The 57,671-nt window shown below is 31.5% G+C and carries 57 protein-coding genes (1 of these 57 running past the window's edge); 43 read left to right on the top strand and 14 right to left on the bottom strand.

Annotated elements, in window-relative coordinates; all coding sequences use genetic code 11:
* The 19 genes from ACVC5O_RS01720 to ACVC5O_RS01630 all read left to right on the top strand — a co-directional run.
* Positions 1-717, top strand: partial view of a ribose-phosphate pyrophosphokinase gene (locus tag ACVC5O_RS01720; protein WP_452219737.1) — the 3' portion only. Its footprint begins 225 nt before the window's first position; the window shows 717 of its 942 coding nt (coding positions 226-942); the start codon falls outside the window, past its left edge; its stop codon occupies positions 715-717.
* Between the two features lie 47 nt (positions 718-764).
* Positions 765-1,403, top strand: a complete 639-nt coding sequence (locus ACVC5O_RS01715; protein WP_452219736.1) for a 50S ribosomal protein L25/general stress protein Ctc — start codon at positions 765-767, stop codon at positions 1,401-1,403.
* Positions 1,404-1,483: 80 nt separating this feature from the next.
* On the top strand, positions 1,484-2,101 hold the full coding sequence (pth, locus tag ACVC5O_RS01710) for an aminoacyl-tRNA hydrolase (protein WP_452219735.1): 618 nt from the start codon (positions 1,484-1,486) through the stop codon (positions 2,099-2,101).
* 397 nt (positions 2,102-2,498) lie between these two features.
* Positions 2,499-4,433 carry a M43 family zinc metalloprotease gene (locus tag ACVC5O_RS01705; RefSeq protein ID WP_452219734.1) on the top strand — a complete coding sequence of 645 codons (1,935 nt, stop codon included), beginning with the start codon at positions 2,499-2,501 and terminating at the stop codon, positions 4,431-4,433.
* Between the two features lie 86 nt (positions 4,434-4,519).
* Complete coding sequence (locus ACVC5O_RS01700; RefSeq protein ID WP_452219733.1) at positions 4,520-5,443, top strand: bifunctional riboflavin kinase/FAD synthetase; 924 nt, start codon at positions 4,520-4,522, stop codon at positions 5,441-5,443.
* On the top strand, positions 5,436-6,746 hold the full coding sequence (locus ACVC5O_RS01695) for an HTTM domain-containing protein (RefSeq protein WP_452219732.1): 1,311 nt from the start codon (positions 5,436-5,438) through the stop codon (positions 6,744-6,746). Before ACVC5O_RS01700 ends, ACVC5O_RS01695 begins: the two co-directional genes overlap by 8 nt.
* A gap of 107 nt (positions 6,747-6,853) precedes the next feature.
* A complete protein-coding gene (gene serS / locus ACVC5O_RS01690) occupies positions 6,854-8,125 on the top strand; it encodes a serine--tRNA ligase (RefSeq protein WP_452219731.1) in 1,272 nt (423 codons plus the stop codon).
* A gap of 144 nt (positions 8,126-8,269) precedes the next feature.
* Entirely contained in the window at positions 8,270-8,395 is a 126-nt protein-coding gene (locus ACVC5O_RS01685; protein ID WP_452219730.1) for a hypothetical protein, read from the top strand.
* A gap of 185 nt (positions 8,396-8,580) precedes the next feature.
* Positions 8,581-10,359 carry a tetratricopeptide repeat protein gene (locus tag ACVC5O_RS01680; protein WP_452219729.1) on the top strand — a complete coding sequence of 593 codons (1,779 nt, stop codon included), beginning with the start codon at positions 8,581-8,583 and terminating at the stop codon, positions 10,357-10,359.
* 5 nt (positions 10,360-10,364) lie between these two features.
* Positions 10,365-10,883: a GNAT family N-acetyltransferase gene (locus ACVC5O_RS01675; RefSeq protein ID WP_452219728.1), complete on the top strand. Its 519-nt coding sequence runs from the start codon at positions 10,365-10,367 to the stop codon at positions 10,881-10,883.
* A 7-nt stretch (positions 10,884-10,890) separates the two neighbouring features.
* Complete coding sequence (locus ACVC5O_RS01670; protein WP_452219727.1) at positions 10,891-11,217, top strand: DUF4286 family protein; 327 nt, start codon at positions 10,891-10,893, stop codon at positions 11,215-11,217.
* Between the two features lie 5 nt (positions 11,218-11,222).
* Positions 11,223-12,008 (top strand): 16S rRNA (adenine(1518)-N(6)/adenine(1519)-N(6))-dimethyltransferase RsmA, encoded by a 786-nt coding sequence (rsmA, locus tag ACVC5O_RS01665; RefSeq protein WP_452219726.1) that lies wholly within the window; start codon positions 11,223-11,225, stop codon positions 12,006-12,008.
* A 30-nt stretch (positions 12,009-12,038) separates the two neighbouring features.
* A complete protein-coding gene (gene mgtE, locus ACVC5O_RS01660; RefSeq protein WP_452219725.1) occupies positions 12,039-13,412 on the top strand; it encodes a magnesium transporter in 1,374 nt (457 codons plus the stop codon).
* A gap of 154 nt (positions 13,413-13,566) precedes the next feature.
* Positions 13,567-14,565 (top strand): 2-hydroxyacid dehydrogenase, encoded by a 999-nt coding sequence (locus ACVC5O_RS01655; RefSeq protein WP_452219724.1) that lies wholly within the window; start codon positions 13,567-13,569, stop codon positions 14,563-14,565.
* Between the two features lie 22 nt (positions 14,566-14,587).
* Positions 14,588-15,046 carry a DUF1801 domain-containing protein gene (locus ACVC5O_RS01650; RefSeq protein ID WP_452219723.1) on the top strand — a complete coding sequence of 153 codons (459 nt, stop codon included), beginning with the start codon at positions 14,588-14,590 and terminating at the stop codon, positions 15,044-15,046.
* A complete protein-coding gene (locus ACVC5O_RS01645; RefSeq protein ID WP_452219722.1) occupies positions 15,046-15,471 on the top strand; it encodes a VOC family protein in 426 nt (141 codons plus the stop codon). Before ACVC5O_RS01650 ends, ACVC5O_RS01645 begins: the two co-directional genes overlap by 1 nt.
* A 106-nt stretch (positions 15,472-15,577) precedes the next feature.
* Entirely contained in the window at positions 15,578-16,054 is a 477-nt protein-coding gene (locus ACVC5O_RS01640; protein ID WP_452219721.1) for a YtxH domain-containing protein, read from the top strand.
* A 99-nt stretch (positions 16,055-16,153) separates the two neighbouring features.
* Complete coding sequence (locus ACVC5O_RS01635) at positions 16,154-16,480, top strand: ArsR/SmtB family transcription factor (protein ID WP_452219720.1); 327 nt, start codon at positions 16,154-16,156, stop codon at positions 16,478-16,480.
* Positions 16,477-16,893 (top strand): arsenate reductase ArsC, encoded by a 417-nt coding sequence (locus ACVC5O_RS01630; protein WP_452219719.1) that lies wholly within the window; start codon positions 16,477-16,479, stop codon positions 16,891-16,893. The genes ACVC5O_RS01635 and ACVC5O_RS01630 overlap by 4 nt, the downstream gene beginning before the upstream one ends.
* Before the next feature lie 3 nt (positions 16,894-16,896).
* Here the strand turns inward: ACVC5O_RS01630 and ACVC5O_RS01625 are convergent, their stop codons facing one another.
* From ACVC5O_RS01625 to ACVC5O_RS01610, 4 genes are read right to left on the bottom strand one after another with little or no spacing between them, the layout of a single operon-like run.
* Positions 16,897-17,946 (bottom strand): carboxypeptidase-like regulatory domain-containing protein, encoded by a 1,050-nt coding sequence (locus tag ACVC5O_RS01625; protein ID WP_452219718.1) that lies wholly within the window; start codon positions 17,944-17,946, stop codon positions 16,897-16,899.
* Positions 17,933-19,747 (bottom strand): GNAT family N-acyltransferase, encoded by a 1,815-nt coding sequence (locus tag ACVC5O_RS01620; protein WP_452219717.1) that lies wholly within the window; start codon positions 19,745-19,747, stop codon positions 17,933-17,935. The genes ACVC5O_RS01625 and ACVC5O_RS01620 overlap by 14 nt, the downstream gene beginning before the upstream one ends.
* A 39-nt stretch (positions 19,748-19,786) precedes the next feature.
* The gene (locus ACVC5O_RS01615; RefSeq protein WP_452219716.1) at positions 19,787-21,037 is read right to left on the bottom strand and encodes an aspartate kinase; all 1,251 of its coding nucleotides are present in this window, start codon (positions 21,035-21,037) and stop codon (positions 19,787-19,789) included.
* A 2-nt stretch (positions 21,038-21,039) separates the two neighbouring features.
* Entirely contained in the window at positions 21,040-21,519 is a 480-nt protein-coding gene (locus tag ACVC5O_RS01610) for an N-acetyltransferase family protein (protein ID WP_452219715.1), read from the bottom strand.
* 128 nt (positions 21,520-21,647) lie between these two features.
* On the opposite strand from ACVC5O_RS01610, the gene fbp reads away from it, so the two are divergent.
* From fbp to ACVC5O_RS01580, 6 genes are all read left to right on the top strand, one after another.
* The gene (gene fbp, locus ACVC5O_RS01605) at positions 21,648-22,655 is read left to right on the top strand and encodes a class 1 fructose-bisphosphatase (protein ID WP_452219714.1); all 1,008 of its coding nucleotides are present in this window, start codon (positions 21,648-21,650) and stop codon (positions 22,653-22,655) included.
* 61 nt (positions 22,656-22,716) lie between these two features.
* A complete protein-coding gene (locus ACVC5O_RS01600; protein ID WP_452219713.1) occupies positions 22,717-23,079 on the top strand; it encodes a fructose 1,6-bisphosphatase in 363 nt (120 codons plus the stop codon).
* Positions 23,080-23,104: 25 nt separating this feature from the next.
* Complete coding sequence (locus ACVC5O_RS01595; protein WP_452219712.1) at positions 23,105-23,923, top strand: cell envelope biogenesis protein OmpA; 819 nt, start codon at positions 23,105-23,107, stop codon at positions 23,921-23,923.
* Positions 23,910-24,401 carry a Rab family GTPase gene (locus ACVC5O_RS01590; RefSeq protein ID WP_452219711.1) on the top strand — a complete coding sequence of 164 codons (492 nt, stop codon included), beginning with the start codon at positions 23,910-23,912 and terminating at the stop codon, positions 24,399-24,401. The genes ACVC5O_RS01595 and ACVC5O_RS01590 overlap by 14 nt, the downstream gene beginning before the upstream one ends.
* Before the next feature lie 12 nt (positions 24,402-24,413).
* Positions 24,414-25,928, top strand: coding sequence for an ATP-binding protein (locus ACVC5O_RS01585; RefSeq protein ID WP_452219710.1), 1,515 nt, complete (start codon positions 24,414-24,416; stop codon positions 25,926-25,928).
* 68 nt (positions 25,929-25,996) lie between these two features.
* A complete protein-coding gene (locus tag ACVC5O_RS01580; RefSeq protein ID WP_452219709.1) occupies positions 25,997-27,514 on the top strand; it encodes an ATP-binding response regulator in 1,518 nt (505 codons plus the stop codon).
* Positions 27,515-27,567: 53 nt separating this feature from the next.
* Here the strand turns inward: ACVC5O_RS01580 and ACVC5O_RS01575 are convergent, their stop codons facing one another.
* Positions 27,568-27,999 carry a TerB family tellurite resistance protein gene (locus ACVC5O_RS01575; RefSeq protein WP_452219708.1) on the bottom strand — a complete coding sequence of 144 codons (432 nt, stop codon included), beginning with the start codon at positions 27,997-27,999 and terminating at the stop codon, positions 27,568-27,570.
* A gap of 158 nt (positions 28,000-28,157) precedes the next feature.
* Between ACVC5O_RS01575 and mfd the strand changes: the two genes are divergently transcribed.
* Genes mfd through ACVC5O_RS01560 form a run of 3 tightly spaced genes read left to right on the top strand, consistent with a single transcriptional unit; the run spans position 28,158 to position 33,388 of the window.
* The gene (gene mfd, locus ACVC5O_RS01570; RefSeq protein WP_452219707.1) at positions 28,158-31,493 is read left to right on the top strand and encodes a transcription-repair coupling factor; all 3,336 of its coding nucleotides are present in this window, start codon (positions 28,158-28,160) and stop codon (positions 31,491-31,493) included.
* 50 nt (positions 31,494-31,543) lie between these two features.
* The gene (locus tag ACVC5O_RS01565; RefSeq protein ID WP_452219706.1) at positions 31,544-32,923 is read left to right on the top strand and encodes a TlpA family protein disulfide reductase; all 1,380 of its coding nucleotides are present in this window, start codon (positions 31,544-31,546) and stop codon (positions 32,921-32,923) included.
* Positions 32,924-32,968: 45 nt separating this feature from the next.
* A complete protein-coding gene (locus ACVC5O_RS01560; RefSeq protein WP_452219752.1) occupies positions 32,969-33,388 on the top strand; it encodes a hypothetical protein in 420 nt (139 codons plus the stop codon).
* Here ACVC5O_RS01560 and ACVC5O_RS01555 read toward each other — a convergent pair.
* The 4 genes from ACVC5O_RS01555 to ACVC5O_RS01540 form a co-directional block, all read right to left on the bottom strand.
* Positions 33,385-33,744 (bottom strand): YraN family protein, encoded by a 360-nt coding sequence (locus ACVC5O_RS01555; protein WP_452219705.1) that lies wholly within the window; start codon positions 33,742-33,744, stop codon positions 33,385-33,387. The two genes, ACVC5O_RS01560 and ACVC5O_RS01555, sit on opposite strands and share 4 nt — an antisense overlap.
* A 185-nt stretch (positions 33,745-33,929) precedes the next feature.
* Positions 33,930-34,691 carry a HEAT repeat domain-containing protein gene (locus ACVC5O_RS01550; RefSeq protein ID WP_452219704.1) on the bottom strand — a complete coding sequence of 254 codons (762 nt, stop codon included), beginning with the start codon at positions 34,689-34,691 and terminating at the stop codon, positions 33,930-33,932.
* 10 nt (positions 34,692-34,701) lie between these two features.
* Complete coding sequence (locus tag ACVC5O_RS01545) at positions 34,702-35,568, bottom strand: winged helix-turn-helix domain-containing protein (protein ID WP_452219703.1); 867 nt, start codon at positions 35,566-35,568, stop codon at positions 34,702-34,704.
* Between the two features lie 146 nt (positions 35,569-35,714).
* Positions 35,715-36,725 (bottom strand): S66 peptidase family protein, encoded by a 1,011-nt coding sequence (locus ACVC5O_RS01540; RefSeq protein ID WP_452219702.1) that lies wholly within the window; start codon positions 36,723-36,725, stop codon positions 35,715-35,717.
* Positions 36,726-36,851: 126 nt separating this feature from the next.
* Here ACVC5O_RS01540 and ACVC5O_RS01535 point away from each other — a divergent pair, with 126 nt between their 5' ends.
* From ACVC5O_RS01535 to ACVC5O_RS01520, 4 genes are all read left to right on the top strand, one after another.
* On the top strand, positions 36,852-37,157 hold the full coding sequence (locus tag ACVC5O_RS01535; RefSeq protein WP_452219701.1) for a hypothetical protein: 306 nt from the start codon (positions 36,852-36,854) through the stop codon (positions 37,155-37,157).
* Positions 37,154-37,507: a hypothetical protein gene (locus ACVC5O_RS01530; protein ID WP_452219700.1), complete on the top strand. Its 354-nt coding sequence runs from the start codon at positions 37,154-37,156 to the stop codon at positions 37,505-37,507. Before ACVC5O_RS01535 ends, ACVC5O_RS01530 begins: the two co-directional genes overlap by 4 nt.
* A gap of 124 nt (positions 37,508-37,631) precedes the next feature.
* Positions 37,632-39,089, top strand: a complete 1,458-nt coding sequence (locus ACVC5O_RS01525; RefSeq protein ID WP_452219699.1) for a DUF1800 domain-containing protein — start codon at positions 37,632-37,634, stop codon at positions 39,087-39,089.
* A gap of 8 nt (positions 39,090-39,097) precedes the next feature.
* A complete protein-coding gene (locus ACVC5O_RS01520; protein WP_452219698.1) occupies positions 39,098-40,705 on the top strand; it encodes a DUF1501 domain-containing protein in 1,608 nt (535 codons plus the stop codon).
* Between the two features lie 4 nt (positions 40,706-40,709).
* Here the strand turns inward: ACVC5O_RS01520 and ACVC5O_RS01515 are convergent, their stop codons facing one another.
* Entirely contained in the window at positions 40,710-41,297 is a 588-nt protein-coding gene (locus ACVC5O_RS01515) for a hypothetical protein (RefSeq protein ID WP_452219697.1), read from the bottom strand.
* A gap of 152 nt (positions 41,298-41,449) precedes the next feature.
* Here ACVC5O_RS01515 and metG point away from each other — a divergent pair, with 152 nt between their 5' ends.
* The 7 genes from metG (at position 41,450) to ACVC5O_RS01480 (ending at position 50,027) form a co-directional block, all read left to right on the top strand.
* Positions 41,450-43,537: a methionine--tRNA ligase gene (metG, locus tag ACVC5O_RS01510; protein WP_452219696.1), complete on the top strand. Its 2,088-nt coding sequence runs from the start codon at positions 41,450-41,452 to the stop codon at positions 43,535-43,537.
* Positions 43,538-43,706: 169 nt separating this feature from the next.
* A complete protein-coding gene (locus ACVC5O_RS01505; RefSeq protein WP_452219695.1) occupies positions 43,707-44,177 on the top strand; it encodes a lipocalin family protein in 471 nt (156 codons plus the stop codon).
* 6 nt (positions 44,178-44,183) lie between these two features.
* Entirely contained in the window at positions 44,184-44,891 is a 708-nt protein-coding gene (locus ACVC5O_RS01500; RefSeq protein WP_452219694.1) for an OmpA family protein, read from the top strand.
* Positions 44,892-44,946: 55 nt separating this feature from the next.
* The gene (locus tag ACVC5O_RS01495; protein ID WP_452219693.1) at positions 44,947-45,402 is read left to right on the top strand and encodes an META domain-containing protein; all 456 of its coding nucleotides are present in this window, start codon (positions 44,947-44,949) and stop codon (positions 45,400-45,402) included.
* Between the two features lie 155 nt (positions 45,403-45,557).
* A complete protein-coding gene (locus ACVC5O_RS01490; protein ID WP_452219692.1) occupies positions 45,558-46,976 on the top strand; it encodes a hypothetical protein in 1,419 nt (472 codons plus the stop codon).
* Positions 46,977-46,991: 15 nt separating this feature from the next.
* Positions 46,992-49,118 (top strand): Tex family protein, encoded by a 2,127-nt coding sequence (locus tag ACVC5O_RS01485; protein ID WP_452219691.1) that lies wholly within the window; start codon positions 46,992-46,994, stop codon positions 49,116-49,118.
* Entirely contained in the window at positions 49,119-50,027 is a 909-nt protein-coding gene (locus ACVC5O_RS01480) for a histone deacetylase family protein (protein WP_452219690.1), read from the top strand.
* Between the two features lie 15 nt (positions 50,028-50,042).
* Here ACVC5O_RS01480 and galE read toward each other — a convergent pair whose 3' ends face one another.
* The 3 genes from galE to ACVC5O_RS01465 all read right to left on the bottom strand — a co-directional run bounded on the left by galE (position 50,043) and on the right by ACVC5O_RS01465 (position 52,283).
* The gene (galE, locus tag ACVC5O_RS01475; RefSeq protein ID WP_452219689.1) at positions 50,043-51,056 is read right to left on the bottom strand and encodes a UDP-glucose 4-epimerase GalE; all 1,014 of its coding nucleotides are present in this window, start codon (positions 51,054-51,056) and stop codon (positions 50,043-50,045) included.
* Between the two features lie 117 nt (positions 51,057-51,173).
* Positions 51,174-51,833, bottom strand: coding sequence for a C40 family peptidase (locus tag ACVC5O_RS01470; protein ID WP_452219688.1), 660 nt, complete (start codon positions 51,831-51,833; stop codon positions 51,174-51,176).
* A 114-nt stretch (positions 51,834-51,947) separates the two neighbouring features.
* Positions 51,948-52,283, bottom strand: coding sequence for a single-stranded DNA-binding protein (locus tag ACVC5O_RS01465; protein ID WP_452219687.1), 336 nt, complete (start codon positions 52,281-52,283; stop codon positions 51,948-51,950).
* 205 nt (positions 52,284-52,488) lie between these two features.
* On the opposite strand from ACVC5O_RS01465, the gene ACVC5O_RS01460 reads away from it, so the two are divergent.
* Genes ACVC5O_RS01460 through ACVC5O_RS01450 form a run of 3 tightly spaced genes read left to right on the top strand, consistent with a single transcriptional unit; the run spans position 52,489 to position 54,473 of the window.
* Entirely contained in the window at positions 52,489-53,019 is a 531-nt protein-coding gene (locus ACVC5O_RS01460; protein WP_452219686.1) for a GNAT family N-acetyltransferase, read from the top strand.
* Between the two features lie 3 nt (positions 53,020-53,022).
* Positions 53,023-53,370, top strand: coding sequence for a hypothetical protein (locus ACVC5O_RS01455; protein ID WP_452219685.1), 348 nt, complete (start codon positions 53,023-53,025; stop codon positions 53,368-53,370).
* 2 nt (positions 53,371-53,372) lie between these two features.
* On the top strand, positions 53,373-54,473 hold the full coding sequence (locus tag ACVC5O_RS01450; protein ID WP_452219684.1) for a DUF2891 domain-containing protein: 1,101 nt from the start codon (positions 53,373-53,375) through the stop codon (positions 54,471-54,473).
* Positions 54,474-54,570: 97 nt separating this feature from the next.
* On the opposite strand, the gene ACVC5O_RS01445 is transcribed toward ACVC5O_RS01450, so the two are convergent.
* Positions 54,571-55,044 carry a CBS domain-containing protein gene (locus tag ACVC5O_RS01445; RefSeq protein WP_452219683.1) on the bottom strand — a complete coding sequence of 158 codons (474 nt, stop codon included), beginning with the start codon at positions 55,042-55,044 and terminating at the stop codon, positions 54,571-54,573.
* A gap of 113 nt (positions 55,045-55,157) precedes the next feature.
* On the opposite strand from ACVC5O_RS01445, the gene ACVC5O_RS01440 reads away from it, so the two are divergent.
* Positions 55,158-57,461 (top strand): M28 family peptidase, encoded by a 2,304-nt coding sequence (locus ACVC5O_RS01440; RefSeq protein WP_452219682.1) that lies wholly within the window; start codon positions 55,158-55,160, stop codon positions 57,459-57,461.
* Positions 57,462-57,671 lie beyond the last annotated feature (210 nt).

Raw genomic sequence — 57,671 nt, 5'->3', positions numbered from 1 at the left:
ATGATTGATGCTGCTAAACGAGCATCTGCAAGACACATAACAGCAGTAATGCCTTATTTTGGTTGGGCTAGACAAGATCGAAAAGACAAACCTAGAGTCCCAATTGCAGCTAAATTAGTTGCAAAAATGCTAGAAGCAGCAGGAGCAACTAGGATTATTACAATGGATTTACATGCTGATCAAATACAAGGTTTTTTTGAAAAACCAGTAGATCATTTATTTGCCTCTACAGTGTTTTTACCATATTTAAAAAGCTTAAATTTAGATAATTTAACCATTGCTTCTCCAGATATGGGAGGATCTAAACGAGCTTACGCCTATTCTAAAGCCTTAGAAAGTGATGTTGTAATTTGTTACAAGCAACGCGCAAAAGCCAATGTGATATCGCATATGGAATTAATTGGAGATGTTACTGGTAAAAATGTTGTTTTAGTAGATGATATGGTGGATACTGCAGGAACATTAACCAAAGCTGCAGATTTAATGATGGAGCGTGGTGCATTAAGTGTTAGAGCTATTTGCACACATCCTATTTTATCTGGAAACGCTTACGAGAAAATAGAAAAATCGAAATTAGAAGAGTTAATAGTTACAGATTCAATTCCCCTAAGCCAAGAAAGTAAAAAAATAAGAGTAATTACTTGTGCTAATTTATTTGCAGAAGTAATGCAAAATGTACATTATAACAAATCTATAAGTTCAAAATTTTTAATGTAATAAACTTAAACAATCAGTAAACAATTAAATTAATATAAATAACAATTATGAAATCAATTACAATTAACGGATCTCAAAGAGAAAGCGTGGGCAAAAAAGCAACAAAAGCCTTACGTAATGCTGGTCAGGTTCCTTGCGTATTATACGGAGGAGACAACTCAGTGCATTTCTCTGCACCAGAATTAGCTTTCTCAAAATTAGTATATACGCCAAATGCACACACAGTTGTGATTGAGCTAGATAATGGTACTAAATTTGACGCTGTTTTACAAGATATACAATTTCACCCAGTAACAGATAGAATTTTACATGTAGATTTCTATCAATTATTTGAGGATAAAGAAATTGCACTAGATATTCCTGTAAAACTATCAGGTAATTCTAAAGGTGTTAAAAATGGTGGTGTATTAAGAAGAAATAATAGAAAATTACGTGTTAAAGCGCTTCCTGTAAACTTACCAGATTTTATAGAAATAGATATTACGCCTTTAAAAATTGGTGATAAAGTTTATGTAAGAGAATTAGAAAGTGAAAAATACAGTTTCTTACATGCAGACACGACTGTAGTATGTCAGATTAAAACATCTAGAACTGCTATTGCAGATGAAGAAGATGAAGAAGAAGCTGAAGGAGCTGAAGCTGTTCCAGCAACTGAAACAGAAGATGTTGCAGCTGTTAAAGAATAGATATTACTCTAATTAACAACAAAGAAAGCATTTTGATTTATTCAAAATGCTTTTTTATTTTTACAAAAAACAAAACTTCTATGTGTCGTTTTTTTAAAACCCTTTTTAAAAAGAAAGAACAACAAGATCCTATGAAAAAATTTTTAATAGTTGGTCTAGGTAATATAGGTGAAAAATATGCCAATACAAGACATAATATTGGGTTTAAAATTCTTGATCATTTTGCTAAAAAAGAAGCACTTACTTTCCAAACTCAAAAACTCGGAGACATTGCAACCTATAAGCTAAAAGGAAGAACATTTATTTTTCTTAAACCAAATACCTATATGAATTTAAGTGGAAAGGCAATAGTATATTGGCTAAACAAAGAAAAAATTCCTCTAGAAAACCTGTTAATAATTACCGATGACTTAAACTTACCTTTTGGAAGTATCCGTATAAAAACTAAAGGTAGTAATGGTGGACATAATGGTTTAAAAGATACGCAGAACAAACTTAACACCACAAAATACAATAGATTTAGATTTGGTATTAGCGATGCTTTTAGCAAAGGGAGACAAGTGGATTATGTCCTTGGTGAATGGACTGAAGAAGAAAACAGTAAACTCCCAGAACGATTAGACCAATCCTTGAAAATTATAAAGTCTTTTGGAACTGCAGGTATATCGAATACCATGAATGACTTTAATGGAAAATAAAGTTTGAATATTATTTACAAGCACCAATTTATATATAAATTTTAAACCATACAAAACCTGTAGTTTAATTTTTTAAAGTCGCAAAATATTAACTTATAAATCTTTTGTTAAACACTCACCTAAATCAATAAACTTAGATACAGTTTCTTAATTAAGCAAATTTGGGATAAAAATAAATATTATTACTCAAGAGCGTACTAATTTAAATTACAATACAAATAAAGTATTACATTTTATATAAATATATTATGTTTTAATAATATTGTTACTTTATAATTATAACACTTTAATCATTTTTTTAAAAGTTAAAAACCCAAAATTCTCTAAATATCAAACTATTTTTATTATTTTTAACAAATTTTTTTACATTATTATATTATTAAATCCATTTAAAAATATGAAAAAAACTACTTTTAAGCACGTATTATTTTTAATACTATGCTTACCTATGTTACTTATAGGTCAAGAAAAAACAACATCGCAAAGCGCAAGGTGTTTTACCGATGTTTATAACGCTCAATTATTAGAAAGCAATCCCAACATGATGGGTAGTGAAGCTTTTAGAGTAAATCTTCAAAAACAAATTGAAAAACAAAGAAGCCAATCAGGAAACAAGATGGTTGTTATTACAATTCCATTAGTTGTTCATGTATTACATAATGGAGAACCTCTAGGAACAGGTGCTAACATTACAGATGCTCAAGTAATCTCTCAAGTAACAGTTTTAAATCAAGACTTTAGACGCTTAGTTGGCACGCCAGGTTATGTTGACAATGGGTTAGGAGTGGATACTGAAATTGAGTTTGTAATGGCACAACGTACTCCAGATGGTTGTCCAACAAATGGAATAAACAGAGTTAATATTTGCCAAGATGGTACAAACAGTGCTGATGTTGATTTTTGGAAAACTCAAACATTTTGGGATCCTGCTAATTACATGAATATGTGGTCTTCAAAATATGTTGGAGATTTAGGAGGTATTTTAGGATTTGCACAATTCCCTGGAGGTCCTGCAAATACCGATGGTGTAAGTGCTGGACATACGTTTTTTGGTAGTTCAGATTTTAACGATGGAACTTTTAACACTTCACCACCTTACGATAAGGGAAGAACAATGACACATGAGGTTGGTCATTACTTAGGCCTATTTCATACTTTCCAAGGTGGCTGTAATGGAGGTGATCAGGTTGATGATACACCAGCTATAGCAGGACCAAATTATGGTTGTGCTACTGGAGCAGACTCTTGTACTTCACCAGGATTAGATATGGTTGAAAACTATATGGACTATTCAGACGATACATGTATGAATGCTTATACAGCAGGCCAAAAAGCTAGAATGCAAAGTGTACTAGCTACTGCTGTTAATAGATCTACGCTTGGCGCTTCAAATGGAGCTACACCTTTAGCTTCGGTTACAAACGATGCAGAACTTAGTATAGAATGTTTAACTGTAGCAGATTGTGCTCCAGAATTAAATGCAAATTTAAAAATTGTAAACTGGGGAACTTCTACTTTAACAGCGGCAACAATTAATTATGATATAGATGGCGCAAACGCTACGACTTATGATTGGTCTGGCTCTCTTGCTTATGGAGAATATGCAGAGATAGCTTTACCAGTAATAGCAACTGCAGGAGGTTCGCAAACTTTAAATGCATCTATAGCTAACACAAATGGTGCTGCAGATATGAGAGCTTGTAATAATGTAGATAGTAAGGATTTTACTTCTGCTAGCTCTTTCTCAATGACTACTCAAGTTCATTTAACACTTACAACAGATGACTATTGTGAAGAAACCTCTTGGGAGTTTAAAAATAGTAGTGGAGTAGTTTTGTATTCTGGTGGACCTTACACACAAAATGTTGATGATAACACAACCTTTAACGAATCCTTTGATGTGGATGGAGAAGAGTGTTACACATTTACTATTTCAGATGCATTTGGTGATGGAATTTGCTGTGCTTATGGCAATGGAAGTTATGAGTTAAGAACTGATGACGACACATTAATTAATTCTGGAGCTCAGTTTGGAGAATTTGAAGACACAAATATTTCAACTGCAACATTAAGTGTTAACGATTATTTTGTAGGGAACTTAAGCATTTATCCTAATCCTACAACAGATGTACTAAATATAAGTTTAGCTAATTCTAACGATTTACCAGATACTTACAAAGTATATAATATGTTAGGACAATTAGTAACTCAAAATAGCATTAAGTCTGCTCAAGATTTAACAATAGACGCAACGTCGTTTAGCAATGGTATGTATTTTATTAAAATAACTAAAGACTCAAATACAGTCTCTTTACCATTTATAAAAAAATAATTAACAACTATTTAATACTTAAAAAAGAGGATTGAAGTTTTTTCAATCCTCTTTTTTTTACATTTGTTTTTTAAATAATTGGCTAATTGGAAAACCTTAAAAAAAAATATACTTCACCAAGCATACTTACCATTGGTACTTTCGATGGTGTGCATATTGGACATCAAAAAATAATTAAGCGACTTATTGAAGTAGGGAAATCTAAAAATTTAACTGCTACAGTGCTTACTTTTTTCCCTCATCCAAGAATGGTTTTGCAAAAAGACGCTAATATTAAATTAATAAATACTATTGAAGAAAAGGCTGAAATACTAAAACGTTTAGGCTTAGACAACTTAGTAGTTAAAAAATTCACCAAAGAATTCTCAAGATTAACTGCTGAAGAATTTGTGAGTAATATACTAGTTGAAGATTTAAATGCGAAATATATAATTGTTGGATACGACCACCATTTTGGAAGAAATAGAACAGCTAACATTAACGATTTAAGACACTTTGGTATTGTAAATGATTTTGAAGTTGAAGAAATCTCCGCTCAAGATATTAATAATGTCGCTGTAAGCTCTACGAAAATTCGTGAAGCTTTAAACCAAGGCGATATTAACACAGCTAACACCTATTTAGGCTATAACTTTATGCTTAATGGTACTGTAGTTAAAGGAAAAGGGATTGGTAAAACAATTAATTTTCCTACAGCAAATTTAAGCATCTTAGAAACTTACAAATTAATTCCAAAACAAGGTGTTTATGCTGTAAAATCAAACTATAATAATAAAACAATCTATGGTATGATGAATATTGGTAACAATCCTACTGTAAACGGAAACAAAGAAACTATAGAAATTCATTTTTTTGATTTCAACCAAGACATTTACAACCAGTGTTTTACAATAGAATTATTAAGTCGCGTTAGAGACGAAGTAAAATTTGAGTCTTTAGACCATTTGAAAACGCAACTAGAAAAAGATAAAAACCATTGTCTTAATTTTTTTAAATCTTTAAATGATTAATAACCTTCTTTTTAAGCATATAGATAATAGTGCGCTAATTGTATTTCGTGTTATTTTTGGGTTGCTGTGCTTTTTAGAATCTGTTGGAGCTATTTTTACTGGTTGGATTAAACGCACTCTTATTGATCCAGAATTTACATTTAATTTTATAGGACTTGACTTTTTACAACCTCTACCTGGCAATTGGATGTATGTGTATTATGCCATAATGGGATTTTTTGGACTGCTTATTATGGTGGGTTATAAGTACAGACTAAGCATGCTTACTTTTACAATTATGTGGTCTGCAACCTATTTTATGCAAAAAGCGTCCTATAACAATCACTACTACTTATTAATACTTTTAAGTGCTATAATGGTGATTTTACCTGCACACAAATATGCTTCAATAGATGCAAAATTAAATCCTAGCATCTCTTCTATTTCAATGCCAAATTGGTGTCGTTTGGTATTTATTTTACAACTTTTTATACTTTATACCTATGCTTCAATTGCAAAAATGTATCCTGATTGGATAGATTTAACAGTCCCAGAATTATTAATGAAAGGCAAAATTAACTATCCAATTATTGGTGGAGTACTTCAGTATAAATTTATGCATTATTTAATTGCTTATGGAGGTATTTTGTTCGATGGTTTAATCATTCCGTTGTTACTTTTTAAACCTACTAGAAAGTATGCGTTTTTTGCTTCAATATTCTTTCATTTATTTAATTCTATAGTATTTCAAGTTGGTGTATTCCCTTATTTATCCTTAGCTTTTTGTGTGTTCTTTTTTGAACCTGAAAAAATTAGAAGTATATTTTTAAAAAGAAAACCATTATACACAAAAAAAGAAATCTTAATTCCCAATTACAAGCCTGTATTGCTTACCATTGGCACCCTTTATTTTATAATACAAATTGCGTTGCCTTTGCGACACTATTTTATAAAAGACAATGTGTTATGGACCGAAGAAGGTCATAGACTCTCATGGCGAATGATGTTAAGAAGCAAATCTGGCAGCACAACCTATAAACTTGTAAACCATACCAAAGGCACGACTAAAGCGGTAAATCTTAACGACTATCTCTCTAAAAAGCAAGTGCGTCTTGCCTCTGTAAAACCAGATGTGATGTGGCAATTCTCACAACGCTTAAAACAAAAATACGCGAAACAAGGAGATTCTATTTCAGTGTTTATAAATGCAAAAATTAGTGTTAATGGTAAGCCTTATAAACAACTAACAAATCCTAAAATTGATATTGCTAATACAACTTGGGAGCCTTTTAAACACAGTAATTGGTTACTGCCTTCAAAATAGTGCTATTTATTGTTATAGCTTATAAAATCTTACTACTTTTGCGCTTTACTTTATGCTTCTGTTTTTAATGATTAGTTTAAAACTGAAAGCATTTCAATTTAAAAACTATGTTACAAGTACCATTTATTAGAGAGAACAAAGAGTTAGTAATTAACCGTTTAGCAAAGCGAAATTTTGATGCTAAGCAAATAATTGAAGAGGTTATTAATTTAGACGAAACGCGTAAAAGCATTCAAACAAAATTAGATAATACACTTGCTGAATCTAATGCTATCTCTAAAGAAATTGCTGCACTTTATAAGTCTGGTCAAGCAGAAAAAGCAAATAGTTTAAAACAAAAAACTTCGGATTTAAAAGAAGCCTCTAAAACTTTAGCAGAGCAATTAAGCACTACGGAAGAGGATCTAATTAATTTATTATACAAAATCCCAAACGTACCACATGAGAGTGTTCCTGCAGGAAATAGCGAAGCAGACAATGAAGAGATTTTTAAAGAAGGAACCATACCTACTTTACATAACAAGGCGTTACCTCATTGGGAACTTGCTAAAAAATACGACATTATAGATTTTGAGCTTGGTAATAAAATTACTGGAGCTGGTTTCCCTGTTTATAAAGGTAAAGGTGCACGATTACAACGTGCTTTAATTGCTTATTTTTTGGATAAAAACACCAAAGCAGGCTACACAGAGTACCAATTACCACTTTTAGTAAACGAAGCCTCTTGTTACGGCACAGGACAATTACCAGACAAAGAAGGCCAAATGTACCATGATTCTCGCGACGATTTATATTTAATTCCTACAGCAGAAGTTCCTGGAACAAATGTTTTTAGAGATGTTATTTTAAACGAGAGCGAATTACCAAAGAGCATAACTGGTTATACACCATGTTTTAGACGCGAGGCTGGTAGCTATGGCGCACACGTTAGAGGTTTAAATAGGTTGCACCAATTTGATAAAGTAGAAATTATTAGAGTAGAACATCCTGACAACTCATACAACGCCTTTAATGGTATGATTGAGCATGTAAAAGATATTTTAAGAGAACTAAATTTACCATATAGAATACTAAGACTTTGTGGTGGAGATACAGGTTTCCCATCTGCAATGACTTACGATTTCGAGGTGTTTTCTACTGCGCAAGACCGTTGGTTAGAAATCTCTAGTGTATCTAATTTCGAAACTTACCAAGCCAATCGCTTAAAACTTCGCTTTAAAAATAGCGAAGGCAAAAACGAATTGGCGCACACTTTAAATGGTAGTGCTTTAGCTTTACCTCGCGTTCTTGCTGGTATTTTAGAAAATTACCAAACCGAAGCTGGTATTAAAATCCCAGAAGTTTTAGTGCCTTATACTGGTTTTGACAGTATTAATTAGCAGTAAGTTTTAGCAGTTAAACGCTCAATCAACTCGTTAAAGTGTTAAAATATCCGTTTATTAGCGTTTTTTTGCTCTATTTATTTTGTTATTTCATTTTTTATTTGCAAGTTGCAGTACCAAGTTTACTATAACCTATAACTTATGAAAAATATTAAACGTCTTTTCTTACTTATTACACTTATAATTGTAACCATTACAGTGTTATCTTCAGATTTTGATTTATCGTTAGATAATGGAATGTTTGGTACAGAAATTGTAAATAATTAAACATAAAATTAATACTAAAAATCCCCAATCAAGTATTTGAATCATCTATGTTGTAATTATAATATATAATGATTAATAGCACATCTATTTAGATTGGTAATGCCTGATTAATTTCAGGCATTTTTTTATACTTTTAGTTGCAATATCTAGTCATTACATTTGTTATATTTACACAAAGTTATTTTATGCGTTATTTTTTATTACTTATTGTCTCTTTTTTTTCGCTCACTATTAGTGCTCAAAATGAGCTATTAGCAGGCGAATACTTTAAAAAAGGAGAATTTGAAAAAGCACGCATAGGCTACGAAAAACTATATAAAAAAAGTCCAAAAAACAGGACTATTCTCTACCAACTTATTAAAACAGAACAACAATTAGAGCTGTACAATGATGCCGAATTACTAATTATTGAAGCCTTAAATAAAACCAATTACGAACCCTTATTAGTAGAGTTAGGCTATAATTACCAACTAAAAAAAGATACAATAAACGCTAAAATAAATTACCTTAAAGCCATGTCAACCATAGACATCAATCCCAATAATGCTTATGGTATTGGTCGTGCTTTTGAGCAACACTCCCTTTTAGACTACGCTATAAAAAGCTATAAAAAAGCAATGGAATTAAAGCCTTCTTTAGATTTTAATTCTCAATTAGCGCGTATTTATGGCGAGCAAGGTGACGTTGAGAAAATGTTTAATAGTTACATTGGACTTTCCGAAAGAAACGAAACATATCTCAACTCTGTTAAAAGAGCATTCAGTGAGTTTATAAGTGAAGACAGCAATAATGAAAATAATATTTTATTGCGAAAAATTCTTCTAAAAAAAATACAAAAAGAGCCAAATGTACAGTGGAATAAAATGTTAAGCTGGCTTTTTATACAACAAAAAGATTACCACAAAGCATTCATCCAAGAGAAAGCAATTTATAAACGTGAATTAGAAAATTTAGATCGCATTAATGAGTTAGCATTTATTGCCATAAATGATGATAAAAAAGATATAGCAAAATCTATTTTTGAATATTTAGTCAATAATACTCAAGATATCGATGCGAAGCTCAAAGCGCATCATCACTTATTAAAACTAGAAACAGATTTAGCTGATAAAAAAGACTATAAAACTATCCAAAAGCACTATTTAGAGTTGTTTGATTCTTATGGAAAATTCTCAAAAACGCTAGACCTTCAAATTGCTTATGCACATTTTTTAGCCTTTAATTTAGAAAATTACACAGAAGCAACTCAAATATTAAAAACCGCTTTAGATCTTAAATTAACAGTGTTTCAAAAAGCAAGAGTAAAGCTAGAGTTAGGCGATGTGCTAGTGCTTCAAGAAAAATACAACGAAGCATTAATTTATTACACTCAAATCCAACGAAGACTTAAAAACAGTACGTTATCACAAGAAGCACGATTTAAAGTTGCAAAAACCAGTTACTATAAAGGCGATTTTAAATGGGCAGAATCTCAATTAAAAATCTTAAAATCTTCAACATCACAACTAACAGCTAATGATGCTTTAGATCTTAAACTTTTAATAGCAGACAATAAAGAAGGAGACTCACTACAAACAGCTTTAAAATTATATGCAAAGGCAGATCTGCTAGACTTTCAAAACAAAAAAGACGAAGCAATTAAAACGCTAAACACCATTCTCAACGACCATAAAACCGAAACTATAGTCGCACAAGCATTACTAAAACAAGCCTTGCTTTTTACAGAAAAAAAAGAATTTACTAAAGCCGCAGACAATTACCTTAAGCTAATTACAGACTATAAAGAGAGTATATTGGTGGACGATGCATTATTCTTTTTAGCCACTATTTACGAGCAAGAATTAGTAAAACCAGAAGCGGCAAAAAAACTATACGAGCAAATTATTTTTGAGCATAAAGACAGTATTTATTTTGTAGATGCCAGAAAACGATTTAGAGCATTACGAGGCGACAGTTTAAATTAAAAAAAATGAGAGTTGCAGAAACCAATAGGCTACATATTGTAAAATTTACAATTGCTGATGCTCCATTTTTTAAAACATTAGTAAACACTCCTGGCTGGTTAAAATATATTGGAGACCGAAACATAAAAACAATTGTGCAAGCAAAAGACGCTATTAAAAACGGACACCTTAAAAGTTACCAAGAAAACGGTTTTGGCTTTTATAAATTGCTTTTAAAAACCGAAAACAATAAAGCAATAGGAACCTGTGGTCTTATTAAACGAGAACAATTAGACCATGTAGATATAGGTTTTGCAATGCTCTCAGAATACGAAGGCAAGGGTTTTGGTTTCGAAGCATCGCAAGCTATTTTACAATTAGCAAAACACACCTTTAAATTAAAAACTATAGCAGCAATAACGCTACCTGAAAATAAATCGTCTATTAAATTAATAGAAAAATTAGGATTATCTTACGCCAAAAAAGTAACCCCTTTTAAAGATAATAATGAAGAGTTGCTCCTCTATTTAAAACAATTAGATTAAAATAAAAATGATAATATACAACGTTACAGTAAACATAGACGACACAGTACATGATGAGTGGTTAAATTGGATGAAACAAGAACATATTCCACAAGTTTTAGCAACCGGAAAATTCGAAAAAGCAACACTTTCTCATATTTTAGTTAAAGAGGAAATGGGAGGACAATCCTACTCAATACAATACAGATCTTACTCTCGCCAAGCTTTAGACGCCTACTATCGCGAAGATGCAGAACGTTTACGAGCAGAAGGCCTTAAAAAGTTTGCCGATAAAATGCTAGCCTTTAGAACCGAACTAAATATAGTGGACGAGTATAACGTTGAGTTTAAATAAAAATCATGTCAGTAAAAGCAAAAAAACATTTAGGTCAGCATTTTTTAACAGATGAAACTATTGCAGAAAAAATAGCAAACTCATTAAGTTTTAAAGGCTACAACCACGTTTTAGAAATAGGACCAGGAATGGGCGTGCTTACCAAGTATTTACTTAAAAAAAAGACCACAACTCACGTTATAGAAATCGACTCAGAATCTGTAGATTACTTAAAAAACAACTATCTAAATTTAGCAAATAGGATTATAGAAAAAGACTTTTTAAAATACGATTTAAACGAGGTTTTTAAAGGCGAATCCTTTGCAATAATAGGAAACTTCCCATATAATATCTCTACTCAAATTGTATTTAAAACCTTAGAAATGCGCAATCAAATTCCGCAGTTTTCAGGCATGTTTCAAAAAGAAGTTGCACAACGTATTTGCTCTAAAGAAGGCAGTAAAGTCTATGGTATATTGTCGGTTTTAACACAAGCCTTTTACAATGCCGAGTATTTATTTACTGTACCACCAACAGTATTTAATCCTCCTCCAAAAGTAGAATCTGGAGTGTTAAGGCTCACCAGAAAAGAAAATATAAATTTAGAGTGTGACGATAAAATGCTCTTTAAAGTTGTAAAAGCAGCATTCCAACAACGCAGAAAAACACTACGTAATAGTTTAAAAGCTTTTAATTTATCCGATAATTTAAAAGCAAATGTTATATTTGGCAAACGTCCAGAACAATTAAGTGTAGAGGCCTTTATTGCACTAACTGTTTTAATAGAAAACGATCAAAACGAAGCGGTTTAAACCACTTTAACAACCAATAAATCAAACTTTTTGAGCGAAGAAAAAGAAAATATTCAATTTGAACTTACAGATGAACTCATAGAACAAGTAGAACTTCTTGTAGCTAATAAAAGCGATAAAGAACTAAAACTACTTTTAAAGGATTTTCATTATGCAGATGTTGCCGAAATTCTAGACGAACTAAATCTAGAAGACTCTGTTTACGTTATCAAATTGTTAGATTCCGAAACCACTTCGGATATTATTACAGAGCTCGACGAAGACACCAGAGAAAAAGTACTCGATAACCTTTCGGCTAAGGAAATTGCAGAAGAAATTGAAGAGTTAGACACAGATGATGCTGCAGATATTATTGCCGAACTCTCAGAAGAACGACAAGCAGAAGTAATCTCTAAAATCGAAGATCAAGAGCATAGAGACGAAATTACAGAGCTCCTAACCTACCAAGAAAACACAGCTGGTAGTTTAATGGCAAAAGAACTAGTTAAAGTTTACGAAACTTGGACAGTTGCAGGCTGTTTACGTCGTATAAGAGGACAAGCAAAAGAAGTTACCAGAGTACACTCCATTTACGTGGTCGATAAGCAAGAAAAACTAATAGGTCGTTTATCTCTAAAAGATTTAATTGTTGCTAAAAGCGATCAAAAAATTGCAGAAATTTCCAACGCTAATGTAGATTATGTGCATGTAAATGATGATGTGGAAGATGTTGCAAAAGTAATGGCAAAATACGATTTAGAAGCCATCCCAGTAATAGACGACCAACACACACTCTTAGGTCGTATTACAATTGACGATATTGTAGATGTAATTAGAGAAGAAGCCGAAAAAGATTACCAACTAGCAGCAGGTATTTCTCGCGATGTAGAAGCAGACGATAGTATATTAAAATTAACACTTGCAAGACTGCCATGGCTACTCATTGGTATGTTTGGAGGCTTAGGTGCAGCAAGTATAATAGAATATTTTAATCAAGACATGGGAAGCTTTATTGTGCTCCTAAGTTTTGTACCTTTAATACAAGCAACAGCAGGTAATGTTGGTGTACAATCCTCTGCCATTGTAGTACAAGGCTTAGCAAACAACAGCATAGATGGTAAAATTTTAAAACGTCTATTTAAAGAATTTATATTAGGCCTAGTCAACGGATTTGCCATAGCATTAATAGGTTTATTAATTACTCATTTTGTTTTTGGAACACCATATAATATTTCAATAACCATAGCAATAGCACTTATTGCAGTAATAGTAATGGCAGCACTTATTGGCACATTTATACCTATATTTTTAGACAAAAGAGGCATAGATCCTGCAGTAGCAACAGGACCATTTATCACAACAAGTAACGATGTATTTGGAATTTTACTCTATTTTTCGATAGCAAAATTAATTTTAGGATTTTAATAGCTTTAGGGCGTTCCCAAACTAATGCAAAAAAGCATTAATTTGGTCAGGCTGTCACTACTCGCTTTTTTTGAGAAAAACAAAAAAGAGCTCAAACAGGCCGTTCCATCCTTAACGCAAAACAGAGTAACTTTAAACACTAGAAATTAATGTTATGAAAATTCTTCATTTAGACACAAATCATCCTTTATTAATAGAGCAACTTAATGCACTAGGCTTTACTAATCACGAAGACTATTCAGCTTCAAAACAAGACATTCAAAATAAAATTGCAAACTACGATGGATTTATCATTAGAAGTCGCTTTTCAATAGACAAACACTTTTTAGATGCAGCAAAACACTTAAAATTTATAGGTCGTGTAGGCGCAGGATTAGAAAACATAGATTGTGATTATGCCACGCAAAAAGGCATCTATTTAATTTCTGCACCAGAAGGCAATCGCAATGCAGTTGGCGAACACAGTTTAGCCATGTTACTCTCTTTATTTAACAAACTCAATAAAGCAGACCAAGAAGTGCGTTCCGGAAAATGGCTAAGAGAAGACAACAGAGGCTTAGAATTAGATGGGAAAACCATAGGTTTAATTGGCTACGGAAATATGGGAAAAGCCTTTGCAAAAAAACTACGTGGTTTTGATGTCTCTGTGTTATGTTACGATATAAAACCAAATGTTAGCGATGCCAACGCCAAGCAAGTGACCTTAAAAGAGCTGCAAGAAAAAGCAGATGTGTTGAGTCTTCACACACCAGAAACACCATTAACAATTAATATGGTCAATGCTTCATTTATAAACGCGTTTAAAAAACCATTTTGGTTAATAAATACAGCACGTGGTAAAAGTGTAGTGACAAAAGATTTAGTAGAAGCCTTAGTTTCCGAAAAAATATTAGGCGCAGGATTAGACGTTTTAGAATACGAAAAAGCATCGTTTGAAAACCTATTTAAACCCACTCCAAACGCTAAAGATTCAGAAAATACAAGTTATGGTTTAATGCGAAAAGGAAAAAAATCGCATATTCCAGAGGCATTTCAGTATTTAATACAAGCTAATAATGTACTATTAACACCTCACGTCGCTGGTTGGACTTTAGAAAGTAAAGAAAAACTAGCGCAAACTATAGTTAATAAAATTAAAGATAAATTTTGTTAACTTGTAAGCATAAATTTTTTTTATGCAAAGCAAAGCAGAATCTCCAGAAGCCTATATTGCACAATTGCCAGAAGATAGGAAAGTAGCAATAACAGCACTTCATGACCTTATAATTAACAACATGCCTAAAGGTTTAGAGGCAGGAATGGGTTATGGTATGTTGGCCTATTATGTGCCAAAGTCAATATATCCAAAAGGGTATCATTGCAAACCGTTTCCGCCTTTGCCTTTTATAAATTTAGCCTCTCAAAAAAACTTTATTGCGTTATACCATTCTGGTATGTATGCTAAAAAAGAAGTGTACGATTGGTTTGTTGCAGAATATCCAAAACATTGTAAATACAAACTAGATATGGGAAAAAGCTGTGTGCGATTTAAAAAAATAGACGACATTCCTTACGAACTTATTAAACAATTGCTAGGCAAAATGAGTGTTAAAGACTGGATAACTATATACGAAACTACAATACATAAAAAATAATGAGTGATAATACACCAAAAGTAACAGGAATTGGAGGTGTTTTTTTTAAAACAAAAAACCCAAAAGAAACAAAAGAATGGTATGGTAAACATTTAGGCTTAGCAATTACGGAATATGGCTCTTCCTTTGAATTTAGAAACGCAAACAGACCAGAAGAAATTAATTATTTAAGCTGGAGTCCTTTTGAGGATAATACCACCTATTTTGAACCTTCTAAAAAAGAATTTATGATTAATTATCGTGTTCAAAACATAGAAGCTTTAGTCGCTAATTTAAAACAAAACAACGTCACAATAGTAGATGACATTATTACGTATAGCTATGGGAAGTTTGTACATATTATGGATAACGATGGTAATAAAATTGAACTTTGGGAACCTATAGATAAAGTATTTACTGAAATGGGAGGAGAAACCACTAAATAATAGCTGTTAATATTGCCTTGGAAAAAACTAATAATCAATTGGTTGTAACTTTTTTAAAAACAATGCATTTTTTTATTAACTTTAGCCATAATTAAATCAATTTAAAATGTCAGACGATAAAAATTTAAGCGAAGATCTAGACGATATGTTAGATAACGCTAAAGAAGGTGCTAAAAAAGCTGGAGACAAAGCTAAAGAATTTGGTAACGATGCTAAAGAAGCAGCAAGTGACTTTGCAGACGATGTAAAGGATTCTGCCAAAGAATTTTCTGAAGATGCTAAAGCAGTACTTAGCGACGGAAAAAATGTAGCAATTATTGCTCACATCACTTTAATAGGATGGATCATTGCTATGGTAATGAACCAAAACGAAAAGAAAACCGAATTAGGTTCTTTTTACATTAGGCAAACACTTGGAATCTTCCTTTTAGGGTTTTTAAGTATTATTCCTCTTTTAGGAATTTTAATTGCTTTACTTTGTTTTGTAATGTGGATTATGAGCTTAGTTGGCGCATTAAGCGGAGAGAAAAAACCAGTATTTTTACTTGGAGACAAATTCCAAGACTGGTTTAAGTCTATATAAAACAAACTAAAACCAAGGCTAAATTAGCTTTGGTTTTTTTATTGTATTTTTTATTGTGATATTGCAATATCACGATTTATTTTTAAACAAAAATTAATAATGGGATTTACGAAAAAACACATCTTTAATTCTAATCAAAATCAAGTGGCTAATTACACTAAAGTACTTGGCCATCCAGCAAGGGTTTCGATTATACAACACATTAGCGAAAATAAAAATTGTAATTGTAACCAACTGGTAAAAACAATTGGCTTAGCGCAACCAACCATTTCGCAACACCTTTCGGAGATTAGGAAAATTGGACTTTTAAAACAAAAAATTAAAGGTAAAAATCTTTACTACTCTATTAATTTAGATAAGCTAAATGAATGCAGGCGTGTAGTCAATGACTTTTTTGTTAAAACACAAGTAAACTGTAGTAAATGAATATATTAGTATTATGCACAGGTAACTCTTGCCGAAGCCAAATGGCTCATGGCTATTTAGCACACTTCGCCAAAAACAAAGCAACTATTTATAGTGCAGGAATAGAAACGCATGGTTTAAACCCAAATGCAGTATCTATAATGGCAGAAGATGGTATTGATATCTCAAAACATACCTCCAACCACATCGACACGTATAAAGCTGTAGATTTTGATTATATACTTACTGTTTGTGACCATGCGAATGAAAATTGTCCTTATATACCTAGTAAAAATGCAATACGTTTACATCGTAACTTTTTTGATCCTTCAAAAGTTTCTGGAACAGATACAGAAAAACATGCTTCGTTTGTAAAGGCTAGAAATGAGATTAAAGCCTATTGTAAAGCTTTTGTAGATAATAATTTAAACTAAAAATCACTCTTCTTCATTAAGCATATAATCTATTGGCAGTGTATCTCCTATACGTTTTTCAGACATTTTTCCTCCAAAACTTAAACTCTTAACTGGAGAAAAAACACCATAAATATCAATTATAAAATACTCTGTTAATGGCACAAAAAACGACTGTTCTTTATTTTTATATAAAATACCAAGCTGTTTAGGAATTCTTATTTTAACTACATTTTGAGCCTCTAAAGTTTTTCTATAAATATAATGCTCTGCTTTAACCTTAAAACCCTTACTGGTTATGTCAAAATCTTTGCCTAACTTGTTGTCTCTTAACGTTCTCATAAAGTGTAAAACCGAGCCTTTATAAGTTTTTTCCCTTCTTTTTAAAATTCTTTTATTATTATCTTTGTTTAAATCTTTAAAAAAAGTGGTGCCAGAATAATACACAGATTTTATGCTGTATCGTGTCTCAGGCTTTTCGGTCGAGTCTTTTTTTCTTTTAAATTTATAAGCTATAAAATTTATTTCAAAATCATTAAAATCATAAAGCAATTTATAGTTAAGTCTTTTATTTATAATTATTAATTGCTGATTTGCTGTGGCTGTTAATTGCTTAGTTTTTTTATTAAACTGTAATTTTATAGCGTCTTCGTTAAGTATAGTACATGATTTTCCGTTTTCTGTAAGTCCTAAAAATTCATTCCTAAAGTAATTAAGCTTTTTCTCTCTAGACCATTCATCTTTAGAGGTAAGTACAACTTCTTCTAAAGAATTAATATCTTCATCTAACAAAAATTTGTAAACAATGTTAGGTTTATAGTCTTCTAAAATAATTTTTTGATAGCCTAAATAAGAAATTATTAATGGTGTTTTAGAGCCTTTGTTGTACTCTATTTCAAAATAGCCTTTACTATTTGTGATTACTCCTTTGGTGGTGTTGTCAAAATAAATCGCAGCACTTTCTATGGGAGAATTAGTTTTACGGTCTAAAACAATTCCTTTTATGTTTTGAGAAATAAGACTACTGCAAAAAGAAAGATAGAAAAAATAGAATAAGTAATTACTCTTCTTCATTTTCAGAGAATTTACGCTCTAATTCTGCTTGAAATTCTTCCATTACAGGTCGAACAGTACTTTCTGGCAAATCTGCGATTTTAATATACATTAATCCATCTACAGCATTATTAAACATTGGATCGACATTAAAGGCGACCAACCTTGCGTTTTGTTTAATATATTTTTTTAGTAAAACAGGAAGCCTTAATGCTCCAGGTTCTACTTCATCAATAATTTTATCAAATTTATTTAAATCTGCCTCAGTGGCATCAAATACAAAATCCTTATCTGCATCTTTTAGTTTTACTTTAAATTCTTTTTTAGGATGTACATATTGTGCAACATAAGGATCGTAATAATGAGATTTCATAAACTCAATCATTAACGATTTTGAAAAATTAGAAAACTGATTACTAATACTTACACCTCCTATTAAATATTTATGCTCTGGATGACGTAATGTGGTATGTACTATCCCTTTCCATAATAAAAATAAAGGCATTGGTTTTTGTTGGTACTCGGCAATAATAAAAGCGCGTCCCATTTCTATAGACTGGCTCATCATTTTATACAATTCTGGTTCAAACCTAAATAAATCCTGAAGGTAAAACCCATCGATACCATGTTTGGCAAAAATTTGAGAACCTAATCCCATTCTGTAAGCTCCTGCAATCACTTGTGCTTCGTTATCCCAAAGAAACATGTGATGATAATAGGTATCGAAATGATCTAAATCTATAGCTTCGTTTGTACCTTCTCCAATTTCTCTAAAGGTAATTTCTCTAAGACGACCAATTTCTCTTAAAATATTAGGAATACTCTTGGCTGTTGCCAAATAGACTTCATAATTTTTACTTGTTAATAACTTACAATCTTTTTCTGCTTGAAGACTTTCAACTTCTTGTATAATGGCTTCTCTACTAACTGGAGTAATAATTTGTTTTGGTAATTTTGGAGGTTTTAAGCTTGAAGAAATAGTATTAATCATTTTCTCTTTTGGCTCAAAAGCATTAGAAAGCATGTAGGTTTTCTTTCTTAAAAACTCTGAATAATTCTCTAGACTTTCGTGCTCTTGCTGGTCTTTTACAGAGATTGGTTTACCTATTCTAACCTTAATTACTCGTCGTTTTTGTGTTAATAATTCTGAAGGTAATTTAGCCGTTCTAAAAATATCGCTTATACGAGAGAGCTTATAAAATAATTTACTGTTTTTAGCATGAAAGTATATTGGTACAACAGGCACTTCGGCCTTTTTAATTAGCTTCATTGCTGCTTCTTCCCAAGGTTTATCAACCATTAGTTTCCCATCTTTATATGTAGAAACTTCACCTGCTGGGAAAATACCTAAAGGGTGTCCTGCTCTTAAATGAGAAATAGCATTTTTAAATCCTGCAATACTAGATTTTACATCTTTTCGATCTTCAAAAGGATTTACAGGCATTATATAAGGCTTCATTGGCTCTATACGATGAAGCAAGAAGTTTGCTATAATTTTAAAATCTTCGCGTTGCTCTAACATCAATTTTAACAGCAAAATACCATCTATTCCTCCCAAAGGATGATTAGATACTGTAATGTAAGCACCATCTTTTGGTAAGCGTTTTAAATCTTCTTCTGGGATTTCAAATTTTATTTGAAACTCATTTAAAATTCCTTCTAAAAACTCAAGTTCTGATAAATGTTTATTTCTATCGTAAATTTTATTTAACGTAGAAATTTTTAATAGCTTCATTAGTAACCATCCTAAAAAAGTGCCAATAAAACCGTATTTATCTAGTTTTATGGCTTTTGAAACCTCTTTTGCTGTTACTAATCCCATTTAATTATTTAAAAGTGTGTTGCAAATGTAATAATAAGTTTAATTAGTTACTATTTGCATGGTTTCTTGAAAAACTTGCTTTAATAAAACGTTTTTTTCGTGTTCTAATTGCTCAACTGCTTTGGCATCAAAATGCCTAATAGTATATAATGAAACGTTTTTGTGACACGTTACTTTAAACTTTGCTTTTAAATGTAATAGTAGCTTATCTAAATTATTATAGTTGTTATCTATACAAACCGAAAAGCTTATTGCAGAATTCTGGATCACACCTACTTTCATTTTATATAGTGCTAATAGATTAAAAATTTCGCTTATATTTTCTTCAACTATATAACTAAAATCCAATGTAGATAAAGACAATAATACCTGATTTTGTTTTAATATAAAACAAGGTATATGTGGTGTTATTCCTATTAATTTATTTACTGTGGTGCCTTCATTTAAAGGATTTAAAAACGATTTTACATGTAACGCTATTTCCTTTCTTTGTAAAGGTTGTAATGTTTTTGGATGTATTACAGAGGCACCATAAAACGCTAATTCTATGGCTTCTGTATAAGAAATATTATTGAGTAATTGCGTATGCTCAAAATAACGTGGATCTGCGTTTAATACACCTGGAACATCTTTCCAAATGGTTACACTTTCAGCATTTAAACAATAGGCAAATATTGCTGCAGTGTAGTCACTACCTTCTCTACCAAGTGTGGTTGTAAAATTGTTAGAATCACTACCTAAAAACCCTTGTGTGATGTTTAATATGCTTGTATCTACATTATTAATAATATTAGTTTGCGTGGTTTCCCAATTTACGTTTGCATTTCTGTAATAGTCATCTGTTTTAATAAACTCTCTTACGTCTAACCACTTATTTTTATAGCCATTGTCGTTTAAATAATAACTAATAATAGTTGTAGAAATTAGTTCGCCATAACCAATAGTTTGGTCGTAAACATAGTTGTAATCTGGTGATTTATTAGTTTTAAAAAAGGCGTCTAACTCGTTGAAAAAGGACTGTACTTTTTTAAAAACCTTGTGGTCTTCATTTTTAAATAAATCTATTAAAATAGTTTTATGAAACGCTTTTACCTCTTGTATTGCAGCAGTTAATTCTTCTTTATTATTAAAATATTTATCGATTACATGTTCCATTGCATTGGTCATTTTTCCCATTGCAGATACTACAATTAGCGTATTGCTGTAATCCGTTTTTTCTAAAAGCGATATTAGGTTTTTAACGCCTTTTGCATCTTTAACAGAGGCTCCACCAAATTTAAATATTTTCATTATTATAGTTTAGAGAGGTAATTTTTTATTCCGTTTTCATCGAGTTGTACCAAATGCCAGTTTCGCATAATATTAGCACCTTTTTTTTCGTAAAATGTAATTGCAGGTTCATTCCAATCTAAAACTTCCCAGCCAATTCGTTTTACGCCTAACGAGTTTCCATACTTAATAACTTCGTCTAACAATGCTGTCCCTAAACCTGTTCCACGCATAGATTCTTTTACAATTAAATCTTCTAAATGCAATGCTTTTCCTTTCCAAGTAGAGTAACGAATGTAAACTAATGCTGCTCCTACAATTTTTTTATTAGATTCTGCTACAAAACAGGTAAATGCATTTTGCGATCCAAAACCATCGTTTTGCAAATCGGTAATTGTGATTTCTACAGCATCAGGTTCTTTCTCAAAATTAGCTAATTCTTGTATTAATTCTAATACAAAAGCCATGTCTTTCTTTTCTGCTTTTCTTATTAAAAAATCCATGCTATAAATTTAGTTCAAAAATAAATTAAAGTAAGTATATTAGTCTTTAATTTATGAACGAAAACGTTATAGTTTAACAAAAAATACGATATTTGCACAAACCTTTAGTATCTAAATAAGCACAATATATGTCTAGAAAAAACCAAACGTTAGGAGAGTTTATAATCGAAAATCAATCGTCTTTTAAATACACTTCTGGCGAGTTGTCGCGTTTAATAAATTCTATACGTTTAGCAGCAAAAGTAGTTAACCACGAAGTAAACAAAGCTGGTTTAGTAGATATTATTGGTGCAGTTGGAGACACAAATATACAAGGTGAAGACCAACAAAAATTAGATGTGTATGCTAACGATAAGTTTATACAAACGCTAACCAATAGAAATATTGTTTGTGGTATTGCCAGTGAAGAGGAAGACGATTTTATAAGCATAAACAGCCAAGATGAAAACAACCAGAATAAATATATTGTACTTATTGATCCCTTAGATGGTTCCTCTAATATTGATGTAAACGTTTCGGTTGGAACAATTTTTTCTGTATATAGACGTGTAACTCCTGTTGGAACACCTGTTACTATAGAAGATTTTTTACAACAAGGTAACCAACAAGTGGCTGCAGGTTATGTGGTTTATGGCACCTCAACAATGCTAGTTTATACCACTGGAGATGGCGTTAATGGGTTTACGCTAAATCCAGCAATTGGTACATTTTACTTATCGCATCCCAATATGCAGTTTCCTGAAAATGGTAATATTTACTCTGTAAACGAAGGCAATTACAGTCACTTCCCTCAAGGCGTAAAAAATTATATTAAATACTGCCAAATGGAAGAAGAAGACAGACCATATACCTCTAGATATATAGGTTCTTTAGTTTCTGATTTCCATAGAAACATGATAAAAGGAGGTATTTATATGTATCCTAAAAGTTCTAAAAACGAAGCTGGAAAATTACGTTTACTATACGAATGTAACCCAATGGCATTTCTTGCAGAGCAAGCCAACGGGAAAGCAAGTGATGGTTTTAATAGGGTTTTAGACATACAACCTACTGAGCTTCACCAACGTGTACCTTTTTTCTGTGGTAGCAAAAACATGGTTTTAAAAGCCGAAGAGTTTATGCAAAAAGGTAAGTAAATCCTTTATTTTAAGCTTTTTATTTCTATTTTTGTGAATAGCAAATTTAACCCTAACTACAATGGCAAAAGATAATAAGTCAACTTCTACAGAGCAAACTAGTGGACCTAATAAAGATGCAAATTCAAAAATTGATGCCATAAAACAGCTCATTTTTGGAGAAAATATTCAAGCGTATGACAGCGAGTTTGAAGCTGTTAAACATGATCTCAAAAAAAAGAAAGAAGAATTAGAAGCTTTAATTGAAGATGTTAGAAACGAGCTTTTACAAAATATTGATAACTTAGGTACAGATATTAATATTAGAATTACCGAACTTGAGAACACCTTTGATGATAAACTTGAAACATTAGACGACAAAAAACTAGATCGTAGATTATTAGGTGAACTCTTTACAAAGTTGGGTGAGAAAATAAGTCAATAATAATTCCCTCGCTTTAGCATACTACATGAACCAAGAAGATAAATTAAGTATTCTTAAAGACATCTTGCTTACAGATGAGCGTGAATATGCGTCATCTATTCATGAAAAAATAAAAATCTTAGAAGAAACCATTAACAAACAGAAAAATTTATCTGAAAAAGTAGATCCTATAATTACAGATAAACTTGAAGCATTTGTTGAAGAAATGCCTAAAACCTTAGGTCCTGCAATTACAGAAACGCTTAGGCACGAAATTAAAAATTCTCAAGCGCAAGTGGTTGAAGCATTATATCCAATTATGGGTAAAATGATAAAAAAATATATCCAAAACGAAATTGCACTCCTTACCGAAAAAGTAAATGAACAAGTAAATAATTCTTTTTCATTTAAAAATTTAAAACGAAAATTCTTTTCAAAAAAATCCGGAGCAAGTGAAGGCGAATTGATTTTGAAAGATCAATTTAAGCCAGAAATAGAACAATTAATGGTTATTGAAAAAGGGTCTGGAATAATCATGTCTGAGTATTCTAAAACTCAAAATATAGATCAGGATATGGTTGCCGGAATGTTAACTGCAATAAAAAGTTTTGCTGAAGATGCATTTCAAAAAAACGATCAGGATTTACAATATATAGAATATGACTTATATCATATTCATCTTCAAAATTTTTCCTCATATTACATCGCTGTTGTTATCTCTGGTGCCTTTAATACTGTATTTAAAAGCAAGCTAGAAGATAAACTTTTAGACTTTGCTCAAAACTACATAAACAAAGAAGATTTGGATAATAAAGAGTCCTTTTCTAATAAATTAAAAGTATATTTCGAGAATGAAAATCTCTAAAAAAATAGTCCTACTTGGACACTTTGGTGTTGGTAAATCCTCATTAATACGTCGTTTTGTAGAAAACACGTTTTCAGACAATTACAAAGTAACCATTGGTGTTCATATTTTTAAAAAAGAAGTCACCATACCAACTGGAGAAGATATTTCTCTAGTTATTTGGGATTTAGAAGGTAATGACGATATTAATAACACAAGACCTTCTTACCTATTAGGAACAAGTGGTTTTATATATGTGTTTGATGTCTCTCGACCAGCAACCTACAAAACACTAACTACAGACATAGAGTATATAAAAACTAATTACCAGAAAACGCCTTTAAAAGTCGTAGGTAATAAAGAAGATTTGGTAACTAAGGATTTTATTAAGCAGAACAGCGCTATTTTTAAGCCGTTCGTCGATTACTTTACAAGTGCGAAGACAGGGAAGAAAGTTGATGATCTTTTTTCTAAATTAGCAGAAGAGCTAATTAAATAAATCACAAATCTTATGCTTGAAGCTTACAAAAAAAATTACGCTAAAGCAATAATACAATACATACTTATTGATTTTGATGGTACTATTAAGGAGTCTGACGATACCCTATTCTCTAATATTGAGAAAAAAAATGTTTCAGATTTACATCCTTTTTTTGAGAGTTTTATAGACTTATTACAAACTCCAAATTCAGATTATCTTTTTTCATGTATTCATTTAAATATAAATGGTAAAGAAATCATTTCGGACATCTCACTTAAAACTTTTAGTAACAATAAACTGCCTTTAGTTATTATTCAAGATTTAACAGCACATTATAACAACTATCAAACCTCAGCACAAGTAAGAAACGAATCTATAATAAACTCTCAAGTACTAGAATTAAAAAACAGTTATTTAAGAGAAAAAGAAGAGTTTAAAAATGCTTTTATCGCAAATTTTAGTCACGAGCTAAGAGACCCAATTACAGGCATTATTACATTTACAGATATTTTAGAAAAATCTAATTTAGAACCTCAACAAAAAGGCTATTTAGATATTATAAACTCGTCGTCCAACCATTTAAAAAAAATGATAGACGATATTTTAGACATCTCTAAAATAGAGGTTGGTAAATTAGAGCTTAAGCTCAATCCTTTTAATTTAAAAGAATTATTAGAGGAGTTAACGTCTTCGTATAAAGTAAAAGCTGCACAAAAAGGGTTAGAATTTATTACAAATTTTAATGCCAATTTACCAGATATTGTTGAAGGTGATGCGATGCGATTGCGCCAAATGCTCTCTAATTTGCTAGATAATGCTATAAAATTTACTTCAATAGGCAACGTAACATTTAACGCTTCGTTAAATCAAATTAGAGCAAACAAAGCAAGTATTCACTTTGAAGTTATAGATACAGGAATTGGTATAGCCAAAGAGCATATAGATACTATATTTAATAGTTTTAAACAATTAGAAGTTAACACCAATACTGGTTCTGGCTTAGGTTTAGCTATCGTAAAATATTTAGTAGAGTTAACAAACAGTAAAGTTAATGTAGAATCAGAACTTAATAAAGGCTCTACATTTTCAACAAATATTAACTTTAAACTTGTAGATGCTTCAAAAATTAACAAGCCTAAAGAAGCTGAAGAATTACAGTTTGAAAAAGACAGAAAGTATAATATTCTTTTAGTTGAAGATTCTGAAATCACACAACTTTCAATTTTAAAAATTTTAGCATCACAAGGTAATTTTTATTTAGACATTGCTGTAAAGTCTGAAGATGTATTGCAAAGAATAGAAAACCAAGAATTTGATTTGGTATTAATGGACATTAAACTAAACAACGAAAAGGGAGACAAAATTGCTGCTCAAATACGTATAATGCCAGAACGTGAACACAGAAAAATACCTATTTTAGCGCTCACAGCTAGAGTTATGAAAGAAGATTTAAAACGTTATAAAAAAGCAGGAATTAATGGAGTAATCCAAAAACCTTTTGATAAAAACACGCTATTACAAAAAATTTACGACGCTTTACATTAACAACTCTTTGGTAGTTATACCATAAATTAAGTATATTAGTATTAATTAGCGAATAAGCCCCTAAATTAATGCTAAGCAACTACAAAAAATACAGCCTAAAGAGTGAAAATCAGTTTTTATTAGTCGATAAATCTGGTTTTATAATAGAAAACGACACCAAAATATTTTCTGGTCTAACTCGCGTCTCTATCTCTATATTTCATCCTTTTTTCGAGTCTTTAATCCCTTTAATTAATAGTACAGATCAAACACTTACTTTTAATTGTGTGCATTTTAGCTTTAAAAACAAAACATATAGAGTAGATGTCACCTTACAAACCTTCTCTAAAAAACCACACGCTTACCTTATAATAAATGACCTGTCTGAGCATTATGAAAATAACCTTAGAATGTCGCAGACAAAAAACGAATCTGAAATTAAATCGCAACTTTTAGAAATAGAAAATAATTTACTAGCCAAAAAAGAACGTTTTAAAAGTGAGTTTTTAACTAATTTTAGCCATAATATAATGATGCCAATATACACCATAACGTTTACGACATCTATATTAAACAACTCTAATATAAACGAAGCTCAACGCCATAGTTTAGGTATTATAGACACTACTAGCAACCAATTAAAAAAAATGCTTAATACTCTTTTAGACTTATCTATTATTGAAACTGGCTATTTTGTTTCAGAACATAAAGTATTTAATATTTACAATTTAACTAGTTCTTTAACCGAAAAATTTTCAAAGAAATTTAAAGAAAACAACATCACTTTCAATTACAAAATAGATACACAGTGTCCTAAGTTTTTAATTGGTAATAAATTTAGAATAACACAAGTATTAGATACAATATTAGATAATGCTTACAACTACACTTTAACAGGCGAAGTTAGTTTTAAAGTTAGCATTGTCTCTAACGCGCAAAATAACATCACATTACAATTTTTAATTGAGGACACAGGTATTGGAATAGACAATACACACCATAACTCCATTTTTGAGTCCTTTTACAAAGTAAAAAATGCGTTAACTACTAATGGAAAAGGTTTAGGATTATCCATTGCTAAGCAATTAAGTACTGCAATGAAAGGTGAATTAAATCTAAAAAGCGAAATAGGCAAAGGGTCTGCTTTTAAAGTAACATTACCATTAAAAATTGCTGAACACCAACAAGAACTAGAACATAAAAAAGCCATAGCGCCTAAAAGCAAAACAGAATCAAAATATAAAATTCTTATTGCAGAGTATTCTGAAATAGACCAAATTAGCTTAATAAATCTATTAAATACCGAAAATGAAATAGAAATACATAGTGTTAAAACAGGAGACGATGTTATTAATAGTATGATTACAACCAACTATAATCTAATTATACTAAACACAAAACTACCAACTATGGATGGTATCGACACCTCTAGATTTATAAGACACAGCACTACTCTTTTACAAAACAAAACGCCAATAATTACTATTACTAATAATAAAAGCAAAACAGAAGAAGCCAATTGTATTAGTGCTGGTGTAAATGCTTACTTAACAAAACCACTCCATAAAAAAGAGTTTTTGAGTACAGTTAAAGATTTACTAAAATAAAAAACTCCAAAACTAAGTTTTGGAGTTTTTTATTTAATATATAATAATATCTGTTATCTATTCATTGTTTTAATTTCTTCAACAAAAGTATCTAAATCAACACCATTACTTACTAAACTCAACGCTTTGTCAATTACATATTTAACATTCTCTGGTTTAAAGCCTAAACCAACACTAATTTTAGTTAGTAAAACCTCTTCGTGATCACCTTTAATATGATCTACATAGACCATACGAGACAAATCGTACAAACGCTCTAAGCGATTATCGTAAGATGTTGGAGGATTTATTGGGTGAGAAGCATAATCCTTTAAAATAATTTTATAATCATTTTCAGAAATATCTAAGCGTCGTGCTAAACGATCTAAAAATGCTTTTTCATCGTCAGAAATCACACCATCATCCATAGCTATTCTAACTATAGACGCAAAATGATCTTCATTACGTTTTTTAAACCCACTATCAAACAAATCTGCAAATGACATATATATTGTATTTATATTTTAAAGCACAAAGATAATTAAACAAACTGCTTTTAAAAACATATATTTTCTTTTTTTACCCAAAAACCAACTTCTTAAATTAGGCATTCGCAATTCAAAACTCTAAGCCTTATATTTGCATTCCTAAAGACTAAAAATAAGTGAGTAAATCTAAAATCTCGCAAACTTATGTACAGGCTTTGCAATCGCAAAATCTGCAACACTCTATTGCCAATTCTCAAAGTAAAACTCATGTTAAAGGTCTTGTTGGATCTTCTTTATCTTTTGTAGTTAATTCGCTTTTTAAAACAGCAAACAAGCCTTTTTTAATGGTGTTTAACGATAAAGAAGAGGCTGCATTTTACCTCAATGATTTTGAACAATTATTAGATAGTAAAAATGTGCTTTTTTATCCAGGAAGCTATCGCAGACCATATCAAATTGAAGAAACCGATAATGCTAATGTGCTTTTAAGAGCAGAAGTTTTAAACCGAATAAACTCGCAAAAAAAACCAGCATTAATTATTACGTATCCTGATGCACTTTTCGAAAAAGTAGTCACCAGAAAAGAACTCGAACGCAATACCTTAAAAATTGCAGTAATCGACAATTTATCGTTAGATTTTGTAAACGAAGTCCTTTTTGAGTACAAATTTAAACGTGTAGATTTTGTTACAGAACCTGGAGAATTTTCGGTTAGAGGAGGAATTGTAGATGTGTTTTCTTTTAGCCACGACGAGCCTTACCGAATAGAATTTTTTGGTAACGAAGTCGATAGCATTAGAACCTTCGATGTAGAAACTCAACTCTCTACAGAGCAGATTAAAAAAATTAGCATTATTCCTAATGTTGCTAATAAATTATTAGAAGAAAGTAGGCAGAGTTTTTTTAAATATATTGCACAAAAAACAGTAGTTTTTACTAAAAACGCAGACTTAATATTTTCTCGTGTGGACTCGCTTTATGAAAAAGCTGTTGAAGCTTTCGGAACGCTTTCAAAAGAAATAAAACACGCAGAACCTAACGAGTTATTTTGTAACGCAACCACTTTAAAAAAGCAATTACTTGATTTTACAGTAATAGAGTTTGGCGCTTCTTCTGTATTTAGCAATCAAACTTTAGAGTATAATACAACACCGCAACCAGCTTTTAATAAAAACTTTAAGCTTTTAATTGAAGATTTAAATAGCAATCACAACAAAGGCTACACTAATTATATTGCTTGTGTAAGCGAACAGCAAGCCAAACGTTTTCATGATATTTTTGACGATTCAGATCATGAGGTCAACTACCAAACTATAGTATTATCACTCTATAAAGGTTTTATAGATCACGATCATAAAATAGTGTGTTATACAGACCATCAAATTTTTGAGCGTTACCATAAATTTCATCTTAAAAATGGCTATGCAAAAAAACAAGCCATCACTTTAAAAGAGCTAACAAATTTAGATATTGGCGATTACGTTACACATATAGATCATGGTATTGGTCGTTTTGGAGGCTTACAAAAAATAGACGTTGAAGGTAAAAAGCAAGAAGCTATTAAATTAGTGTATGGCGAACGCGATATTTTATACCTAAGTATCCATTCATTACACAAAATCACCAAGTTTAATGGTAAAGACGGCAAACCACCTAAAATTTACAAACTAGGTAGTAAAGCGTGGAAAACGCTTAAACAAAAAACTAAATCGCGTGTTAAAGAAATTGCCTTTAACCTTATAAAATTATATGCCAAACGTAAGTTAGAAAAAGGCTATCAATACAATCCGGATTCGCACTTACAGCATGAGCTAGAAGCTTCGTTTATTTACGAAGACACTCCAGACCAAAGTACTGCAACAGCAGATATTAAAGCAGATATGGAAAGCGAACGACCAATGGATAGGCTGGTTTGTGGTGATGTAGGTTTTGGTAAAACCGAAGTTGCCATTCGTGCAGCATTTAAAGCTGTAGATAATGGGAAACAAGTTGCTGTTTTAGTACCAACAACCATTTTAGCCTATCAACATTCCAGAACCTTTAAAGAGCGTTTAAAAGAATTTCCTGTAACTGTAGATTATCTTAACCGTTTTAGAACTGCAAAAGAAAAACGCGAAACCTTAGAAAAGCTAGAAAAAGGTCATGTAGATATTATTATTGGCACACACCAACTCGTAAATAAAAATGTGAAATTTAAAGATTTAGGCTTGCTCATTGTGGACGAAGAACAAAAATTTGGCGTTGCAGTAAAAGAAAAACTAAAAACTTTAAAAGATAATGTAGATGTGTTAACGCTAACTGCAACTCCTATTCCTAGAACGCTTCAGTTTAGTTTAATGGCTGCTAGAGATTTATCTGTAATAACTACACCTCCTCCAAACCGTTATCCAATAGAAAGTCATGTTATTCGTTTTAGCGAAGAAACCATTAGAGATGCTATTAGTTACGAGATTCAACGTGGAGGACAAATATTCTTCATCCATAATCGAATAGAAAACATTAAAGAAGTCGCAGGCATGATCCAACGATTGGTACCAGACGCAAAAATTGGTATTGGACATGGACAGCTAGATGGTAAAAAACTAGAGCAACTTATGCTCTCGTTTATGAATGGTGATTTCGATGTTTTAGTGAGCACAACTATTGTAGAAAGTGGTTTGGACGTGCCTAACGCCAATACTATTTTTATTAATAATGCCAATAATTTTGGCCTTAGCGATTTGCACCAAATGCGAGGTCGTGTAGGTCGTAGCAATAAAAAAGCCTTCTGTTACTTTATAACTCCAGACTACTCTGCAATGACTAATGATGCCAGAAAACGCATCACAGCTTTAGAGCAATTTACTGAGTTAGGAAGTGGTTTTAATATCGCAATGAAAGATTTAGAAATTAGAGGAGCAGGCGATTTATTAGGTGGTGAACAAAGTGGTTTTATAAATGAAATTGGCTTCGATACGTATCAGAAAATTTTAAATGAAGCTATTGAAGAATTAAAAGAAAATGAATTTGCAGATTTATATAATGAGCCTTTAGAAGATAAAGAATACGTTAAAGACATTACCATAGACACAACTTTCGAGTTATTATTTCCAGACGATTACGTAAATAATATAACCGAAAGATTAAAGTTATATACAGAGCTTAATAATTTTAAAACAGAAGAAGAGTTACAACAATTTGAAACTAATTTAATCGATAGATTTGGCGAATTACCAATCCAAGTTGTGGATTTATTAAATAGTGTTCGCTTAAAATGGATAGCAACAAAATTAGGTATGGAAAAGGTTATTATGAAACAAAACAAGTTGATTGGCTACTTTATAAACGACCAACAAAGTAAGTTTTACCAAAGCAAAAATTTTACTAAATTGTTACAATATGTACAATCAAAACCTTCTGCTTGTAAAATGAAAGAAAAGCAAACCAGAAATGGCTTGCGATTATTGCTTACTTTTGATAACATTAAAACAGTACAACAAGGACTAGCAGCATTAAAACCAATTTTAAATTAAAAATTAATTTTGGCACGACGTTTGACTTATTAATAGAAAAACCAATTACAATGATTAAAAAATTACTTTTTTTATTCGCCATATTGCCAAGCATAACGTTTGCTCAGCACACCATTAAAGGCACTTTTACTCCTGCAAACCAATTTAAGTTTGCATTTTTATATCGCGTTACAGCAGAAACGTCATTGTTTGTAAACAATGCAGATGTTAACGAAGATGGCACGTTTACAATAGACATGCCAGAAAACACAGAGCCAGGAACCTACAGGATAGTATATGCACAACCTCAGGATGAGTATAATTTCGATTTTATCTATAATAATGAAGATGTAGAATTAGCATTTGATTTAGACAAAGGATTAAGCTTTATTACCTCTAAAGAAAATAAGCTTTATGACTCTTATTTAAAGAGTAAAGCCTTAGTTAATAAGCAAATTCGCAATTATTATGGTACTAAAAACGAAAGTGAAAAAGATTTTAAAAAGATTTTTAAAATTTTAGAAGACACTCAAAATGAATTTGAAAAGGCTGCCGAAGGCACTATGGCTTTAGAGTTTATAAAAGCACTTAGACCTTATATTCCTTCAGAGCGAGAAGATGTTGCTACGTTTGCAGGTCACATAAAAAGCAACTATTTTAAGAACATAGATTTTGGTAACAAAACGTTACAGAATTCAAATTTTTTAATTAGTAATGCGATTAAGTATGTTGCAGGTTATGTGAATAATAACAATGTCGATGCTTCTTACATAGAAAACATCGACACGTTAGTAAACGCCATTGGAGATAATCCTAAAGTAAAAAAAGTGATTTTAAAAATACTTTGGAATCAATTTGCAGATGTTAACCAAACTAACGAAGCTGCAGCAAACCATATTGCAAGTAATTATTTACTAAAATTACTTTCTAATAGTGAAAACGACAGAGAGTTTGCAAATCAAATTATTGCATTTAAAAATTCTTCGATTGGAGAAGTTGCTCCAGATTTTCCTGTAGAAATTAAAGATAAAGACGATAAAGTTGTAGTCACTAAAATGAGTAAATTAGATAGTGCAGAGCAGTATTTAATTATATTTTGGAGTACAACATGTTCTCACTGTTTAGAGGAATTACCATTATTAAAAGAATATACAGCTTCACTACCAAATAATAAACTTAAAGTAATTGCAGTAGCATTAGACGATGCGTATTACAGATGGAGTGACATGCGTTACGACTATCCTGATTTTATACATGTTTTTGGTGAAGGCAAATGGGATAACGAAATTGGTAACAACTATAATGTTACAGCAACACCAACCTATTTTGTACTAGATAAAAACAAAAAAATAATCAATAAGCCTTACGATTTTGAAGCGTTTAAAAACTATTTAGATAAGCTGCCAAACCCGAAAAAAGACGTTTTAAAAGAAGAAAAAAACAAGGACTAAATAAACAATTATTTTTTTTAAAAGATTTTTTTACTCTAGTAATTGATGAAAATTAAATACAGAAATAAAAGAATTTATGCCAACTTAATACTAGGTTTAGTTTGGATTGGAATATATGTTTTTTCTTCGTTTACAAAAGACAAAATTCTTTTTTCTGATTATCTATATTTAATAGTTGGTTTAATGTATCTTGGAATATATTTTTATGAATACTTCTATCACTATTTAACTATTGAAAACGGAACGATTAAAAAAAATTCACCATTTGGTAAACAAATACATCTTAATGAGATAATTTGGATAAAAAAATTCGCTGGAGATTACACCTTAACAACAAAGGATAAAAAACTAAGAATTAACACTGAACTTATTGAAAAACAGTCTTTAATCGAATTAAATACAGTTTTAGAAAACATACAATTACCAGCAGATAAAACTCCTTTTACAACTGTAGAAAACGTTTAAAAATGATAAAAAGCATTCTCTAAATGCTCAATAACATATTGCTTATTTTCTTTTACAATTGCAATAATATCAAAACGCACTTCAACATCTAAACCATTAACTGTAACATATTCGTCCACAGCTTTTACTAAACGTTGTATTTGTTTGGGTTTTACAAAATCTTGAGGATTCCCAAATGCTTTTGTAGATCTTGTTTTAACTTCTATAATGGCTAAAACATCAGCTTTTTGTGCAATAATATCAACCTCAGCTTTTTGAAATCTGTAATTGCGCTCAATAATTTGGTAGTTGTTTTTTAATAAAAAATCTACTGCTAATTGTTCGCCTTTTTCACCAAGTTCGTTGTGTTGTGCCATAATTCCTGCGATGGCAGGAATCTCATCCTACACTTTCAAAATTTATTATATTGTCTTATTCCATTTAAATAACTAAAGTAATCTATATCGTTAGTTCGAGTGATTTTGAAGCATAAAAAATTCGTATCGAAAACTCATTATCAATTGCAAAACCCAATCAAATTAACGAATTAAATTAAAATGATTTATACTTTATAATTTGCATCAATATACGCAATTGCTTCTTCTTGAGTAAGCACTGCAAATTTTTTGTAACGATTATGTACATCTACAATTTCGTCTAAAGCTTTTTCCACCAATGCTTTATTCTGCCAATTATTTAGATGACTAACCACTATTTTTAAACACCCATTTTTGTAAGCAATTTGACCTAATACATGTATTAATGTATCTGTAACGCGTTTAGTATCGTCAAACTCTAAAACCTTAAGTAATGGTAAAACATCTTGAGGATGTGTGCGTCCACGAAGCTCAATACCATGGCAAATTTCGCGTCTAATTTCTTTATTTTCGTGTGTTAAATACCCTTTAGACCATTCTAAAACTGGAACAGGATTTTTTTCTCCCATTTTTTTTATAGATCCTATTACTGCATTTCGAACACGATGGTGTTTATCAAACAATCCAATAGTCATAAAATTTTCAATTTTCTCAAAATGAAACTTTCCAATTTCGCCTGCTGCATTTATAACTGTTTGTCTTACCAACTCGTTTTTTGATTGTATTAACTGTGTTAATGTAGAAAAAATTGCAGCTTGTAAATGTGGTTTTGTATAAAATAATTTACCAATAGCTAAATAGCTTGTTTTGCGAATGTAAGTGTCTTCATCAGAAAAATAGAGAAGTAAAAGCTGTATTTTAGAATTCACTAAATCTTCAGTAATGTCTTTATTAATTTTAATAACTAATTGTTCTCTTTCTTGTTTTGATAAATCGTAAAATGCCATAACAATTAGTTTAAATCACCTCTAATTTATATCCAATACCATGAACATTAATAAGTTTTATTGAGGCGTCATCCTTTAATTTCTTTCTTAATTTTGAAATGTAAGTATCTAAGCTTCTGCCTACAAAAACACCATTATCTTCCCAAACTCTTTTTTCTAATTCCTCTCGCTTAACCACCTCGTTTAAGTGTTCGTAAAAAATTTCTAAGAGTTCACACTCCTTTTTAGAGAGTTTAATCTCTTGAGCCGCTTTTACTAACTTATTTTTTTCTGGATAAAATTGATAGCTTCCTATTGCAGCAAAATTAGTGTCTTGTTGTGTAGTAGTTTCAACTTTAAAATGCGTCTTCTTAACATAGAAAATAGCTAATAGAAATAAGAGTACTAAAGGCACAACATAAAGCAACGTTTTAATACGTAATGGTGGATTTTGCTTGGTAAAAAACACTTCAATTGTATAGCAGTTATTTGGTAATACTCTGCCAGCACATGGAATAATTGTGTTTTCTTCGTCTTTAGTTATTTGGTAGCTATAAGCAACTTCATGGTCTTTGCATTGTATAACTTCTACACGATAGTGCGATGGCAATTCGGCATTTTTAAAACTTTGTTTTACTAAGGTTACTAAATCTGCTGGATCAAAAGATAATGAGTTATTAAAAGACACTTGATATTTAGAGTCTTCTATTACTACCACAGGCAATATTAATGAGGTCGAATCGCTAGTGGTGAGTAGTAACTTATTGCCAACATCGCGTAATGAGATTTTAACGCGCTCAGTAAATCCATCTTCGTTTTGAGTAGAACAAGAACTTAGTAAAGCGCAATAGAAAACGCCAAAAAGGACTACAAATAAAGAGGTGTTGTTTTTGAGCATAATTACTGTAAATAACAAACAATTTTATGAGTTTTTACACGAGTTGACATTTCTTTTACACTTTTTTGACATTCTTTTATCTCACCAAATATGCATAAAGCACTGATGGAAGCTTAAAAACTTACAGTAATTAGTGTAACTAAATTTTATTTTTCAAAACTAATTGTACTTTTTTCTTTAGTAACCACCATTGTAGTGTTTCGTCCTAAAAATAAAGCACGATTATCTTTTTCGTGTCCTGCAGGCATATTAAAAGCAATCGGGAAATCATAATCTGATAGAGCATCTAAAATTAATTGCTCTATAGAAGTTCCCCAAAGTGTAGTGTTTTTTCTAAGTTTACTCATATCGCCAACTATAACACCTTTACAATTATCGAAATAACCAGCACGTTTAAGACTTTGTAGCATACGATCAATATGGTATTTATATTCTCCAATTTCTTCAATAAATATGATTTTTCCAGAGGTATCAATACTAGTTTTAGAGCCTAACATAGTATGTAAAATAGTAAGGTTTCCACCAACTAAAGGTGCACTAACCTCACCAACTTTATTATATTCTGAGCCAGATAATGTGTATTGTAACGATTCGCCAAAAATAGCAGCTTTAAAAGTACTTAGCGTCTCTGTTATCTCGTTTAAATCTTTAGTTAAGCTCACACACATCATAGCGTGTATAGATTGAAATCCTTGGTTATGAAACTGGTTGTGCAAGGCAGTAATATCGCTGTATCCAATAAGCCATTTTGGGTGTTGTTTAAATTTAGTATAATCTAATTGGTCTAAAATCCTAACGGTTCCGTAACCACCACGAGCACACCAAATGGCTTTAATTGCTGGATTGTCTAGCGCCTCTTGAAAATCCTCGCAACGTTCTGCATCTGTACCTGCAAAATGGTTGTCTTTGCTAAAAACATGTTTACCAACAACAACATTTAAATTCCAGCTTTTTAGTAAGGCTTTAGCTTGGTCAATTTCGTCTGTTCTGTTTTTTAAAATTCCTGAAGGTGCAACAATAGCAACAGTATCTCCTGCTTTTAAATAAGGTGGCTGTATCAATTTAGAAGATGGTTTAAGGGTTTGGTTGTTTTGTGCCGAAGTGTAATAGCTTCCAACAAAAACAAGAAAAACAATAGTAAATAGGTGTTTAATCATACTGTAAATGTAAACGATATTTTATAAAATTAAAATGAAGCACTTCTTTTAAAAATACCTTTTGGTTTAAAGAAATAAATGTACTAACTATTATTAATATCTTTACAATTAACTTTAAAGGTAATTATGAGCAGTAAAACTATTATGTGCATCCAATGTGGAGTTTATAATAAAGATAGAGAGTTTTGCTCAGAGTGTGGTGCAATTTTAGACTATAAAAAACGACGCGAATTAGCTTTTAAAAAAGAAGAAGAAGCACGTTTAGAGCGCAGACGTATTGAAAAAGAAAATAACCCTTCGTTTTTCGATAAATATGGAGACCATCGTTTTTTGGTAGTGAGAATTTTTGTAAAAATTATTAAATCTATATACGTACTAATTGTGGCTATAGGTGGTTTTATTGCTTGGTTAATTGCAACTATTGCTGCATGAGTATTATTAAACACCCTCTGTATTTAGTGCTTTCTGCAATCGCCATAAGTATTTACTTATCTAAAATGGCTAATATAGCATTGCCAAATTGGATGTATTTTTATTTAAGCGATTTACTATGTATGCCACTTGTATTTAGTACCTGTTTGGCAATAATTCGTGTATTAAAAAAAGATAATAGTATATATATCCCTTTAGGAGCAGTCTTGGTTTTAACTATATATTATAGTGTTTATTTCGAGTATTTTTTACCACAATACAATGAGCGTTATACAGCAGATTGTATAGATATTGTAATGTATTTTTTAGGAGCACTACTATTTTATGGCTATCAAAAACGTTTGTTTTAAAGCTTCTTAAAAATAAAAAAATTAATACTTTTTTAACATAAAAAATCCAAATACACTATTTTAGACGTAAATAAGTAATAGAATTTCTGTTGTTTTTACTTTTTAACTATAAATTATAAAATTTATGGCTGTCATTACATCTTGTATTACATCTACCCTTCAACCTTATACTCCAACATCACAAAATCCTTGGAATGAATTAAGAGTTCGGCATGCCTATCGTCGTTTAGGATATGATGCTAATAAAACCGCAATTACAAATGCTTTAAGTTTAACGCCTAGTGAGTTAATAGACCAAATTATTAATGAGTCTTTAAACACGCCTAATTGGACTGCTCCTTCTTGGGCAAATTATACTAACGATGACTATAATAATCAAGGTTTAGATTTTGATGAACAAACACAAGCCAATCATGATGAACTTATGCACGAGGTTATTAACCAAATGCAAACAGTAGGTTTAAAAGCAAGGCTTATTATGTTTTGGAGTAATCATTTTGTAACACGATTAGAAGATTATTACACCAGTAACCACCTTTACGAATATTACAACACATTAGAAACCTATGCCTTTGGTAATTTCGAGGATTTTGTAAGAGCAATAGGTAAAACCAGTGCTATGCTAGTGTTTTTAAATGGTGTTGAAAATTCAAGCTATAATCCTAATGAAAATTATGCTCGCGAATTGTACGAGCTTTTTACACTAGGAGTCGATAATGGATATACACAACAAGACATTGTAGAAACCTCTAAAGCTTTAACTGGCTACAACCATAGAGAAAACTGGACGTATCCTATTTATTTTGACAACAGTACATTTAACGATACCCAAAAAACCATATTTAATCAAACAGGTAACTGGAATTATGACGATGTTATAGATATTTTATTCCAACAAAAAGCACCTTTAATTGCACAACATATTTGCAAAAAACTATATACTTATTTTGTAAGCGCAACAGTAAATGAAGATGTGGTTACCGAAATGGCAAACCTGTTTGTTGTAGATTTTAATATAGAAAACATTTTACGAACCCTTTTTAAAAGTCAGCATTTTTTTGATAATAAAACTATAGGAACTCAAATTAAAAGTCCGTACGATTTAACAATGTCCTATCTAAACATCACAAATTTTAGTTTACAAGAAGATTTTAATCAAGCCATGGTTTGGTTTAATGGTTTAATGGGACAACAAATGTTTAATCCTGTTGATGTTGCAGGTTGGCAAGGCGATAGAGATTGGATTAACTCCAGCACATTAACTGGTCGATGGGAAATTTTACAATGGACCATTTGGCATAGTTGGAATAATTACACTGAAGAATTACGAACATTTGCAATACAGAGCTCTGAAAACAGTAATAACCCTTACGTAGTAACCAAATCGATAATTGATCGTTTTATGCCTTTAGAGCTGTTTTCAATTGAAGATTACCAAGTAGCAACAGATGTGTTTAAACATAATCTACCAGAAAATTATTACGATACTCAACAATGGAATTTACAATGGGACTCTGTTCCGTATCAAGTTGTACTTTTATTACTGCATTTAATTAAACTACCAGAATTTCAACTTAAATAATTACCACTATGTGTAACAACCAATCTAAAAAAGATAAAAACTCTAGCACTAGTGCTCACGATTTAGAACACAAAAAATGGAACAGACGTTCCTTTTTACAAGCTTTAGGACTTTCAGGAGCAGGAACAATTATGCTAGGTGGCATGCCTTTATCTGCCTCAAATAGCACTAAATTGGCTGCAGCCATAAGCAATTCGGAAACAGATAGAATACTGGTAATAATAAGACTAAAAGGCGGAAATGATGGACTTAACACCATCGTACCAATTTACGATTACGATACGTATGCTGTAAATAGACCAACCATTAAACATAATTTAAATCAGCTAACACCACTTACACCAGATTTTGGGATTCCTAACGCAATGGCAGACCTTTTAAATCTTTGGGATAATGGAGCTATGAAAGTTGTTCATGGTGTTGGGTACGAAAACCATAGTCAATCGCATTTTTCGGGTTCAGATATTTGGGCCTCAACAGATCCAACTAATTCCTCTACTTCTGGCTGGTTAGGTCGTTATTTCGAAGAGTTATATCCTGAGTATTTACTCAATCCTCCAACCATTCCTGCTGCTGTTCAAATTGGCAGTATTGGTAATTTAATTTTTGATGGCGACTCCAATAACTACGCCTTTTCTGTTGCAAATCCAGACCAATTAGAATCTATCGCACAAACAGGAACAGTACACGATATGAGCAGTTTTCCAGATTGTATTTATGGTGAACAATTAGAGTTTATGAGAGGTACCACCAATACCACATATCAATATGCAGGTACAATTCATGAAGCATACACTGAAGGCGCTAATAGTTTTGAGTATATGGAAACTCAACTCGCGCAACAACTCTCTATAGTTGCTAGACTTATAAAAGGCAATCTAGGTACAAAAGTTTATATGGTTACTTTAGATGGATTCGATACACATGCCAACCAAATTGTAGATCATAGTGCATTACTTACCGATTTATCTAATTCTGTTAAAACGTTTTATGACGATTTAGCTCAAGCAGGCATAGACTACAAAGTATTATCTATGAGCATAAGTGAATTTGGACGTCGTGTTTACGAAAACGGCTCCAATGGTACAGATCATGGAAAAGCAGCTCCACTTATGTTGTTTGGTCCTGCAATACAAGGCAATGGCTTTGTTGGTGAACATCCCGATCTTATTTCTAGTAATGGCGAAGGAAACTTAGAGTACACTCAAGATTTTAGAGAAATATATGCTACTATTATGGAAAAGTGGTTATGTATTGATAGCGGAATAGTGGACGAAGCATTACTAAACACCACTTATGCACGTCTCGATCTTGGTTTTAATTGCAGCACACTAGGTCTTACCGATTTTAATCAAAATCGTTTTAAACACGTTGTTGTTTACACAGATAGAGATTCTATTTTAAATATAAAAAATCCTTTTACACAACACGTGGTTATTAAAATCTACGATATTATGGGTAAAGAGATTGGAACACTTAAAAATGAAATGCTTTTTGCTGGAGAACACAATGTAAGTATAAAAAATACTATATCTAGTAAACTAAATGTTGGACAATATATCTATAGAATTTCAGTTGGAAACGAAAACTTTAGCAAGTCTTTTATAATTCGATAATGCCTTAATATTTTTTGTGCCAACCAAAACCATAATTTATTCCTAATCCAACATAACTTAACTTTCCAACATTTCCATATAATTTGAATCCAAAACTTCTTCCAAACGAAGAAGGTTTTCCTACTGGAATTAATCCATAATATGCTCTAAATCGCTTTTTTTTCTTTTTAAACCATTTTATATTTACCTCTAAAGGGAAGCCAATAAATTGTTTATTTTTTTTAACCTCTACACCATTTATTCTTTCTTTAAACAATACATTATTTGCTGATAATCCTCCCGAAAAACTAAACGAATGACCATCTTTAATATATCGTTTTCCTAAAAGAATTGAAACTTCATTTACTTTTAAATTAGACTCAAGAAAAGGTATTGCAACAAAACCAATTAAAGCAACTTCATAATCTAATGCAGTTTGATTAATGTATCTAATAGAATACAAATTATTATTTTGTTGATAATTTAACTCACCACCTAAACTAAAACCTGAAGTATTTCCACCTGCATAACCAACAAGAATCTCTGTAAAAAGTATTGGATTATCTTCTATTTCATCAACTTTAGATTGGTCTTGAGCAAAACAAAAATTCATACAAAATAAAACCAATATTATATAATAGTAGTTTTTCATAGTTCTTTTAACTCAAAGCTATTAAAATAAATTCTCTTTTATTCAAATTGGAAGTAAAGAATACAATTTTAAAAAAGGTAATGATTATTTTTGCTATACAAATTACTAAAATCATGTTGAAAGATTCAAAAAGATACACCATAACAGCAGCACTACCATATACCAATGGACCAATTCATATTGGGCATTTAGCAGGTGTTTATGTGCCAGCAGATATTTATGCACGATATAAAAGACTAACAGGTAACGATGTTGCTTTTATTTGTGGAAGTGATGAGCATGGCGTACCAATTACTATTAAAGCAAAAAAAGAAGGCGTTACACCACAACAAATTGTTGATAGATATCATAAAATAATAAAAGACTCTTTTGAAGATTTCGGGATTAGTTTCGATAATTATTCCAGAACCTCAGCCAAAATACATCACGATACAGCTTCAGAATTTTTTAAAACCTTATATGATAAAAATGAATTTGTTGAAGAAGTGTCAGAGCAATTATACGATGCAGAAGCTAACCAGTTTCTAGCCGATCGTTTTGTTGTAGGAACGTGCCCAAAATGCGGAAACGAAGAAAGCTATGGCGACCAATGCGAAAATTGCGGAACTAGCCATAATGCTACAGATTTAATAAACCCTAAATCTGCAATTACAGGAAATGTACCTACTTTAAAAGAAACCAAACACTGGTTTTTACCATTAAATAAACACGAGCAGTTTTTAAAAGAATGGATTCTCGATGGTCACAAAAAAGATTGGAAACCTAATGTTTATGGTCAAGTAAAATCTTGGATCGACGATGGTTTACGTCCACGTGCTGTAACCAGAGATCTAGATTGGGGAATTCCAGTTCCTGTTCCTGGAGGCGAAGGCAAAGTGCTTTATGTGTGGTTTGACGCTCCAATTGGTTACATCTCTGCAACCAAAGAATGGGCAAAACGCGTAGGTAAAGACTGGGAGCCTTATTGGAAAGACGAGAGCACCAAACTAGTGCATTTTATTGGTAAAGATAATATTGTATTTCACTGTATTATTTTCCCTGCAATGCTAAAGGCTGAAGGCAGTTATATTTTACCAGATAACGTACCTGCAAACGAGTTTTTAAACTTAGAAGGCAATAAATTATCTACGTCAAAAAATTGGGCTGTCTGGTTGCCAGAATATTTACAAGATTTCCCAAATCAGCAAGATGTATTACGTTATGCCTTAACGGCAAATGCACCAGAAACAAAGGATAATGATTTTACTTGGAAAGATTTTCAAGCCAGAAACAACAACGAATTAGTTGCCATTTTTGGTAACTTTATTAATCGTGTTGTGGTACTAACCAACAAGTATTACGATGGCATTGTGCCAACTCCAAGCGATTTTTATAAAATTGACAGCGACACTCTAGCTGCTGTAAAAGCTTATCCTGCTGTAATAGAAAGTTCGTTAGAGCGTTACCGTTTTAGAGAAGCAAGCCAGGAATTAATGAATCTTGCCAGACTTGGAAATAAGTATTTAGCAGACGAAGAGCCTTGGAAACTTATAAAAACAGACGAAGCACGTACAAAAACTATAATGTATGTTGCTTTACAAATAGCTTCAGCATTAGCCACTTTATGCGAACCATTTTTACCTTTTACTTCAACTAAATTAAAACATATTCTTAATGTTAGTTCGAGTGATTCGACACAGGAAAACAGTATAGAGAATAAGTGGGAAGATATTTCATCAAAAGACATTTTAATGCCTGCAAACCATAAAATAGGAAAAGGAGAACTACTATTTTCTAAAATTGAAGACAGCCAAATCCAAGCGCAAATGGATAAATTAGAAGCAAGCAAAAAAGCTAACGAAGCTGCAAATAAAGTTGTAGAACCTCAAAAAGAAGAAATTACTTTCGACGATTTTACAAAATTAGACCTTCGTGTTGGTACTATTATCGAAGCAGAAAAAATGCCCAAAGCAAAAAAGCTTTTAGTATTAAAAGTTGATACAGGTATTGATGTACGCACTATAGTTTCTGGCATTGCAGAAAGCTTTAAAGCAGAAGAAGTTATTGGCAAACAAGTAACCGTTTTAGTTAATTTAGCGCCAAGAGCATTACGTGGTGTAGAAAGTCAAGGCATGATTTTAATGACTGAAAATGCCGAAGGTAAATTAGTATTTGTAAATCCTGATGATGCTAATATTAACAATGGATTATCTATAAGCTAAGTATAGTTAAATTTTAGCTAAAGTGTACACTTTAAAAATCTAGCATCTTATTGTTTCTCGTACATAAGTTTTAAGCATAATTATATGGTAAGCGCTATTATTTAAACGGATTGCGTCATTATAATTAATGCATTAAAATTATATTAAGACAACCGTAAAAAATTAATTTATGAAACAACTAATATTATGCTTAACAGTGCTTTGCCTCATATCTTGTGGAACCACTAAAACTGTTAGACAATCTAAAAAAGTAATAAAAGGCGATTGGGTAATAGACAATATTACTTACAGTGAATCAGGAACTTACAATGTGCAACTCCTAGATGATGCCTCGAAACAATGTTTTGAAGGCAGTACATGGAGTTTTATTCCAAACAATAATACAGGTATGTACACTATTAATGGTTTGGATTGCTCAACTGGAGTAAGAAACTTTGTTTTTACCATTCAAGAGATTGATGAATCCACAGGTTTATATGATTTTCTTCTAAAACCAACCAATGCAAAAAACAAATCGGAGACTAACGTTGGGTTTAGATTAAGATTATCTGCTTTATCAGATGCGCAAATGCAGTGGCAACAAACAGTAAATGTAAATGGAAAGCCGTTTACGATTAATATGAATTTTTCAAAACTTTAAAATAATATGAAAACACTTATAAAAAACATAGGAGTTATAGCTTTTACATTGGTTTTAACACTAAGCTTAACTAATTGTAAAGCAGTAAAAAATGCAAATAACAAACAAAAAGGAGGCGTAATAGGTGCAACTGGTGGAGCTGTCCTTGGTGCTATTATTGGAAACAATATTGGTAAAGGAGGAAATGGAGAACTTGGTGCTGTAATTGGTGGAGTTGTTGGAGGAACAGCTGGCGTGCTTATTGGTAACAAAATGGATAAGCAAGCACAAAAAATCGAAGAAGAAATTCCAGGAGCCAAAGTAGAACGTATAGACGAGAGTATTGTAGTCACTTTCGATGAGAATAGTGGAGTATATTTTGATACTGCAAAATATAATATAAATGCAGCCTCTCAAGAAACTTTAAATAAGCTTACAGCAATTTTCTTAGAGTATCCTGATACTAATATTTTAGTAGTTGGTCATACAGATAGTGTAGGCTCAGACGAGTCTAATATGACGTTGTCTAAAAATAGAGCGTATGCTGTAACTAATTATTTAATAGGAAAAGGATTAAATAGTGGGCGTTTTACAACCAATTGGTTTGGAGAATCTCAACCTACAAACGATAACAGCACTGCAGAAGGTAGAGCAAAAAACAGACGTGTAAATGTTGCTATTCTTCCAAATGAAAAAATGATTGAAGATGCTCAAAAACAATCTAACGGAAATTAAATATTACATTTATCTATGACATTAAATACATTTAAATATCACTAAAAAAAAGAACATGAAATCATTTATATTAAAAATTTTTATAGTCGCTATTCTTTTTACAAGTTGTAACGAGAATAAAAAAGAAACTATTGTAAAACAAGACAATAAAACAGAAGTGAAAACTACTAAAACCGAAACAACGCTAGAAGATACTAGATGGAAGCTAGTGACGTTTATGGGTAAAGATGTAAGCAATAAAGGTGCATTTATAACATTCTCGTCAAAAAACAATACAGTGTATGGAAATGCCAGTTGTAATACTTTTAATGGCACTTATGAGCTAAAGGAAGGATTAAGATTGTCATTATCTAAAATGGCGGCAACTTTAAAAGCATGTCCAGATATGTCAATAGAAACTCCATTTTTAGAAATTTTAGAAAACGTAGATAATTATTCGTTAAGCGAAAACACAATGACACTTAATAAAGCTAAAATGGCACCTTATGCTATTTTTGAAGCTGTTAGATAAGAGAAAATTAAAAATTTTAAAGCCTCGTAGTGTAATACTACGAGGCTTTTTGTTGTTTTTTAGATAAAATGGTCTAATTTTTGTTTTTTTGTATGTGTATAATTTACTTATATTAAATTTGTTTTACTTCTATAAATTTACAATTTATATTAAATATGAAAAAAAAATTACTTCTATTAATTTGCCTTATTAGCCTCATAACACATGCACAAGAAAAATGGTTAGTAAGTGATATTAAATATGAAACTGAAACTTTTAAACCTAAAAATATTATTCCTGTTGTTAATGAAGACACTAATAATATAGCTTTATTTTTCGCTAATAGGAAAGTAATATTTGGTAAACTTTATGATAATGAAAAAAGACTAATTGGTACTATTAACAACATAAATATTCCTAAAAAAGGAAAAGAAATTATAGGTGCCATTTACAACAACTCTGTTTATACGCTCTTTTTTAGTAATACCAATAAAACACGTTTTAGCTCAGTTTCTATGGTGTTTGATACTCAAAATTTTGATACCAAAGAGTATTTTAGTACAATACCAAACAAAGAAAAAGTTATGGAGTTTTTAGTCGCCAAAAACAAGCTTCATATCCTAACTATAAATAAAAAAGAGAGCATTTTAAAGAATTATACGCTCACAGAAAAAGGGCACATCGATACTTTTGAATACAATTTAGAAAACGAAAAAATAATTAATTTTAGAGATCAAAACATTTCATTATATAACTTGTTTGGCAATATATATCCAGATATAGAACTTATAAACAATAATGTGCCTAATAGTTTAGAACAAACTAATGCTTTAACCAAATTATATCTAAATGAGAATACAGTTACTATAACAAATAATAATGTAAATAAGTACACATATATTTTTACATTAGATTTAAATAAAAACGACTATCAGTTTCAAAGCATTATAAATACTGGATATAATAAAGATCATTTAGGAGCCAATAGTAATTCTTACGTTTTTAAAAACAAACTACTAACTATTTATTCCACATTAGATAACCTAAGCTTTAGTGCTTACAAAACAGAAGACCTAGAACTCATTAAAAGCTATAGTATTGAGAGAGATCATCCAATCGATTTTAAAAACACACCTATAATACAAGAAGGAGGAGAATTAGATAATTACAGAGAATTAGAAAAGACTTCAAAATTTTTAAGAAAAATAACCCAATCAAAAATTGGTGTTACAGGTTTTACTAAAAACAACAAATTAATTATAACTCTAGGAGCTAGCAAAGAAGTTTATCGTGGTAATTTTGCTCTTGGAAACTTCGGCTTTATTGGAGGTGTAGTTTCTGGGTTATTAACAAGTACTTTTTACGAATATTCGCAAACAAAATCTACTCGTATAAGTTGTGTATTCGATAATGATTTAAATCATATCAATGGAGAAGTGCCTTTTAACGATTTTGATAAAATTCAAGAATTTAAATCTACAAACAGTAATTTTGCTGTTAGTAATTTAGAAACTTTATTTAAATTCAACTCAAGTTATCTTTTAGGTAATTATAACAAAAAAAATGGTTTTTATACATTGTATAAATTCGATTAGCATACACAGCTTTTAATGATAACTTCACTAAAATTCATAACCTCCAAAACCAAACTCCCAGAACACTCAGTTAAAAACACTGTGGAGTTATTAAACCAAGACGCAACTATTCCCTTTATTTCTAGATATAGAAAAGAAGCTACTGGAAATTTAGACGAAGTGCAAATTGGAGACATCGTTAAGTACAAAGAAGAATTTGAAGCATTAGAAAAACGAAAAACTGCCATTTTAAAAGCTTTAAAAGAACAAGACGTTTTAACTGAAGCGTTAAAAACGAAAGTTAAAGAGTGTACAGATTTAACAGCACTAGAAGATCTATACTTACCTTACAAAAAAAGCCGAAAAACTAAAGCTGAAACTGCTCGTAAAAATGGCTTAGAACCTCTAGCAAAAATTATAATGAGCCAAAATGCAAGTGATCTAGACTCTATTGCATACAAATATATTAAAGGCACTATTAAAACTACAGATGAGGCTTTAGAAGGTGCCAGACATATTATCGCAGAGTGGATTAACGAGCGCACAGATATTCGTAACAATTTACGTCATCAATTAGAGCGTTACGCAATGATTGCCACAAAAGTGGTAAAAACAAAAAAAGACGACGAAAAGGCTCAAAAATTCAGAGATTATTTTGATTGGGAAGAAGCGCTAAATCGCATTCCATCGCACAGATTATTAGCCATTTTAAGAGCTGAAAAAGAAGGCTTTATAAGAGTAAAAATCGAAATCGACCAAGTAAAAGCACTCGAACATATAGATCGAAAAATTATAAAATGCAACAACGCTTGTGCAGATCAAATAGAATTAGCAATTAGTGATGCTTACAAACGCTTACTATTTCCTTCGTTGAGTAACGAGGCATTACAAAAAGCAAAAGAAAAAGCAGATGAAGCTGCAATTACTGTATTTGCAAAAAATTTAAAACAATTACTATTAGGTTCTCCTTTAGGCGAAAAACGCGTGCTAGCCATAGATCCAGGATTTAGAACAGGCTGTAAAGTAGTGTGTTTAGATGCACAAGGTACTTTATTACATAACGAAACTATTTATCCACATCCTCCAAAAAGCGACACTATTGGAGCCATTAAAAAATTGGCTTCATTAAGCGAAGCGTATAAAATTGAAGCTATTGCGATTGGTAACGGAACAGCATCCAGAGAAACTGAAACCATAGTTAAAAAAGTACAGTTTAAAAACGAGATGCAAGTGTTTGTGGTTAGCGAAGCTGGCGCAAGTATTTATTCTGCCTCCAAAATTGCAAGAGACGAATTCCCAAATTACGATGTAACCGTTAGAGGTTCAGTGTCTATAGGCAGACGTTTACAAGACCCTTTGGCAGAACTTGTAAAAATTGATGCCAAATCCATTGGTGTTGGCCAATACCAGCACGATGTGGACCAAAACAGACTCCAAAAACAACTCGATATTGTTGTAGAAAACTGTGTAAATAGTGTTGGTGTAAATATAAATACTGCAAGTACGTCTCTACTGAGTTATGTCTCTGGAATAGGACCAAAACTCGCCGAAAATATTTATAATTACAGAAATGAAAAAGGCGTGTTTACAAGCAGAAACGACATTAAAAAAGTACCACGTTTAGGCGACAAAGCGTTTGAGCAAGGTGCTGCTTTTTTAAGAATTAAAGACGCTAAAAACCCATTGGACGATTCTGCTGTACATCCTGAAAGTTATAAGGTTGTTGAAAAAATGGCTAAAGATGAAGGTATTTCAATTTCAGAATTAATAGGAAACAAAAGCATACTTCAACACATAAATTTAAATCAGTATTCAACTGAAGCAATTGGTTTACTTACGCTTCAAGATATTATTAAAGAACTAGAAAAACCAGGCTTAGACATTAGAGAAGAGGCTAAAGTATTTACGTTTAATCAAAATATTAAAACTATTAACGATTTACGCGACGGACAATTATTACCAGGTATCGTTAATAATATTACCAATTTTGGTTGCTTTGTAGATGTTGGTATAAAGGAAAGTGGTTTAATCCATGTCTCTAATCTTTCAGATGCATTTGTAAAAGATGTTAATGAGCATGTGCACTTACACCAACAAGTTATTGTTAAAGTATTGAGTGTAGATATTCCACGCAAACGTATTCAATTAAAGCTCCATAAATAGATGCTAAACATCGCTTATCATCCTATTTATTGCCATCCTTTGCCAGAAGGTCATCGGTTTCCAATGTTAAAATACGAGTTGCTTCCAGAGCAATTAATACACGAAGGTACGTGTACAGCAGCTAATTTTTTTGAGCCAGAGCGCATGATTAATGAAGCACCAATTTTAGCAGTACACGAGCCAGACTATTTTTACGATTTATTAAACATTACCTTAAACCAACGCGCTGCTCGTAAAATAGGATTCCCTTTAAGTGAAGTGTTAATAGAACGCGAAATCACTATAGCAGATGGCACAATTAAAGCCAGTGAATTTGCTTTAAAACACGGAATTGCAATGAATATTGCTGGAGGCACACACCATGCGTACACCAATCGAGGCGAAGCCTTTTGTATGTTAAACGACCAAGCCATTGGAGCACGATATCTCCAAAACCAAAGATTAGCAAAGCGAATTTTAATTGTAGATTTAGATGTGCACCAAGGTAATGGCACTGCCGAAATTTTTAAAAATGACACGTCAGTATTTACATTCTCAATGCATGGTAAACACAATTATCCCTTTAAAAAAGAAGACAGTGATTTAGATATTGCACTAGAAAATGATTGTGATGATACAACGTATTTAAACATTTTAAAAGAAACTCTACCAAAACTAATAGACAACCACAAGCCAGATTTTATTTATTATTTATGTGGAGTCGATGTTATTGCAACAGATAAATTAGGGAAGTTAGGATTAAGTATTGCTGGCTGTAAAGCACGCGATACGTATGTTTTGCAAACCTGCAAAGATCAAAACATTCCTGTAATGTGTAGTATGGGAGGAGGATATTCGCCAGAGATTAAAACCATAGTTGAGGCACATGCCAATACGTTTAGAGTAGCACAAGATCTCTTTTTTACCTAAAATTTTATAGCATCGCTACTGCTTCAGTTGTTGTTCCCATTTCCAAGCACTTAAAAGCGCTTCTTCTAAAGTATATTTTGCAGTCCAACCTAACTCGTTATTAGCTTTTGTAGTATCTGCATACGCAGAAATTACATCGCCTTCGCGACGATCTACTATTTTATAATTTAGTTTTTTATTGGTTACGTTTTCAAAAGCATGAATCACTTCTAAGACTGAAGAACCTGTTCCAGTACCAATATTAAACACTTCAAAATTACTTGTCGTTTTCGCATTTAAAAGTCTTTGTAATGCCACGACGTGTGCTTTTGCCAAATCCACAACATGAATATAATCTCTAATACACGTACCATCTGGAGTAGGATAATCGTTACCAAAAACCGATAATTGTGCTCTTTTACCAAGTGCTGTTTGCGTAATAAAAGGCACTAAATTTTGTGGTACACCAATAGGTAGTTCGCCAATTTTTGCAGAGTCGTGCGCTCCAATAGGATTAAAATAACGCAATGCTATGGCTTTTATATTGGAAACTTTACAAACATCTTGTATGATCTCCTCTCCTATTTGTTTAGTGTTTCCGTAAGGAGAAGCTGCTGGTTGTATTGGTGCAGATTCTGAAATTGGCATACGTTCTGCTTCGCCATAAACTGTACAAGACGAACTAAAAATAAGTTGTGCTTGATTTTTTTGTTGTAATTGTTGAAGTAGATAAATCAATGCCGAAACATTATTTTCGTAATACATTAAGGGTTGCTCTACACTTTCGCCAACGGCTTTAAATGCTGCAAAATGAATCACTCCTGTTATGGTATGATGACGCTCAAAAAACGATTTAACTGAAGCTTTTTCTCTTAAATCTAAATTTTCGAAAATTGGTTTTTTTCCAGTTATGGCAGTAATTCCCTCTAAAACGGCTTCGCTAGAATTTAAAAGATTGTCAATTATTACAACGTTAAAGCCTTCTTTTTGAAGCTCAACAACAACATGCGAGCCAATAAAGCCTAAACCTCCTGTTACAAGTATCTTCATAGTTACAAACCGTTAAACGGAATCCTTTTAAGTTTAGTCAAAAGTAACAAAATTCATGTTACTTCTTTTTAAAAATTAAAACACTTACTCATTTTAGGCAAGTTGACTTAGTACCACTTATAGTTGCTGAAATGTTTTTCTGGTTTCACTACCATAAATACCATCTACAGTAATATTGTGTTTGGTTTGGAATGCTTTAAGTGCTAGTTCTGTTTTAGGTCCAAAAACAGCATCTGCATTGCCAGTTAAGTGGTTTAGTTCAATTAAAATTATTTGTAAAAGCTTTACGTTTTCGCTGCTATCGCCTTGTCGTAAATAGCCTGTTGGAATCGCTAAAAGGTCTTCTAACTTATCGGTTAAGCTTCTAAATTGTAATATTCTGGTTAACGGATAGGTTTGGATGTTTACGGCATCGTTTTGATTACCACCAATACAATAAATGGATTTTCCGCTTTTGGTATAGCCTATAAAAAAACCTACGTGACCTTTCCAACTATTTATGCTAGATCTCCAAAAGACAACAATATCTCCTGGTTGTGGCCAATTGGTTTTATGGCCTACTTTTAGCCAACTTCTGGCATTTGCTTTGTTGGACATTGGTAAATTGGCTTGTAAGGCGACCCAGTTTGCAAAAATGCTACACCAAGGCACTTCGTCTGTTCCAAATTCCAAACCAGTACTATTTTGATATTCTAATATACGTTCGTTATGTGTTGCTCCTGTAATTTCTTTTTGGCCTAACTCTCCAAAAGCAATTTTTAATGCATCTCCTAACATAATTTATAATTTTAAGATTTATAACATGCTATTACAAGATTAGGGAAAGATTTCTGAAATTAAAGATACAAAAAAAAGCGACCTAAGTCGCTTTAATTGTGATGATTATACATTTTACTTTCCGCCCAACATCATTAATTCGCTACAAACAACTTCGGTTACATAACGTTTTTCGCCTTCTTTAGTTTCGTAACTTCTAGAGGTTAATTTGCCTTCTATTGCAACCTCTTTTCCTTTGGTAATATATTTTTCTATAATCTCAGCGGTTTTTCCCCAAGCTACAATATTGTGCCATTGTGTGTCTGTAATTTTTTCGCCTTTATTATTTTTATAGCTTTCGTTTGTTGCTATAGAAAATTTAGCTAATGTTTTTCCTGATTCTAGATTGATGATTTCTGGATCGTTTCCTAAGTTACCAATCAACTGTACTTTGTTTCTAAGTGTGCTCATAATTTTTGTTTTTCGTTAAACAGTTAATACAAATCGAGTTCTTATGTTTCGACACTGCAAAGATGGGATGACGTCCTAATTTTATTCGGTATTTACGCATTTAATAGCGTTTGTAATCATTTGTAGTCGTTTGTAAACGGAAATATTTCACTATATTTAGGCTTTTACAAGCAAATTCTTTAACTCAACTTATAAAAAAATAGTAATGAAATTTAATATAGAAACAGAAAGACTACTTTTAAGAGAAATGAGAACTAGTGATTTAGAAGGTATGTTTGAATTAGATTCTAACCCAAATGTACATACCTATTTAGGCAACAAACCTATAAAAACTAAGGACGAAGCAAAAAAAATTATCGCTAGCGTTTTACAACAATACCAAGATCGTGGTATTGGTAGATTTGCAGTAATCGAAAAAGAAACAAACCAATTTATAGGTTGGTCTGGTTTACGATTAAATACAGAGTATAACATGAATGGTTTTACTAAATATTACGATATAGGTTATAGGCTAATAGAGCGGTTTTGGGGAAAAGGTTATGCTACAGAATCTGGAAAAGCTGCATTGGATTATGCGTTTAATATTATGAAATTACCAGAAATATATGCCACTACAGAAATTGGAAACCAAGCCTCGCACAATGCACTTTTAAAAATTGGATTACATTATGTTGAAGATTTTTTCTTTGAGGAAGAGCAATTGAATTTAAGATGGTACACATTAAAAAACGAATAAATTATGCAGAAACAATGTCCGGAATGTGGTGATAAAATTATTGGCAGAATTGATAAAAAATTCTGTAGTGACGGTTGCCGAAACGCTTACAATAACAAAATAAATAAAGATTCTAAAAACCTAATAAGAAATACTAATAACAGATTACGAAAAAACTATAGGATTTTAGAAGGTTTAAATCCTGATAAAAAAACAAAAACTACACGCACTAAATTAATAGAAAAAGGTTTCGATTTTAATTATTTTACAAGTATTTATACTACAAAAGCAGGTACTATTTATTACTTTGTATATGACCAAGGTTATTTACCTTTAGATAACGATTTTTATGCTTTGGTAAAACGCGAATAATTATGAGATATGTGTATGTAATAGTTCTATGCTTCTGTTTAAGTTGCAATACAAAAACAGAACGTAATATTGATATGGATAAAGATGCTATAACAGTATCTACAATTCCGCTTGACGGAAATAAAGCAGAGTATCTTTATCATTTTGCTTTTGATTGTGTTGACCAAGAATATCCAAATAAACTGGGTCAGGTTTTAGGCGATGCCAGTTATTTAAAAACACCACAAGAATTGCATCCTGCTTTTTATGGTTGTTTTGATTGGCATAGCTCTGTACATGGTCATTGGACTTTGGTAAATGTGTTAAAAACGTTTCCGGAATTTAATGAACGTGACGCCATTTTAACCAAATTAAAAGCAACACTTACCAAAGAAAATATTTTAACAGAAGTTGCTTATTTTGATGATGATTATAATAAAACTTTTGAGCGTACTTATGGTTGGGCTTGGTTGCTAAAATTAGCAGAAAGTTTAAAAGAATGGGATACTCCAGAAGGTAAAGAGTTTGCTAAAAACCTCGAACCACTTACGCAACTCATAGAAGAGAAATGTATTGCTTTTTTTAATAAGTTAAATTACCCTATTCGTGTTGGCGAGCATCCTAATACTGCCTTTGGGATGAGTTTTGCTTTAGATTATGCTAAAAAATATAATCCAGAATTAGAAAAAACCATTATAGAGCGTGCAAAAACGTTTTATTTAAAAGATGAAAATTGTCCTTTAACTTGGGAACCTGGTGGTTTTGATTTTTTATCTCCTTGTTTACAAGAAGCGTCTTTAATGGCTAAAGTATTACCTAAAGACGACTTTATAAATTGGTTAGATGCATTTTTACCAGGCTTTAGAAATAGACCTTCAGAATTTATTAATACTGTAGAAGTGGTTGATAAATCCGATGGTAAAATGGCACATTTAGATGGATTAAATTTTAGTCGTGCTTGGTGCTTATACGAGATAGGATTGATTTTAGATAATAAAAAAATGATAGTTTTAGCTAACACACATTTTAATGCTAGTTATAACAAAATGGATTCTGGAGAATATGCTGGAGCACACTGGTTAGCCTCTTTTGCATTGTATGCTTTAAAAGCTGGTGAGAATTAATGTAATAATGCTAATTTAAAGGTCTAACAACTCTTTTTCGATGGCTGCTTTTATAATTCCAACACTATTTTTTGCACCAAACTTGCTCATTAAATTATTACTTCCAGTTTTGCTGTTTTAATTTCATTGCAGCCTTTAAAATATCTTTTTGACTTATTTGTCCTACTAATTTTCCGTTTTCTACTATAGGAAATCGTCGTCTTTTAGACTCTAAAAATTGTTTGGCAGCATCAAAAACATTTAGGTTACCATCAATAGTTTCAACATGTGTTGCCATGTGTTTTTCTATACTATTATTTTCCATTGGCATATTATAATATTGACTATCACTTAATTGTTTAATGCAATCACCTTCAGATATAATACCCACTAACTCATTATTATCGTTAACTACTGGTCCACCAGAAATTTTGTGTTTTATTAAGGTATTAACCACTTCTTCTATAGTTTGTGTTGCTTTAAAAGTTATTAAATCGCGTGTCATAAAATCGCTAACTTTAAAGTCTGCTTGACTATTTATAGTATTTTGTTGTGTCACTTTTCGTGCACCTTGAAAGCTTTTAATTCCCATAATTTTATTGTTTTTGATGTTAACTAAAGTTACTCATTTTAAAGGATTTAACCTAAAGTATTAACATAGTTATTATTTTACTACATTTATAATATCCTAATTAACCACTAAAAATGATTAAAAAAAGCCTTGCTCTTTTACTAATTGTAATTGCCATTTATTGGAGCTTTAGTGCTCTTTTACCTTCTACAATATCTGATTTAAACACTCCAAAAACTTCGTTTTCTACAGAACGTGCATTGGAGCATTTAAAGGTAATCTCTAAAAAACCACATTATGTTGGTAACCCAGAACACAAAAAAGTACGTGATTATATTATATCGCAATTAGAAGCTTTAGGGTTAACTACAGAAATCCAAGAGGGTTACTCCATTAGTAAATGGGGAAATATTACTAAACCAAAAAACATACTTGCGCGCTTAAAAGGAAGCGATTCTGGCAAAGCATTGTTATTATTAACGCATTACGACAGCAATCCACACTCTTCACTTGGAGCAAGTGATGCTGGCTCTGGAGTAGTTACAATACTAGAAGGCATACGCGCTTTTTTAGCTAAAGGCAAAACCCCTAAAAACGATATTATTATTTTAATTTCTGATGCTGAAGAATTAGGACTTAATGGAGCAGATTTATTTGTAAATCAACACGAATGGGCAAAAGATGTTGGCCTAGTGTTAAACTTTGAAGCTAGAGGAAGTGGTGGACCAAGTTATATGCTAATTGAAACAAATGGCGGAAATGCGAATTTAATGAAAGGGTTTGTTAAAGCAAATCCTCAATTTCCTGTTGCAAACTCATTAGCATATAGTATTTATAAAATGCTACCTAACGATACCGATTTAACCCGATTTAGAGAAGATGCCAATATCGATGGTTTTAATTTTGCCTTTATAGACGACCATTTTGATTATCATACAGCCTTAGATACTTATGCTAGGTTAGACAGAAACACCTTAGAGCATCAAGGATCTTATTTTATGCCGTTGCTTAATTATTTTGCTGAAGCCAACCTGCATAACCTAAAAAGTAAGGATGATTATATTTATTTTAATATGCCTGTTTTTAAAACAGTAATTTATCCTTTTGCTTGGATTTTACCTATGCTAATCTTAGCTATATTAACATTTATTACACTCCTATTATATGGTTTTAAGCATAAAAAATTAAAAACGAAAGCGATTGCAAAAGGGTTTATGGTTTTTATACTAAGTGTTACCATTTCTGGGATTTTAGCCTTTTGTTTATGGTTATTAATTAAAGAGCTTTATCCTCAATACAAAGAGCTACTGCATGGTTTTACTTATAATGGTCATGCCTATATTTTAGCTTTTGTTTTACTAACCATTAGTTGTTGTTGTTTTTTATATCATAAAGCATATACTAGCGAAAATGTTGCGAGTATAATGGTAGCTCCATTGTTTTTTTGGATTTTAATTTGTGTGCTTTTTGCTATTAAATTAAAAGGTGCTAGTTTTTTTATTATTCCAGTATTTTTTGGACTTATTGCCTTTTGGGTGTTAATGCGTCAAAAAAAACCAAACCTATTATTAATGGCTCTTCTTAGTGTTCCAACACTTTTAATCCTTTCGCCTTTTGTGAAAATGTTTCCTGTTGGGTTAGGGTTAAACATATTATTTGTGAGCGCAACAATCACAGCACTAATTTTTAGTTTATTAATACCTGTTTTCGGCTTTTTTAAACATAAAAATCGTTGGAGTTTGTTGTTTCTAATTTTTGGTGTTTTTGCATTAAGTGTTGCACATTTTAATTCCGAATTTAAACCAGACACACCAAAACCTAATAGTTTGTTTTATGTTTTGGATACTGATAATAATAATGCCTTTTATGCTACTTATGATGTGCTGTTGGACAATTGGACCAAAGCTAGTTTAAGTGATGATCCTAATGTGTTTACTAAAGCTTTAAATGTTAATTTTGCAAGTAAATACGGTTCTGGATTATCATACACTAAGCCAACGAATATAAAACCTATTGCCTTACCTAAGGTTGAAATTTCTAACGATACGGTTATTGGTGATTACAGACATTTTAATATTTGTGTGATGCCACAGCGCGATAATGTGAATAGATTTGAAGTCCTTTCCGATTCTACAAACAAATTTAAAAGCTTTAAAATTAATGGCGTAAATGCTTATAAAGCTGAAAATGATTCGCTTGTGTTTACTAAACGTTGGAAAAACAGACTGTTTAGCTATTATGTTGTAGATAATGAGCCTTTAGATTTACAAATTAGTGTGCCTAAAGGTCAAAAAACTAAACTTCAGATTTTAGAATCGTCTAATGATTTATTAGATAACCCTCTCTTTTCGATACCTAAAAGGCCTTTAAATATGATTCCAAAACCTTTTGTTTTAAACGATGCTGTAATTGTTAAAAAGACACTGGTTATAGATTAGTTGTTATAATTTTAAAAACAAAGAAGCAGCTAAAAATAGCTGCTTCTTTTTATACTTATTTTAATTTAGTGTCACGTCCTGAAATAAGTTGACACAAAATCGACTTATTATGAAAAACAAAGAAACCAAAAGAGTAAAACGTACCCAACGCGATTATAATTTAGGCTTTAAATTAGCCCTTGTATCAGAGGTGGAAAAAGGCAATTACAC

It is taken from the genome of Lacinutrix salivirga (genome assembly GCF_053604675.1).
The sequence above is the reverse complement of the archived record's forward strand: the minus strand, read 5'-3'. Positions and strand labels throughout refer to the sequence as shown.

What these genes read in the sequence shown, in the direction of transcription:
- ACVC5O_RS01715 (WP_452219736.1), top strand. Translation starts at nt 765, where the DNA reads ATGAAATCAATTACAATTAACGGATCTCAAAGAGAAAGCGTGGGCAAA.
- pth (WP_452219735.1), top strand. Translation starts at nt 1,484, where the DNA reads ATGTGTCGTTTTTTTAAAACCCTTTTTAAAAAGAAAGAACAACAAGAT.
- ACVC5O_RS01705 (WP_452219734.1), top strand. Translation starts at nt 2,499, where the DNA reads ATGAAAAAAACTACTTTTAAGCACGTATTATTTTTAATACTATGCTTA.
- ACVC5O_RS01695 (WP_452219732.1), top strand. Translation starts at nt 5,436, where the DNA reads ATGATTAATAACCTTCTTTTTAAGCATATAGATAATAGTGCGCTAATT.
- serS (WP_452219731.1), top strand. Translation starts at nt 6,854, where the DNA reads ATGTTACAAGTACCATTTATTAGAGAGAACAAAGAGTTAGTAATTAAC.
- ACVC5O_RS01685 (WP_452219730.1), top strand. Translation starts at nt 8,270, where the DNA reads ATGAAAAATATTAAACGTCTTTTCTTACTTATTACACTTATAATTGTA.
- ACVC5O_RS01680 (WP_452219729.1), top strand. Translation starts at nt 8,581, where the DNA reads ATGCGTTATTTTTTATTACTTATTGTCTCTTTTTTTTCGCTCACTATT.
- ACVC5O_RS01675 (WP_452219728.1), top strand. Translation starts at nt 10,365, where the DNA reads ATGAGAGTTGCAGAAACCAATAGGCTACATATTGTAAAATTTACAATT.
- ACVC5O_RS01670 (WP_452219727.1), top strand. Translation starts at nt 10,891, where the DNA reads ATGATAATATACAACGTTACAGTAAACATAGACGACACAGTACATGAT.
- rsmA (WP_452219726.1), top strand. Translation starts at nt 11,223, where the DNA reads ATGTCAGTAAAAGCAAAAAAACATTTAGGTCAGCATTTTTTAACAGAT.
- ACVC5O_RS01655 (WP_452219724.1), top strand. Translation starts at nt 13,567, where the DNA reads ATGAAAATTCTTCATTTAGACACAAATCATCCTTTATTAATAGAGCAA.
- ACVC5O_RS01650 (WP_452219723.1), top strand. Translation starts at nt 14,588, where the DNA reads ATGCAAAGCAAAGCAGAATCTCCAGAAGCCTATATTGCACAATTGCCA.
- ACVC5O_RS01645 (WP_452219722.1), top strand. Translation starts at nt 15,046, where the DNA reads ATGAGTGATAATACACCAAAAGTAACAGGAATTGGAGGTGTTTTTTTT.
- ACVC5O_RS01640 (WP_452219721.1), top strand. Translation starts at nt 15,578, where the DNA reads ATGTCAGACGATAAAAATTTAAGCGAAGATCTAGACGATATGTTAGAT.
- ACVC5O_RS01635 (WP_452219720.1), top strand. Translation starts at nt 16,154, where the DNA reads ATGGGATTTACGAAAAAACACATCTTTAATTCTAATCAAAATCAAGTG.
- ACVC5O_RS01630 (WP_452219719.1), top strand. Translation starts at nt 16,477, where the DNA reads ATGAATATATTAGTATTATGCACAGGTAACTCTTGCCGAAGCCAAATG.
- ACVC5O_RS01625 (WP_452219718.1), bottom strand. Translation starts at nt 17,946, where the DNA reads ATGAAGAAGAGTAATTACTTATTCTATTTTTTCTATCTTTCTTTTTGC.
- ACVC5O_RS01620 (WP_452219717.1), bottom strand. Translation starts at nt 19,747, where the DNA reads ATGGGATTAGTAACAGCAAAAGAGGTTTCAAAAGCCATAAAACTAGAT.
- ACVC5O_RS01615 (WP_452219716.1), bottom strand. Translation starts at nt 21,037, where the DNA reads ATGAAAATATTTAAATTTGGTGGAGCCTCTGTTAAAGATGCAAAAGGC.
- ACVC5O_RS01610 (WP_452219715.1), bottom strand. Translation starts at nt 21,519, where the DNA reads ATGGATTTTTTAATAAGAAAAGCAGAAAAGAAAGACATGGCTTTTGTA.
- fbp (WP_452219714.1), top strand. Translation starts at nt 21,648, where the DNA reads ATGTCTAGAAAAAACCAAACGTTAGGAGAGTTTATAATCGAAAATCAA.
- ACVC5O_RS01600 (WP_452219713.1), top strand. Translation starts at nt 22,717, where the DNA reads ATGGCAAAAGATAATAAGTCAACTTCTACAGAGCAAACTAGTGGACCT.
- ACVC5O_RS01595 (WP_452219712.1), top strand. Translation starts at nt 23,105, where the DNA reads ATGAACCAAGAAGATAAATTAAGTATTCTTAAAGACATCTTGCTTACA.
- ACVC5O_RS01590 (WP_452219711.1), top strand. Translation starts at nt 23,910, where the DNA reads ATGAAAATCTCTAAAAAAATAGTCCTACTTGGACACTTTGGTGTTGGT.
- ACVC5O_RS01585 (WP_452219710.1), top strand. Translation starts at nt 24,414, where the DNA reads ATGCTTGAAGCTTACAAAAAAAATTACGCTAAAGCAATAATACAATAC.
- ACVC5O_RS01580 (WP_452219709.1), top strand. Translation starts at nt 25,997, where the DNA reads ATGCTAAGCAACTACAAAAAATACAGCCTAAAGAGTGAAAATCAGTTT.
- ACVC5O_RS01575 (WP_452219708.1), bottom strand. Translation starts at nt 27,999, where the DNA reads ATGTCATTTGCAGATTTGTTTGATAGTGGGTTTAAAAAACGTAATGAA.
- ACVC5O_RS01565 (WP_452219706.1), top strand. Translation starts at nt 31,544, where the DNA reads ATGATTAAAAAATTACTTTTTTTATTCGCCATATTGCCAAGCATAACG.
- ACVC5O_RS01560 (WP_452219752.1), top strand. Translation starts at nt 32,969, where the DNA reads ATGAAAATTAAATACAGAAATAAAAGAATTTATGCCAACTTAATACTA.
- ACVC5O_RS01555 (WP_452219705.1), bottom strand. Translation starts at nt 33,744, where the DNA reads ATGGCACAACACAACGAACTTGGTGAAAAAGGCGAACAATTAGCAGTA.
- ACVC5O_RS01550 (WP_452219704.1), bottom strand. Translation starts at nt 34,691, where the DNA reads ATGGCATTTTACGATTTATCAAAACAAGAAAGAGAACAATTAGTTATT.
- ACVC5O_RS01545 (WP_452219703.1), bottom strand. Translation starts at nt 35,568, where the DNA reads ATGCTCAAAAACAACACCTCTTTATTTGTAGTCCTTTTTGGCGTTTTC.
- ACVC5O_RS01540 (WP_452219702.1), bottom strand. Translation starts at nt 36,725, where the DNA reads ATGATTAAACACCTATTTACTATTGTTTTTCTTGTTTTTGTTGGAAGC.
- ACVC5O_RS01535 (WP_452219701.1), top strand. Translation starts at nt 36,852, where the DNA reads ATGAGCAGTAAAACTATTATGTGCATCCAATGTGGAGTTTATAATAAA.
- ACVC5O_RS01530 (WP_452219700.1), top strand. Translation starts at nt 37,154, where the DNA reads ATGAGTATTATTAAACACCCTCTGTATTTAGTGCTTTCTGCAATCGCC.
- ACVC5O_RS01525 (WP_452219699.1), top strand. Translation starts at nt 37,632, where the DNA reads ATGGCTGTCATTACATCTTGTATTACATCTACCCTTCAACCTTATACT.
- ACVC5O_RS01520 (WP_452219698.1), top strand. Translation starts at nt 39,098, where the DNA reads ATGTGTAACAACCAATCTAAAAAAGATAAAAACTCTAGCACTAGTGCT.
- ACVC5O_RS01515 (WP_452219697.1), bottom strand. Translation starts at nt 41,297, where the DNA reads ATGAATTTTTGTTTTGCTCAAGACCAATCTAAAGTTGATGAAATAGAA.
- metG (WP_452219696.1), top strand. Translation starts at nt 41,450, where the DNA reads ATGTTGAAAGATTCAAAAAGATACACCATAACAGCAGCACTACCATAT.
- ACVC5O_RS01505 (WP_452219695.1), top strand. Translation starts at nt 43,707, where the DNA reads ATGAAACAACTAATATTATGCTTAACAGTGCTTTGCCTCATATCTTGT.
- ACVC5O_RS01500 (WP_452219694.1), top strand. Translation starts at nt 44,184, where the DNA reads ATGAAAACACTTATAAAAAACATAGGAGTTATAGCTTTTACATTGGTT.
- ACVC5O_RS01495 (WP_452219693.1), top strand. Translation starts at nt 44,947, where the DNA reads ATGAAATCATTTATATTAAAAATTTTTATAGTCGCTATTCTTTTTACA.
- ACVC5O_RS01490 (WP_452219692.1), top strand. Translation starts at nt 45,558, where the DNA reads ATGAAAAAAAAATTACTTCTATTAATTTGCCTTATTAGCCTCATAACA.
- ACVC5O_RS01485 (WP_452219691.1), top strand. Translation starts at nt 46,992, where the DNA reads ATGATAACTTCACTAAAATTCATAACCTCCAAAACCAAACTCCCAGAA.
- ACVC5O_RS01480 (WP_452219690.1), top strand. Translation starts at nt 49,119, where the DNA reads ATGCTAAACATCGCTTATCATCCTATTTATTGCCATCCTTTGCCAGAA.
- galE (WP_452219689.1), bottom strand. Translation starts at nt 51,056, where the DNA reads ATGAAGATACTTGTAACAGGAGGTTTAGGCTTTATTGGCTCGCATGTT.
- ACVC5O_RS01470 (WP_452219688.1), bottom strand. Translation starts at nt 51,833, where the DNA reads ATGTTAGGAGATGCATTAAAAATTGCTTTTGGAGAGTTAGGCCAAAAA.
- ACVC5O_RS01465 (WP_452219687.1), bottom strand. Translation starts at nt 52,283, where the DNA reads ATGAGCACACTTAGAAACAAAGTACAGTTGATTGGTAACTTAGGAAAC.
- ACVC5O_RS01460 (WP_452219686.1), top strand. Translation starts at nt 52,489, where the DNA reads ATGAAATTTAATATAGAAACAGAAAGACTACTTTTAAGAGAAATGAGA.
- ACVC5O_RS01455 (WP_452219685.1), top strand. Translation starts at nt 53,023, where the DNA reads ATGCAGAAACAATGTCCGGAATGTGGTGATAAAATTATTGGCAGAATT.
- ACVC5O_RS01450 (WP_452219684.1), top strand. Translation starts at nt 53,373, where the DNA reads ATGAGATATGTGTATGTAATAGTTCTATGCTTCTGTTTAAGTTGCAAT.
- ACVC5O_RS01445 (WP_452219683.1), bottom strand. Translation starts at nt 55,044, where the DNA reads ATGGGAATTAAAAGCTTTCAAGGTGCACGAAAAGTGACACAACAAAAT.
- ACVC5O_RS01440 (WP_452219682.1), top strand. Translation starts at nt 55,158, where the DNA reads ATGATTAAAAAAAGCCTTGCTCTTTTACTAATTGTAATTGCCATTTAT.